Raw genomic sequence first — 56,419 nt, 5'->3', positions numbered from 1 at the left:
GAATAGCTTACCCTAGGTAGGCTTTTTTTACTCGCTCATCATTGAGTAAGTCTGTGGCTTTGCCAACTAGAGTAATACAACCTGCTTCTAACACGTAGCCGCGATCGGCAATTTGCAAGGCTAAGTTAGCATTTTGCTCAACTAGAAGGATGGTAATACCTGTTTCTCGCAGATTTTGAATAATTGCAAAAATATCTCGAACTATAGCAGGCGCAAGCCCCAAACTCGGTTCATCTAATAGTAATAGCTGCGGATTGCTCATCAAGGCGCGAGACATCGCCAACATTTGTTGTTCTCCACCGCTAAGAGTACCAGCCAACTGATGGCGGCGTTCTGCTAATCGGGGAAACGTCTCAAATTGCCGTTCAATATCAGTTTTAATTCTGGCATCAGAACGAATATAAGCACCTAGTTTTAGGTTATCGAGTACCGTTTGTTTGCTTAAAATTCTGCGTCCTTCGGGAGAATGAGCAATTCCTAATTGCACCATTTTGTACGCAGGGTAGCGGCTAATATCTCGTCCGTTGTAGTAAATATGCCCGCTTCGATAATTAATTAGTCGAGAAATAGCTTTTAATGTCGTACTTTTGCCTGCACCATTTGCCCCAATTAAGGTTATTACTTCCCCGCGATTAATCAGCAAGTCAATATTTTGTAAAGCTTGAATACCGCCATAATTGACACACAAGCTTTTAATTTCTAGGATTTGCTGCGATACATTCATCCTTCCGCCCCTAGGTAAGCTTCAATGACAACCGGATCGGTTTTGACTTGGTAGGGATTGCCCAAAGCAATTAATTTACCAAAATTTAATACCGCAATGCGATCGCATAATCCCATAACTAAGGGGACGTGATGCTCGATTAAAACTATCGTTAGCTCGAATTGCTGGCTAATTTGGCGAATAAATAAACTCAAACTTTGTTTTTCATTGGTATTCATTCCAGCAGCAGGTTCGTCTAGCAGTAAGATTTTAGGTTTAAGAGCTAAGGCGCGGGCAATTTCTAATCTACGTTGATCGCCATAGGAAAAGTTGCAGGCTTTCTCGGTTGCGCGATCGCCTAATCCAACTAAATGCAGCAACTCTAAGCCTTGTTGCTTGGTTGTAACTTCTTCTTTTGGGGCGGGTGGTAACCCCAACACGCCTGTAAATACGTTGCTTTTGGTATGAATATGCCTAGCAATAATGATGTTTTCTAAAGCTGAAAGCGTACCAAATAAACGAATATTTTGAAAAGTTCTGGCAATTCCTAGTTTGGCAATTTTATGCGGGCGAAGTTTGGCGATGGATTGCCCTTGGTACAGCAATTGCCCGCTAGAAGGTGCGATTAAGCCGCTAATCAAATTAAATAAAGTAGTTTTTCCTGCACCATTTGGACCAATTAGCCCAAAAACTTCGTTTTGATTAACTGTAAATGACACGTTGTTAACTGCAACTAGCCCCCCAAAACTGCGAGTCAAAGCTGTTACTGCCAAAATCGGACTATCGATAGATTCACTAGCCGTCATTTACCGTCGCCTTTTTAATAATTCTGGTGTTACTAGCCCTTGGGGAAAAAATATCGTCCCCAAGACAATTAGCAATCCAAAGATAATTAAACGCCCGTCGCGCAAAAATTGGGCGATCGCCGTTGGCAAACCATTAGTATCGGCAATTGCTCGTAATACTTCTGGTAATGCTGTAAATACCATACCGCCTAAAACCGTGCCAACAAAGCTTCTAGAACCACCAATTAATACAAAAGTTAAATAAATAATACTGGCATCAAATGTACCTTGACGAGCGTTCCAAGTGTTTAAAAAGTGGGCGCTAATTGCTCCTACCATCCCCGCTAAAATTGCTCCCAATGTAAAAGCCAGCACTTTGTAGTAAGTAGGGTTGATACCCATTGCATCGGCGGCGAGTTCATCGTCTCGAATAGCCGCAAAAGCCCGTCCGACTTTGATTTGCTCTAAGCGGTAGAGCAAAAGCATACTTAGCAATAGTAAAGGTATGGCTATCCATAAATAAGCGATCGCACTTTCAAAAGGTTGAGGGATGCCAAAAATTCCTACCGCACCGCCAGTAATGTCTAAATTGAGGGAAATTACTCTTAAAACTTCCACAAAAGCTATGGTTGCGATCGCTAAATAAATTCCCCGCAGCCGCAATGCTGGTATACCTACCAATATCCCCAAAATTCCGCATACTATCCCAGCAATCAGCATCTCTAATAGCAGTAAGGGAATCGGAAATAATGGCGCATCAGACTTGAATACGCCCGTAGACAAAATTGCGGCAATATAGCCGCCACAGGCATAAAATCCGGGACTTGCCAAGGACAATTGCCCAGCCATCAAAGGTAAATATAAAGATAGCCCCAGTAATGCTCCTAGCACCATAGAGACAATCAAATTTCCGTAGGTGGCAATAAAATCATTCATATTTCATCAATGAGGCAATGTATCTAGTTCAAATCAATCCAAATCCCTTAGCCTTTTGCGGAAAATTTACCTAATTGTATCGCTCGAAACCGCCGATAGTTCAGTAATCTCTTTTCCAGCAAGAGCGAGAATCAATATACTAGGGTTTGTCGCTCGGATTTATGTGCTTTAACTCTTGTGTTTAGATTTCAGCTATGGCATACTCCTAAGCATTAATTACGGTATTCCTACCGGATTAATATTGAATTGTTGATTCGAGCAATGTTGGCAATAGGTGCAACCCCTCAAGATATTGGGAAGCTCATTGCTAGTGTAGGGTGAAAGTAATTTACAGTAGCTTCAGTTGACTAAAAATATGATTCTGAAATGCTGCCAAGCCGCCCTTACTTTTTCTAAGTTCACGTATTAAGCCCATTTTTATCAATTCTTCATAACTATCTATCGAATGCAAAAAAGTAACATTTTTGTTGTGGGATTTGTCTATCAAGACTATAAGCAAATCAATATTATTCAGTAATATTGTTTGGCAAACTTAACTTCCAAACAAAGGTTTAATATTAGGCTGCGTTTTTTCATAAACTAAACCACCTAAAACAAAATTTGCAGTAAAGCACGATCGCCCTAGTTAGATATCTTTCCTCAGATATGTTGCACTGCTAACTTTTTTGCCAGATATTTCCAAGTAAATCTTGGTGCTTGTCGATTGTGGCGTAGTTGAATGTTGAAATTGCTTGATTTGACTGAAAAATAAGGGTTCGCCGTCTACCAATTCTCTCTCAAGGTTCCAATACAACATACTATTAACCTCTTATTATTTAAGCTAAGGTGCGATCGCAACTCAGCATATCAATACATAGTAAAACCAAACTGCTTCTAGAGAGCAAAACAACACCAAGCACAAGTATAGATACCCGACTCACATTACAAACATTACTACCCAACCACAGCCCAAGCAATACAAAGTGCGATCGCACCTCATACTCCACTCAATTGAATGAAATAAGATAACGCCGCGCGCAACGGAAAATTGTCCGATTGCAGCGCCTTGTTATAAGTAGCTTTACTCAGGTAGAGTAACTTCAACTGCTGCTTCCTTTTTATCTGTCCAACAACTACTTATATTTTTTTGCTTGCATCTTCATGCTCTTGTATAGCAGCATTAATCTATCAAGCTTCATTCTGAACTCTCAACTATTTATTACTAATAACGACCTGCGGTTCAGCAGACAGCGATCCGGCTTACGTAACAACCATAGAGTAAACCTCCGTTCCGTCGCAATCACTTGTTAGCTTGCTACCGCAACCAATTCATCAAGGCTCTTAATCACTGGCATCGCAATCTGATGATAAGACAACTCTTCTCGATTCAACCAAATGCCTCTCATTCCGACAGCTTCAGCCGCTAATGTATCATTTTGCAAACTATCTCCAACGTAATTGCATTGTCGCGCTTCGACTCCTGCTCGACGACACGCACTCAAGAAAATATCCGGATTTGGTTTGGATACTTTAACATCTTCGGAAATAATAACGATATCGAATCGTCCTGCAATGCCTGTTTGGCACAGCTTTTTTGTTTGCTGCTCGGTGTTGCCATTAGAAATGATGCCAAGCCTACAATTTGATAGAGCATTTAAGCAAGGCAAAACATCATCGAATAATGTCCAGTTTTCTTCATAATGCTGGAGATAAATTGCAAAACGCCGATCTGCCTCATCATCTGCGAGGTATGGCTCAGATTGGAATAGCTCTCTCATACGTCTACGGCGATGCTCGATGAAGGTGATTTCTCCTCGTGTGAAAGTAGTAAAGTGCTTCTCCATAACAGCTTGCCAACGCTTGCAAAACTCTTCTGGAGAATCAGGGAACAAAGAAAAAAACTTTTGCAAAAATAATGACACTGCGGTATCTTGAGCGTGTTGATGATTAATTAGAGTTTGGTCGATATCAAAAAATATCATCGTTGTTGCACGTCGCTGTTCAACATCAACTCCACCAAATCTTTATTTTACAAATAGCTTTTAACTTGTTTGATGCTAAGTATCAACAGACAGCCCACAAATAGTAGCAGATGCTAGCAACCTTGATAAAGTAAATATCAAAATGACTGTTTCGTCACAAATAAAGTTAAATGTTAAAACATTGCTCTAAGCTTCCTTGGGCTTTGAGTATGTTGAGCGTACCGTACTTTTGATAACCAATCCGAATGGTTTTGTTTTCAACGCTTTGAAACGTAGAACTGGTATTTGTAGTAATAGCGCGATCGCTCTGCACCTTTGGCGCATTTGTAAGCGTACAAGCAGATACTACTAAGCTCAAACATAGACTTGTCGCGAATAGCAAAGCAAAATTTTTATTAAATCGCTTGAAGGAAATATCTAAGTAACGCGCCACCTGGGTTTGTTTCTGATTAAAGGTTCTGGCGCATCGTTGCCTCAAGCTATTTTGGAACCAATAGTATCTAATTGTCAAAATGGGCTTCCTCAATAAAAGCACAATTTAAAAAACTACTAATCTACGGTAAATCGATAGATTTACCGTATTTAATGACTTAAGTAAGGAGTATGGCACAGATTAAATCAACAAAGCAAGGTATTTGACAAAAAAATCTATAGTATTCCTATCGATGTGCTGTAGATTAATAACTAAGGGAGTATTTTACCAAGCAAAATTGGGTTTAAGCGAGCTTTGGAGCGACTTTTACAGTATTTTGGAGAAAAAGAAACAGTATTTTGGATGCCCCGATGAAACATCTACAGCAATTATTTGACTGGAAAAAGTATTGGCAACGCTTTATTTTGGCACTGATGCTAGTAGTATTAGCCACAAGTGCGATCGCATCTCCAGCCAGCGCTACAGGCATTTATCAAATTCCTACAGTCACCCCCGGCGGTAGTCCTTGGGTAATTGACCAATCTGAAGTTCTCAGCCGCATAAACGAAGGCACAATTAGCAGCAACTTAGAAAAACTAGCAAAACAGACCGGAAACGAAGTCCGAATTGTAACTATTCGCCGCCTCGATTATGGTGAAACCCCAGAAAGCTTTGCCAAAGGGCTGTTTGAAAAATGGTTTCCCACCCCCGAAGCCCAAGCCAATCAAACCCTACTTGTCATTGATACCCTCAGTAGCGGTACAGCTATTCGCAGTGGCGACAAATCAAAATCTTTGTTAACTGATGACATTGCTGCCAGTGTGGTTAATGAAACAATCCTTGCACCCCTAAAACAAGACGAAAAATATAATCAAGCATTTTTGGATGCAAGCGATCGCCTAATTGCTGTTTTAGCTGGGGAACCCGATCCTGGTCCCCCGCAAATTGTCGCTAATGTTAGCACCGAACGCACCTTTAAAAGTGCGGAAGAAACCGATACCAGCAATGCCACCATTTGGGTAGTAGGCTTTTTAATTGCCGCAACGATTATTCCCATGGCAACTTACTATCTATACGTCAAGTAACTTAGTCTTGCACGTACTCGCTGCCATTAATTAAAGCAATTTCAGCCCGGACAAACTCTCGACCCAAATAGGCAGCATGGTCTAAAAGAGTAACTAAACTGGGCTGATTTTTCTCAAATATTTCAATACAAAGTTCTTTTGCCGTTCTGCCCTTAAATACCTGGGTTGGCGTTCGTTCTACCTTACCTCGGACAGGAATCGGCTTCCCCGTCGCTGGGTCAATTGCCAAACCGCGATCATCAATTACATTAGTAAAATGTTTGGCACAAATTAGCCCCGCCTCCACATCTATATAAATAATAAAATAACCGCCAGGATCGAGAGCAATAAATCGCCCAGAAAGCTTTTTATCTATTGCTGCCACATCAACCATCCGCACCATAATTAATCCACAATCAAACTATCATCGGGCTTATCTATCTCTAGTCTAATTGTTTCTTTACGCTCTCCGTTCTCCAAACAAAATGGTAAAAACTAAAGATCAATTGGATTTGTGGCGATTTCTGCTAACAAAAAACCTAATTTTATGAGTTCAAACGAACAATATATTATCCCAGCCGAATTTTGGCACGGTGTAGAACAGTTTAATCAAGGACAGTTCTACGCCTGTCACGATATTTTAGAAGCTTTGTGGATGGAAGCTACCGAACCGCAAAAAACTTTCTATCAAGCAATTTTACAAATTGCCGTAGCCCTCTATCATTTGGGGAACGCAAACTTGCGCGGTGCTTGTATTTTGCTTGGGGAAGGAACAAATAAACTCAGGCGCTACGAAGCAAGTTATGCAGGTATTGATGTGGATGAATTGCTAGATGCTAGTGCAGACTTATTGGCGAAACTACAACAACAATCAGAGGCGAAGTCTTTTCCTCTATCTGCTGAGCTATTGCCTAAGATTAATCTAACGCCTTAAAAGCCAGGAAGGCATATCTTGTTCTACGGCATTGCTGGAACTTGCCCGTCAAGTAATGGTCTAGTAGTTAGGATAGAATTGGCATCAAGGGCGATCGCGCTTGCTGTTACGGCTACCACTGACCACCTAGATCGCGCTTGATTATTTTAATTTACTTTTATGCAATCCTATTCAAATCATTCTTGGCTGCGCCACATTAACCAGATTTTGGTCTTACCAACATTGGTAAGTGCGATTACTTTTACCATGCCTTCGCCCCTCAAAAGTCAACCTACAACCGATGGACGCGCTCTGACGGTAAAGGCGCAAATTCAAGAAGCCAATTCTAAAACCGGAGTAGTCACCGCTCGCGGTAACGTAGAAATGTTTTATCCCGCCCGGAAAATCCAAGCAACAGCCGCTCAAGCCCAATACTTTAGCCGCGAACGCAGAATTGTTTTAAGTGGCAATGTCTATGTATTGCAAGAAGGGAACAGCATTCAGGGAGAAAATATTACTTATTTAATTGATGAAGGAAGATTTATCGCTACCCCCAAAACTAACGGACAGGTAGAGTCAATTTATATTATTAGCGATCCAAACCCCACCACCGCACCCCAAGCCGCCCCGGCAACTCCAAGCTTTAACCCCAAAAACACCGTTAACAAGAAATAATGAAAATTCTCCTAGAGAATATTCATAAGTCCTACGGTAAGCGCCCAATTGTCAATCACGTTAGTCTTTCCGTAGCGCAAGGAGAAGTTGTAGGGTTGTTAGGTCCCAATGGCGCGGGCAAAACCACAACTTTTTATATTGCTACAGGCTTAGAAAGACCAAATCAAGGGAAAGTATGGCTTGATGATCGCGATATTACTTCCTTACCCATTCACAAACGAGCGCGGTTAGGAATTGGTTATTTAGCCCAAGAAGCCAGCATTTTTCGGCAATTGAGCGTCGCTGAGAATATTTTGCTCGTGCTAGAGCAAACAAACGTACCGCGTCGGGAGTGGCAAGGACGATTGCATAATTTGCTACGAGAGTTTCGGTTAGAAAGTGTCGCTCAAACTAAAGGTATCCAAGTGTCGGGGGGTGAAAGAAGACGCACGGAACTTGCTAGAGCCTTAGCCGCCGGGAGCGAAGGACCAAAATTTTTGTTATTAGATGAACCTTTTGCTGGGGTAGATCCGATCGCTGTAGCCGAAATTCAGACGATGGTAAAAAAATTACGCGATCGCCAAATCGGAATTTTAATTACCGATCACAATGTCAGGGAAACTCTGGCGATTACTGACAGAGCTTATATTATGCGCGAAGGACAAATTCTTGCTTCTGGTAACGCGGAAGAACTTTATAGCAATCCTCTTGTTCGTCAATACTACTTGGGTAGTAATTTCCAAGCCTAAAAATTCAAAACTTATGAATAGCTATAAGTCTCTCACATCGTTTATTCCCATGCCGTCGGTAATGGATCGCTACATCGCCAGCGAACTATTAGCGCCGTTTTTGTTTGGGGTGGGAGCTTTTTCGTCAGTGGGGGTAGCGGTTGGCATTTTGTTTGACTTGGTACGGAAAATAGTCGAGACGGGGTTGCCAATTGCGATCGCATCTCAGGTATTTTTGCTCAATTTGCCAGCTTTTATTGTCCTAGCTTTTCCCATGTCTACATTGCTTGCTACTTTGATGACTTATAGCCGTCTTTCTAGCGATAGCGAACTTATCGCCTTGCGCAGCAGTGGTGTAAGTATTTACAGATTGGTTCTCCCGGCGGTGGTTTTGAGTTTTGTCGTTACTGGGATAACTTTTTTCTTCAACGAACAAATGGTTCCTGCTGCCAACTACCAAGCTACTCAGACCTTGCAAAGTGCTTTGAAGCAAGATAAACCGATCTTGCAAGATCAAAATATTTTCTACCCAGAATATAAAGAAATTAAACAGCCAAATGGGGAGAAAATAAAGATTTTGTCTCGGTTATTTTACGCTGATAAGTTTGACGGGCAACAAATGCAAGGATTAGTAATTGTCGATCGCTCGGAGGAAGGTGTAAATCAAATTTTGGTGTCCGATTCGGCGGCTTGGAATCGTTTGCAAAATATTTGGGACTTTTTTAATGGCACTATTTATTTAGTTGCCCCCGATAGTTCTTACCGCAATATTGTCCGCTTTGAACACCAACAATTGCAATTACCGCGTACAGCGTTAGACTTAGCGTCAAAAGGGCGAGATTTTGGGGAAATGAATATTGCTCAAGCTAGTGAAAGATTAGAACTTTTGCGTTTGAGTGGAGATGAAAAAAAAATTCGCAAGCTCAAAGTCCGCATTCAAGAAAAAATTTCTTTACCTTTTGTCTGTATTGTGTTTGGCTTAGTGGGGGCGGCTTTAGGAACCAACCCCCAACGAGCGGGAAAAGCCAAAGCGACAAGCTTCGGCATTAGTATAGTGTTAATTTTTAGTTACTACTTACTTAGCTTTATTAGCAGCGCCCTCGGTGTGAGTGGCGTGCTTTCGCCAATTATGTCAGCTTGGTTGCCTACAGCTTTTGGATTAACTGCTGGGGGACTATTGCTAGTACGAGCGGCTAGGTGAGCTACAGGCACGGCTTTATTTGCTAAAAGCGCTAATAATTGCGTCGGCAAATTCCGAACACTTGAGCGGCTCTACTGGTGGCTCCATCAATCGCGCCAAATCGTAAGTAACATGACCGCTAGCTATAGCGTCGCCAATCCCTTTTTTAATCAAGTCGGCGGCTTCTTGCCACCCCATATATTCCAGCATCATTACCGCCGAAAGAATTACAGATCCTGGGTTAACTCGATCTAATCCAGCGTGTTTGGGCGCTGTGCCGTGAGTTGCTTCAAAAATAGCGCAGCTATCGCCAATATTTGCCCCTGGTCCCATTCCCAAGCCCCCGACAACGGCGGCGGCGGCATCCGACAAGTAATCGCCGTTGAGGTTCATTGTTGCCAAAATTGAATACTCGTCTGGTCTAGTCTGCAATTGTTGGAAAATACTGTCAGCGATGCGATCGTTGACCATAATTTTATCTTTCCACTGCCCGTTGCCGTGAGTTGCCCAAATTTGGCTCAGTACAGCTTCTACTTCCTGGCAAATTTGGCTCTGCTTTTCTGGGGTTAAAGAGTTATAACCGGGTTCAATTAGCCTCGCGTTAGCTTCTAAACTAATTTGGGCGTTGCTTTCTTTATTACCTAAAATCCACGATTCCCGCTCGGTGACGCAATCAGCGCGAAACTCGGTTGTTGCTAGTTCATATCCCCAATCGCGGAAAGCTCCTTCGGTGTATTTCATAATATTGCCCTTATGCACCAAAGTTACCATTTGCTTGGATTTTGGCAGCCTTAAGGCGTGTTTTAGCGCCCGCCGGACTAAACGCTGGGAACCATGCTTGCTAATTGGTTTGATGCCAATGCCTGAATCTAAAGGAATTTGCTTTTTACCGTGTTCGGGAGTCGCGGGGATCAGATCTTCATTGAGAATTTTGATTAAGCGAGTACCGATTTCGCTGCCTTGTTTCCACTCAATTCCTAAATAAATATCTTCGGTATTTTCTCGATAAATAATTACATCCAATTTCTCAGGATATTTGTGCGGTGACGGCGTACCGGGATAATACCGACAAGGACGGACGCAAGAGTATAGATCGTTAATTTGTCTTAATGCCACGTTTAGCGACCGAATCCCACCGCCTACAGGCGTAGTTAAAGGTCCTTTGATTGCAATACCGTACTCTTTAATTGCTGCAAGGGTATCTTCAGGCAAATACTGATAAGTGCCGTACTGTTCGCAAGCTTCGTCTCCAGCGTAGACTCTAAACCAGCTAATTTCTCGCTTGCCATTGTAGGCTTTTGCTACTGCCGCATCAATTACCTTTTGACTAGCTGGCCAAATATCGACTCCCGTACCATCGCCGCGAATAAAAGGAATAATTGGGTTATCTGGAACTATTGGTTCGCCGTTATTAAAAGTGACCTGAGAACCTGTAGTCGGAGGAGCAATCTTTTCGTACATTGTTAGCGAAACTCCCAGTAATTAAATTAGATTTTAGCTTTGGACACAATTTCCACCTACTAAGGTAGTTTGTCGCTGACCCAAATGAAAACATACAGCAGTTTAACCAATTAATTATGTTTGTTTTAACCGCTTTCCGCACCGCAGCACTCAATTTTTTGCTCAATTAGGCAAAAGTCAAAACTTGGAGCGCCAGCCTTTATAAATGCGGACGTGCGATCGCACGCTCAGTATAGTTAAATTAAAGATCGCCTATAACCGCACATCTCAGTAAAGGGTATGACTAATTCCCCCACCGCTCCCCACCAGCAGAGTGACATTTTTTCTGCTCTTTGCTTGCAGTTAACTACTGGTTCAGAGAAAATACAGCAGCAAGCAATCTCCCAACTAGCTGATTTTGGCAATGATGGCGAAAAAGCTTTGATGGAGTTTTTGCAGCAACGTCAACCAAACTCTCCAACTTGGATTGATGGTAATGTTTACCAAATTCTTGCTCGCCGTGACTCTCCCCTAGCCCAGGAATTTCTTCAAACTAATTTTCCTCGTGGCATTGTTCCTCTTAAATCCGCAAGGGATATTGACTATACCCAACTACAAAAATTGCTGATTAGCCAAGACTTTCAAGCTGCCGATAGCCTAACTTTGCGTTTGCTATGTCAGTTAGCTGGAACTGCCGCCATTGAGCGAAAATGGTTGTACTTCACAGAAGTTGATAATTTTCCACCTGTCGATCTGCATACTATTAATACTCTCTGGTTAGTTTTTTCTGAAGGTAAGTTTGGTTTTTCCGTTCAGCGCGAAATCTGGCTAGCTGTGGGTAAAAATTGGGAAAAACTATGGGTGCAAATCGGTTGGAAAAGTGGCAACAACTGGACTCGCTACCCCAACGAATTTACTTGGGATCTTACAGCTCCTAAAGGTCACTTGCCTTTATCTAATCAATTGCGCGGTGTGCGGGCGATTTTTTCTTTGCTGTCTCACCCAGCTTGGAATACTACCACCACTAAAGATTAGCTTTAACATCTCCCAAAAAACCATTCTCTACAAAAGAGCAAAAATTTTCATCAACTAACGGCAATTTAGCTTGATTGCCTTCAAAATCGAGCCTAGCAGAGGTCAAATTTTAATGGAGGGAATAACTTTATAACAATTTATACGAACGATGTTCGTCTTGGCTAAATTTAGGGAATCTTAAGAATAATAGATTGGCTGTAAAGATGAGTCTAGATAAGATACACATTGTTCGGCGCGTGTCAAGGTAGGAATAAGTCATGGTAGAACCTGGAGATAGGCTAGTTGGTCGATTAGTCAATTCGGGAAATGTGATGGTGGAGAAAGAACAACAAAGACTAAAAGCATTGTCAGAGTTAGGATTGCTCCAAGCACAAACGATCCCAGTTTTTGAGGAAGCAACTCAAACGGCGGCAGAATTGTTAGATGCGCCAATTTGTATATTGGGGGTGGTGGATCGTCGCCACCACTTATTTAAGTCCGCCGTAGGGTTATCGCGGCTGGGATTGATGAACAAAATTGCTCAAGAGCGCCAGCTACCAAGAGCAGAATCATTTTGCAACTATGTAGTAGAAACTCACCAAGTTTTGGCGCTCGACGATACGCTACTATCTCCAGATTTTGCCCAAAAAATTTGGGTGGAGCAATACGGTATTCGTGCTTACTTAGGAGTACCTTTAATTGATGCTCAGGGAAACTGTTTAGGTGCGATCGCAATTATGGAGCAGTCGCCGCGTTCTTTTACTCATAAAGATATCCAAAGTCTAGAAATTATTGCTCGTTGGAGCATGAGCGAGTTTGAACGTCAATGGCTCAATACCAAATCTAGCCAAGAATCATTCAACAATTGTCCTGCCAATTCCTCTGCTATCGAGCGAGAGTTACTCACAAAATCAATATTAGACGACGTAAAAGTTAAAGCCGATTTAACCAATAATTCGCTACCTACTCCCAAAAAAATCGTGTTTTCGGGGGATTTTGTCACCGAAACCTTAAATGTCAAGCTAGAGCTATTAGAGCAGCTAATCCAAGAACTCCGTACCCCTTTAACATCAATTTTAGGCATGGCGACGGTATTGAGTCGGGAAATTTATGGTCCGCTCCTGAGTAAACAAAAAGAATATCTAGAGATTATTCAAAAAAGCGGTCGATACTTGCTATCGCTAGTCAACGAAATTTCTGAACTAGGAACTATAACTAGCAAAATTGAAGACCTCGATCTAGCTACAGTAGATATTGAAATGCTCTGCCAGCAAGTCATCCATAGTTTAGAAGAAGGAGCCAAACGCAAAGAACAACAAATTCGTTTATCTATCGAACGCGATCGCCCTCGTGCTTGGATCATAGATAAAGAAAAAATTAGGCACCTTTTGTACCACTTGCTCTTTAGCGTAGTTCAGTCTGCTACTACTAGCAGTATTATTCGCGTTCATGTTTTTAGCTCTATAGAGGGTAAAAAAATTGCCATTTCAGTTTCCCATCCTTGGCTTGGAGATGGTTTGACTGACGTTGAGCCAGTATTTGCGCGGTTAACGGGACTTAATAATTCTCAATTTTCTGCCAGCGACGCGCCAACAATTGCCAATCGTGCCAGTAGCGCCAACCTACTAACGCCACGATACGAAGACTTTATGTTGCCAACAGATGACGATTGCTCCTTAGAAGCAGTAGATAGTCTAGATGCGGAGGTAGTACAGAGTGGAAACCGCATTTCCAAGCAATTGTACTCCCTTAGCGATCTGCGTCTGTCTTTAAGTTGTTATTTGGCGCAATTGCATGGCGGGGAACTATCGATTGAATTGACCCCAGATGCTGGCTATCGTTATCTATTAAATCTGCCCAACTTGGAGATGTTAAAAACCAATCCCTAGCTACTAATTGTGATTTTTATGGATAATAAGCTTTAACACTGTCCTTAATAGTTTTGAGGCTAGATTGAGTTTGGAGTAAATTACTTGCACTGCTCCTTTGGTCTAGTTCCAGCTTTTTTTCTTTATGAATTCAATTTGGCAACAATTTACTTTAGGCAATTTGCACCTACAACATTGGCAAAATGCCAGCTACCTGCACCGTCCTGTCGGACTACTAGGCAAATGGCGACACAGCAGTTGGTTGATGCAATGGGCGGAACCGTTGGGGGCATTATTAGTTAGTTTGGTAATCGGACTAGCACCTTTTGTCTCTAACGATTTAGTAAAAGTATTGCTGCTTGCCTGTGCTAGTTTTTGGATGCTGCTAACAGTCGCAGACGATGCCAAAACTAAAGCTACGCCAATTCATTGGTTAGTATTGCTGTATTGGGCAATTGCGACGGTTGCAACGGCTTTGTCTCCAGTCAAAGCCGACGCTTTTGCGGGACTAATGAAGCTAACTTCTTATTTATTGCTATTTGCCTTATCAGCGCGGGTGATGAGAATTTCTAAGCTGCGTTCGATAATAATTGGCGTTTATCTCCATGTCGCTCTAATTGTCAGCGTGTATGGCGTGCAGCAATGGTTTGATAAAGTAGAACCTCTGGCAACTTGGAATGACCCAACTTCAACCCAAGCAACGGCGACGCGGGTTTATAGTTATTTAGGCAATCCCAACTTACTTGCTGGCTACTTGCTACCAGCATTAATTTTAAGTTTGGTAGCTATATTTGTTTGGCAGAGGTGGACGGCAAAAGCTTTAGCTCTCACCATGTTTTTAGTTAATGCTGCTTGCTTGGCTTTTACTGGTAGTCGCGGCGGTTGGATTGCGACGGTAGTAGCAATTGTGGCAGTAGTATTTTTGCTCCACCAGTGGTGGGCGAATTATTTACCGCGTTTTTGGCGGCTTTGGTCGATCCCGATATTTATTGGTACTTTTGCTGTGTTGTTATTAGCGGCAATAGTTTTAAGTGAATCGTTGCGCGATCGCGTTTTAACTATTTTTGCGGGTAGAGGTGACAGCAGCAACAATTTCCGCCAAAATGTTTGGGCAGCAGTAATTGAGATGATTCGCGATCGCCCAATTTTGGGTATAGGTCCGGGGAACAATGCTTTTAATAAAATTTATCCTCTCTACCAACGTCCTCGCTTTACTGCTTTAAGTGCTTATTCTGTACTGCTAGAAATTGCTGTAGAAACGGGTTTTGTTGGTTTGGGGTGTTTCTTATGGTTACTGGTAGTAACCTTGAATCAAGGCTGGGTGCAAATAATGCGGCTGCGGCAAACTAGAAGTCGTGAAGGCTTTTGGCTAATTGGGGCGACTGCAATTATTATTGGGATGCTGGCTCATGGAGCGGTAGACACGGTTTGGTATCGTCCGGAGATTAATACAGTTTGGTGGTTAATGGTAGCGCTAATTGCTAGTTTTTACCCCACTTCTGCCGTGGAATCGAACTTAAAACTTACAGCGAAGGAACAAGTAAGCTAAGGCGCTTATTCGCTCGTTACTCTATCGCGCAATATTTTTGACAAGTGTTTTCTATGCAATATTCTTCTGTGTCGTTGGCAGGTCAAACAGTTTTAGTTACAGGCGCTAGTGGTTTTATTGGCGAACATTTGTGCGCTCGGCTTGTCTCTAAGGGTGCAGAAGTCCACGGAATTTCTCGCAGCGAACAGTTATCTAGTTCGATACGCTGGTGGCAGGGAGATGGGTCAAATCTAGAAGATATGCGGCGCATCTTAACGGCGGTCAAGCCCGATGTAATTTTTCACCTAGCAAGTTATGTGTCTGGCGATCGCAGTCTCAAAGCTGTACTGCCAACCTTGCATAGCAACTTAATTAGTACGGTTAATTTGCTAACTCTAGTTGCCGAGATCGGGTGTCGGCGGGTAGTTTTGGCAGGCTCCTTAGAAGAACCATCGGGGGATATGGCGATCGCGTCTTCGCCTTATGCGGCGGCTAAGTGGTCTGCAAGCGTTTATACGCAAATGTTTCATCAACTTTATCAAGTGCCGGTGGTTGGGACGCGACTGTTTATGGTGTATGGTCCTGCTCAAAAGGATTTAAATAAGCTAATTCCTTACGTGACGCTTTCGCTGTTGCGGGGCGAAGCACCGAAATTAAGTAGTGGTATGCGTCAGGTAGATTGGATTTATGTTAGCGATGTCGTAGACGGTTTGATGGCGGCGGCTCAAACTGTAGGGGTCGAGGGCGAAAACTTTGAGTTGGGTTCCAGTAAGTTAACTCCAATTTCAACGGTGGTCGATTGCCTCAACCAGTTAATCGATCCTAGTATCCAACCTTTATTTGGCGCTTTACCTGATCGCCCTATGGAACAAGTTCGTACCGCCAATATCGCCAGTGCGATCGCACTGTTGGGGTGGCATCCTCAAATTTCCCTAGAAGATGGATTAGCGCAAACCGTTGCCTGGTATGCGGCTCATTGAGTCTGTTCGTGCTATTTAATAGGAAGCGCTGGGTATGCTTTTAGATTAGTTTCTCAGCTAGGCACATAATTAATTAACCCCAATCCTGATAATAGTTGCACTACTAGCAACACAGCGATCGCACCATTTAAGGTTTAAATCCACAACCAAAATACAATTGTAAATATTTTTATTTTAACTTACTCTTTTTCGTACATTTGTTTGTGCTTTGCAAGTAATTGGAGGTACTTTTGATTTGTTTTTGCTTCCATCCACTTTACTTTAAATATTGCCGCCGATTCCGCTTTGGTAGGATCTACTTCATTGGGTAAAATATCTTGCCTTGCTGCCATTACTGCGGCTTTTGTTGTTTCTTTTTGGGGATTTTGCTTGTATTTTCTGCCGCTTTTATGATTTGCATACCTGCGCGATCGCGTATAACCCATTTGAATAAATTTCCGTGCCATATCTGCGCCTACAAAATCATCTTTGGCGAGATAATCTAAAAACATCTCATAGATTTTTTCGCTTGAATTCTTGGCAATTTCAGGATTTTTAAATCGCCAATAAGGCAGAATTTCTGACTTGTAGGGTTCTACCAAAAGTACGCCCTGTTCACCTTTACCAACTCGATAAAGATCGGGGCGATCGCGAAAATTAATATTTTTAAAATCTAGGGAATAATCAAAAGGTAGCATATATAAAAATTAGAGACGTTAGTTGCAACGTCTCTAGAAAATAATTGTTAAAAACCTATAAAACTAATCTTTCCCAGTAACTTTATCGGCTACTTTTTCTACGCCTTCTACAGCTTTTTCAATGATGTTTTCCCCAGGATTTTCTTTTCTATATTCCTTCAAGTTTTCCTCAAAGACTTTATCTGGATTTTTCTCGGCTTCCAATTGTTCTTCATAAGCTCGTTCGCGATCGCTTACTGACTGACTTTGCTTGTCCAAGTTTTCTTGCTCAATCAGTTTTTGGTTAGGAGTTGCGGCAAAACTTGGCTGACTGCTAATAGCAAAGCTAGAGATACTAATAAACCCAACTAGCAAAACTACGACAATTTTCTTGAAAAAAGTTGCTAAAACTTGCTGCATAAAAGATTGCTCCTTGTTTTTCTTGATTTGTTTAGAGGAAATTAGTACCAATAGGCACTCAAATCCCAAGTTAAAAATTCAAAACTGACAAGCATCCTACGCAACAAATGTTACCCGCGCCTACTATCCAAAGATACATTCGGTCGCCAGGCAGTTGTAGCGAGGTACACCTCAGATAAAGGCTACAACTGCCCAAAAATGGGGTTATTTAACCTTAAGCATCATCTAGGGCGGCAATTCCAGGAAGTTCTTTACCTTCAAGCAACTCCAAACTAGCACCACCACCTGTAGAAATATGACTCATTTGGTCAGCAAGCCCTACTTTTTCTACCGCCGCTACCGAATCACCACCACCAATAATAGTCGCAGCGCCCTTTTTGGTCAGTTCAGCTAAGGCATAAGCGATCGCTTCTGTGCCTTTAGCGAATTTGTCAAACTCAAATACGCCCATCGGCCCATTCCAAATTACGCTCTTACAATCAGCCAAAGCTGCTTGAAACGTTTTAATGGAGTCAGGACCAATATCTAAACCCATACCATCATCGGGAATGCTATCAATACTTACAGTTTGAGCATTAGCATCGGCGGCAAACTTATCTGCTACAACTACATCGGTAGGCAATAGTAGAGATACGCCGCGCTCTTTTGCCTTAGCTTCCAAAGACTTAGCAAGTTCTAGCTTGTCTTCTTCTACCAAAGACTTACCAACACTGATTCCCCGCGCCTTGTAAAAGGTAAAAATCATGCCTCCACCAAGCAGCAACTTGTCACACTTATCGATCAAAGTTTCAATTACGCCAATTTTACTAGAAACTTTAGAGCCGCCAATAATTGCGGCTAAAGGGCGCTGAGGATTTTCAATCGCATTTTGCAAGTATTGCAACTCTTTTTCGATCAAATAGCCAGCCACCGAAGGACTCAGGTAGTGAGTTACGCCTTCTGTCGAAGCATGAGCGCGGTGTGCTGTACCAAAAGCGTCATTTACATACACATCAGCATTAGCAGCTAGTTGTTTAGCAAATTCAGGATCGTTTTTTTCTTCTTCGGGATGGAAGCGGACATTTTCTAGCAATAGCACTTGACCATTTTGCATCGATCCAACTTTGCTTGTAACTTCCTCGCCGATACAGTCATCACATTTAATGACTTCTTGACCGAGTAATTCGGACAAACGTTTAGCCACAGGAATCAAGCGCAATTTATCATCTACACCCTTGGGACGACCGAAGTGGCTTGCTAAAATTGTTTTAGCACCTTTCTGCATTAAGTCCTGAATGGTAGGTAGTGCTGCCCGAATCCGAGTATCATCAGTAATGTTGCCTTGGTCATCCAAAGGCACGTTAAAATCTACTCGAACAAGGGCGCGTTTGCCAGACAAATCGGAAGACGACAAATTTGCTAAAGTTTTTTTGGACATGGGTTTAATCTTCTAGAGCGCGTTTGTATTTTGGTATTCAAATGTTTAGCACCGTCCACATTTTACCGGAGTGAGGTATCGTAGGTATCTACTGATGTTTAAGACTGTTTTATTTCCCATTGATCGCAGCCGAGAAACCCAAGAAGCAACCGAAGTTGTTGTTAATGTTGTTCAGCAATATCACAGCCGCTTGGTGCTGCTATCGGTGATCGAATCGCCAAGCGAAGAATCTCTAGGCGAACAAGTAATGACTTCCCCAGAAGCCGTAGCCCAGTTGTTGCAAAATGCCCAAGCTTTATTTAGTCAGCAAGGGATACAGGCGGAAGTTTTGGAAAGAGCAGGCAAACCTGCTTTTACAATTTGTGATGTCGCCGACGAAGTTGAAGCAAACTTGATTGTTATGGGCTGTCGAGGGCTGGGATTGACCGAAGATGGAGCCTCAGAAAGCGTTACCAACCGAGTAATTAACCTTTCTCCTTGTCCCGTTTTAGTAGTTCCGTAATAATGTTCAAAGCGATCACAATTCTATAGCTGGAGTATATGTGTTAACAGTAATAAAGTTGTTGCTTTTCTTAAAGATCTAGATAATAAAAGTATGACAACTCCTTCCATCCAGTGGTATCCCGGTCACATTGCTAAGGCGGAAAAAGCGCTCAAAGAGCAGCTAAAACTTGTAGATGTAGTTTTAGAGGTGCGAGATACGCGCATCCCGTTAGCAACTCATCATCCCCAAGTCCAAGAATGGATAGGTAGCAAGGCGCGGGTTTTAGTATTAAATCGCTTAGATATGATTTTGCCTCCTGCTCAACAAGCTTGGATGAAGTGGTTTAGACAACAGGGAGAAGATCCTTATTTTACAGACGCGCAAGCAGGTAAAGGCATAACCGCCGTAGCTAAAGCTGCTCAAATGGCAGGGGTAGAACTCAATCAAAGGCGACAACAGCGCGGAATGTTGCCTCGTCCCGTCCGAGCGGTAGTAATTGGATTTCCCAACGTCGGCAAATCGGCGTTGATTAATCGCTTACTAAATCGGCGAGTTGTAGAAAGTGCGGCGCGGGCGGGGGTAACTCGCCAATTGCGTTGGGTACGAATTTCTGACCAACTAGAATTATTAGATGCTCCGGGAATTATCCCAATTAAATTAAATAATCAACTAAATGCGTTCAAATTAGCTATTTGCGATGATATTGGCGATGCTTCCTACGACAATCAACGAGTAGCAATAGTTTTGATCGATTTGCTGCAACAATTAGCCCTCAACTCGGCTAATTTGCTACCAAGTAATCCTCTATATGCGCGGTATGACCTTGATTTTGCCGATATGACCGCAGAAGATTATTTAGTGGCGTTAGCGCAAAAGCGTCATCAAGGAGATGTAGAGCGTACCGCAAGACAGATGTTAACAGATTTTCGTAAAGGCGCATTAGGCGCGATCGCTCTGGAAGTACCACCAGAAATATAAAATTTTCCCAAGATAGCTGGGTTTGAGGCAATAGATAGGATTCTTTAAATAATTACAGACAAATATGTCGTAATTTTATTGCTAGTCCTTGATTACTCAAGAAAATATTTTATGTTCAAGTTTCGTCAAGTAGCGATTGCTCTTATTGGACTGTCCACATTGGCTATGGTTATAGGAGTAGACGTACTCGCTCAGTCTAGTAATGTTCCCAAATTGGTTGTAGCAAGTTCAAGTTTCCTCAGTCCGCTAGTAGAGTTATTTGGGGATGTTTCGGTTGGTGAAAAAAGCTTTGTTGCCTCAAACACTATTTTAAGTGCTGAACCCGGCACTAAAATTTGTATTGGCAATGAAACAAACTTGCAAGACAATATTCACTTCATATCATCACGCAATGCTGCCGCTCCTGTTTCTGCTTGCAGTGCAAAGTCAAGTAGTACCCAAAATAAAGTTAGTATTGCTCACCAAGCAGTAATTAAAAATTCCAAGTTAGGCAACTTCAATTTTATTGGTTTTAGAGCGCGGATTACTAATAGCACTCTGGAAGATGGTGTATTTGTTCTGCACGGTGCTACAGTTACGGGGGTAACAATTCCCAAAGATCGCATTGTGCCAATTGGAGCTAAAATTACAACTCAAGCTCAAGCTGATGCCCTAAAACCCAAAGCCGAAGCTAACTCTAAGTTTCAAAATGAAGTATTAGAAGTTAATGAAGAATTCGCCGAGCATTACAACGAGCTATATCAAGAAAAAGGCTACGATGGGGTAACGGGTGTAAGTGCTGCACCAAAAACTTCTTGGAACCCTAAACCCGTAGCACCAACAATAGGCAAAAATGTACAAATGGAAGAATTTGCCCGAATTGTTGGCGATGTGCGATTAGGTGCTAATAGTAAAGTTGGTCAACGGACATCAATTCGCGCCGATGAAGGTGCGCCAATTATTATTGGTAACAATGCCAAAATTGAAGATCGGGTAACTTTTCACGCTCTTAAAGGCACAAATATTAAGATTGGCAATAATCTCGATACTGACGATAATATTGTTTTTCACGGGCCTTTAGAAGTTGGCAATAACCTAACTATCGGTGACGATGCGGTATTGTTCAAATCAAAAGTAGGAAATAATGTAACCATCGGTGCGGGTGCGGTAGTCGCAGACGTAACTTTGCGCGATCGCACAATTGTCCCTGATAATGCGCTAATTACGACCCAAGCTCAAGCTGATAAACTGCAACGAGTACAGCGTTAAGGTAAAGCAATGAGTCGGACTAATGGGTATATTATTGGTCGTCGAGATTTTTTAAAGCTAAGCAGTGGCGCTATGGTGGCTCTTGGCAGTACATTAACGCAAGTTCCCGCCGCCTTTGCCCAAGAAACCAGTATCCAGCCTATTAGTCCGGCTTTGGCGCTCCAAGAGCTTATAGAGGGCAATAGAAGGTTTGTCCAAGACAAAAGGCTTAATCCGCACCAATTGCGATCTCGTTTAGCAGAAATTGCCACGGCGCAACATCCTTTTGCTTCAATTCTTAGCTGCGCTGATTCGCGCCTCCCGGCGGAAATAGTTTTTGATGCTGGTTTGGGAGATTTGTTTGTCGTCAGGATTGCTGGAAATGTCGTTAGTCCTAGAGTTATGGGCAGTTTGGAGTATTCTACAAAAATACTCGGCTCTCAACTCATTGTCATTTTAGGTCATGAAAGGTGCGGAGCAGTCACCACCGCCGTTGAAGGTACGACTGTGGAGGGAGAAATAGGTACTTTTGTAGAAGATATTAAGCCTGCGGTGGCGAGGGTAAAAAATAGTGATGGCGATCGCATTAATAATGCCGTAATTGCCAACGTGCAGTATCAACTTGAAGTATTAAATAAGTCTAAGCTGTTGAGTGCTTTAGTTACCGCAGGCAAACTACAACTTGTTGGTGGGCGCTACGATTTGGATACGGGCGAAGTCACGATTGTATAATTAAACCCATATCTTGCAAGCCTTGACGTAACTGTTGCGCCGCAACGGGGTTTTGCTCGTCGTGCAAAGCAATTGCTTTATTAAAGGCGGCTAAACTATCACCTACTAAACCAGCTTTTAATAAGACTACGCCCAAATTTTGATAAGCCTCGGCGTAACTTGGATTAATGGCGATCGCTTTATTGTAAGCTGCGATCGCCTCTGTTAAGTTTCCCATTGCTTTTAGTGTCAATCCGAGGTTGTAGTAACCCGTAGCAAAATTAGCATCAATTTCTACTGCTTTTTGAAAAGCATTTTTAGCGGCGATTAAGTCTCCGGTGGCTCGTTTCAAAGCGCCCAGATTATTGTAAGCGCCTAGCTTGAGCATTTCGTATACATTACAAGCAATTGCCCTTTGATAATGTGCGATCGCGCTTTGAGGTACTTTGAGGCGGTTATAGGCAATTCCTAAATGATAGTGAAGTTCGTATTCGATATCTGCGCTAACATCTTTTGACTGCAATCCTCGTTCTAATAACTCCATACCTTTGGGAATTAGATCTTGTTCGATATACAAAGCACCCAACTTGCTGCAAACATAAGGATCTTGAGGATGAGCAGCTAAAAAGCCCTCCATAGCAGTTCTTGCTTTGGCAAACTTATTTAATGAACTAATTGCATTTTTTTGATAGCCAATGTGATCGATCGCAACTCCAGGCAAATTGCCGATTTTCCAGTGCGGTTCTCGGTCTAAAATTAGCGTCATGCTGTCATCTACTAGCGCGTGATAAGGACGAGAAAAATAAATGTTGGGGTGAAAGCGAAACAAACGAGAAACCAAAGAGTAAGGAGAACTTGCCGCACCCACTTCCAAACGCAGTAAATTAATTAGTAAATAGGCTTCGTTTTCGATTGCTTGCTTGAGGCTAGGGACAATTTCTGGTACTAATACTTCATCCGCGTCTAATACCAATACCCAATCGCCTTGAACGTACTTTAGCGCCTCGTTGCGCGCTGCGCTAAAGTCATTGCACCACTGATAGTCGTAGACCTTAGCGCCGAAACTTTGAGCAATTTCTTTGGTGCGATCGCTTGAACCTGTGTCTAGCAAAACTATCTCATCTACTACACCCTTGACGCTACTTAAGCATTTGGGTAAAGCTGATTCTTCATTGAGAGCGATCGCGCAGAGACTAAGTTTCATAGTTTAAGATATTTTTTCAATGCTCAAACTACTATAAATAATAATTTTATTTCGAACAGATCGTTTAGCTGCGTAAAGAGATCGATCTGCATTACGAATTAAAGCTTCCTCAGACTCTCCATCTTTTGGGAAAGTTGCAAGTCCGCCGCTAACTGTTACATTAATTGGCTGTTCTTTGTTATCAATAGGTAGAGGATAAGCTGCAATTAATTGACGGATTCGTTCGGCTACTGAGTACGCAATAGAGCTTGAAGTTTCTGGTAAAATTATTACAAACTCCTCTCCCCCGTAACGTGCTACTCGATCTAAGTCTCGAAACTCTTGCTTGAGCAAAGCAGCAATTATCCGTAAAGCTTCATCTCCCGCTTGATGACCGTAGGTGTCATTTAGTTTTTTAAAGTGGTCAATATCTAATAGCAGCAAAGTAAAACAATGACTATAACGCTGAGAACGTTCTAACTCATTTTTTAGCTGTAAATTGAACTCGCGGCGATTGCATACTCCGGTTAGCTCATCTATGATTGCTAGATTTTTGAGTGCCTTTTGACTTTGTTCTAGCTTTTGCGTCATGAGATTAAATGCTACTGCTAATTGTCCTAGTTCATCTTGATTTTCTAGAAAGATGCGATAAGAAAAATCCCCATTGCCTAAGTTCGCTACTCCTTTTTCTAGGACTTTCAACGGGCGTAAGATCGAGTTAATGACACTCGCGCTAGTTAGTACAGCCATACCTCCACCCAACAAAAATGAGATCGCAACTGTCACCCTCACTTGTTGTTTAGCCTTCTTAGCCTGATATAAATTCTCAGCCGTTTGGAGATGGGTAAGTAGCGCATACAACTGATTGAGTCTGCTAACAGCTTGAAAATTGCGCTCGTAAAAGCTTTCTGCTGCTTGAACAGCACGGGGATTGCTAGCAGGATTAGGATAACTAAAGATACTTTGACCGATTGCCAAAGCTTGCTGCCATTCTTTGCGGCTGGCTTGGAGCAGTATTTGTTTTTCTGGTAAATCAGAAGGTATGGTAAGGAGTTCTGCAAAGGTTCGATCTATTTCTTGACTGGTGCGGACAAAGCGGAGGCGATCGCTATAGTCGCCCTTAGCCAAGTAATTTTTAACTGGATTTGAGGTGGCAACAATTAAAGATTCTAGATTTGTGACCGGAAATAGCTCCTCCAAAGCTTGATTTTCTGTTTTTTCAAAAGCACTGATGCCTTGTTCCAAGTAGAAAAGTACACCTCCTGCTAGTACCAATAAAGGCACAAACATAGCTCCCATGGCGATCGCTAAACGGGTTTTTACCGATGACTTGTGTAAGTTAGGTAGCTTCATTTGTAACTAAGGCAAGATAGTCTTATCTAGTCTTCCCTTTATTTGAGTGATGTGAACCAGTGTTTTTACCCAAATGATTATTTAAGTTCGCACACTTGATTGCTATCAATTGGGGTATTTGAGTCAACTATTGCTGTAACTGTATAACAATTTGAGTCTTTAAGATTACCTGTAAGCGTGCTAGGGAAAGTCAGAGCAGAGCCATTGTATATTTCTGTATCAACCCCATTTACACGCTGAACGAGCTTAAAAGTTACTCCTTGAGCAGCACCCGTCCACGTCCAAGATAGATCCATTGTATCGGTACTAGGCGATCGCGTCCCGGATAAAGTTAAAGGCTCAGTAGTAGCATAACCACTCAGCCTTGAAACAGCCTTGCTGGCAATATTGTAAGCCGTTGCATTCGGACCTCTGCCACGTAAATAAAGATCTACTTTTAGTCTCTCCGTACAGGCATAAAATCCTCCACTACCAGAAAGCACGGCGGGCGGCGTGCAATTGGTTGGGTTGATATTAATATCAGAAATAGCATCAACAAAAATATCGCTGGCTACAGGATTGCTACAGGGGTCGATAATTCCATAGTTATTCGGGATACGTCCGTAGCGGTTGATTACTTTTGGATCTAGCCATACTCCCGTATTAGCACGAATATCGTAAATAATGCGATCGTAGTTGCTAGGTGAAGGAGGTGCAAACCCTCCATTATCTGGGCTATTGGCAGGACAAACCCCAGGAGGATCGTTGATGGGGATTTCTAGGTACAAAACGATAGTTCCATAATCGCCTAGATCTGAAAGTTCAAGCCCAGAACTTACAACAACATCATCAAGAGTTACTGTTGTCCCATTAGCTGCGGTAGTAGCGGTAAAATTTATTCTCTGTGCCATGTGAATTTCATTAGTTAAGAAATCAAAGGCACGGTTGAGGTCTACTTGCCTCTCGATACTTGCTTCTGCTCTATTGTCCATAGTTAAAATTGTTACTATACCAAAGCCAGCAATTCCAATCACAATTGTACTAATTACCATCGCTACTAATAGTTCAATTAGGGTAAAACCACGGTTGGGTCTTTGCCAAATGGCTAGTTTTTTCAATAACTTAAATAGTTTATTTTGCATATAACTAAAAATTATTTAATAAATAATAAACTTGGATTCAATATGGATTAATTATTGTTCTAAGCTGCCTTACAAACCCCGTTTTTGAAAAGTTTATAATTTTCCTTGATTTTGCCTGTATAATTGCCTACTCTGGCTAAGCCCAAAGTATTAGATATGGCAATACACTTTTTATTTAAAGAAGAATTAGCTATATAAAAAACAATTTTGCCACTGGGATCGCTTTGATGATTGGATGGTTGGCTTAACCCTACCTCCAAATACTTTGTTTCTATCTTTGAAAAACTACTATTTCCTTGATTATCTGCCTCTACAGTGTCAAACTTGGCTGTTCCCAAAACACCAAATTCGACTTTGATTGGACTGCCAGGTAAGTTAGCATCTTTACTTAGATTAGAAGCAAGTTCTACTCGATCGGGCAAATTGCGATCGTCACTTGAGCAATAATTTAGGACTATGCGATCCTCTAAATTTAAGCCAACAGCACAAACTTGACTTCTACGAATAGCTTCTCTTTGCCCTGTCTGTAAAGCTGCTCGTACTTCGATAACCGCATTATTTACATTGACTTTATCAATCAGGCTAATAAAACTAGGAATAGCAATTGCGCTTAAAATTCCGACAACTAAAATAATTACCAAAACCTCAATTAAAGTAAAACCAAACAGCTTTTTATGGGCATTTAAACGCGGCATTGGCTATTACCTCCGTACTAATAGTTGCGATCGCTGCGCCACCACCAGATGGCGTAACGGTATATTTTAATTTAAGCAATTTAAAAGGATCGAAAGAATTGGCATAGTCTGCCGTGCGTGTCATCGTAAAGCTTCCACCCCCAAAGCTTCTTGGACCAAAGCTTTTCGGCGTACCGCCAATACCTGTAGGATCGTTAAGCAATCCAGCAGCAAGTCCAGAACTTGCTACAGTAGCGTTGCATTTTGTTGAGTAAGGGGTAGCGTCTTGCTCGTATTCTTGGGCAATGGCGATCGCCGATTCTAAGTCTTCTTGAATCCAAACTACAGCGCGATCGTATTGTTCGGCGCGAGCTTTAAAAATAGATGCAACTACCATTAAGTGCATAGCAATTCCAATAAACATTACTACTATTAGCATCGAAACTAACACTTCAATTATCGTAAAACCCTGTTGATAATCCTTTCTCGATTGCAGCATTTATTGTTGTTGTCGCTGCCAGCTTTTTATAGTACCGAACTTTTTAGTTCCAGATGAGCCTCTACTATTTACAACATCTGACAGACTAGATACATCATCTGGCACAGCTATACCAGAATCACTACCTGAAGTATTAGTAATTTCTCTTACCCACACAACTCCATCAATATTTGAATTGCCACTACTTGGGCAACCATCACCGGAACCGCCTAGCCGCAAGTTCCCGCGAGGAGAATAGAAAAAAGCATCTTGAATACAAGGCTTACCATAAATCTGCGTTTGATCAGTAGTAGAGATAATAATCCTCAAGTCGCCTACTTTTGCAGGAATGCCATCAGTCCTGATATTGCGGAGTTGTGAATTTCCCTTAACTTGTACAGGTCCGTTAACGTAGATATAAACTGCCCCAGCCGTCGTATCAACCTCTACAATTTTATTTTCAATATCTATCTTGTCTGCTTGATAGTAAGTAATTCCACTACTTGACCCGGAAAGTTTCAAATCATCTGTAAGCTCGCCTAACTTTTCGCCTTGAGGAGTATAAGCAAAAGTAGGACTTAGTTTACACGCAACTATTTTCCCACTTACATTATCGATACTATCATCATCAGCATAGTCATTTGTACCGGATTTGATGGCGTTTAAATAATCCGGTCTATTAGCATCGCCGGGAGCAGAAAATTCTGTCAAGCTAGTATTATTAGAAAACTTAGGGTCGTAGTAGACATTACCATTGCTGCCAGTCACATCATGCCCTTTTAGTTCCATTTTTTCGATGGCAGCAACACCAGGAAAATCTCCAGCAATTGCATCAAGTGTTACGATTACCTTAATTAGTGAAACCGAGGTTTTTCGTTTGCCCTCTATTAATAAAGTGCCAGTTCCATTGGCATTGTTGTAACGATAGGCTTTGAGTGCGTAAGAGTCGCCATCACCAATTATGCCATCATAATTAATGTCGGGAATTCCTTGATTGGAATCAGTACCGCATGACGAAACACCGCTTGGATTTTCCCACTGATTTACGGGAGTATCTTCTTCGTCACCACTATTTAAAATTCCATCTGTTCCGAGATAAGTTTTATTAGTTTTAGGATTTATAGAATCATAATCTCTTGTTAGTAATACGCTATTGTTGGGTTTAGTAAGTTGAGCTAAGGTTCTAGCGACACCTCCTTCAGCTATAGTTAAGCTTCCCCCAGCAGTTTGCGATCGCGAAAAGGAGTTGAGACGAGTAGTTTGAGATCTAGCAATAGCTGCTACCCCTACTAAAATCATCACAATTCCCATCGCTAAAGCAATAGGTAAAACAAACCCTTGGTTGCTAGAAGAATTTTTAAAAGCTGCTTTTAAATAATTCATTTGTGATGGTCAATAGTTTCTATGCTAAATGTTTGATTGAGAAGGTCGATCGCTCTAAATCAAATTAACATCTAAATTATCTTTTAGGTAAACAAGCTTAGAAGTTTCATATTTTACGTTTTATACCTAGATTTACCTGGGAAAATACGGGTATTTAGCGCTCTGTATCATCTTCCCTACTCCTGACAGCCCCAGAGTAAAAGCGGAGTATTTGAGTAACAGCACAACTGTAGAATAAGTCTTAACTAACGACTAAATAATCAGGAAAGCAAGCATGACGATATCGACTCAAGAAACAAAGGTATCAATTCCAGATTTTTGTCAAGGAATTCAGTATTTTGGCGAACCATTGCCAGGATTTGAGACTTATGGGCAAGAAATTGCGATCGCCCAAAATCAAACAGCTATTAAAGATCCGCGATCGCCTAATGCTGTATTTCAAACCTTACTTGCTGCCGATGCCTTGCGTTACCTAACCTTGCAAGTTACCGCCAGTAAAGCGTCAGGACATCCCGGCGGCTTTGCCAGCCAAGCAGAAGCTTACGCAGCTTTAGTGATGCTGGGGCATAAAAATATTATTACTGAAGTTGGACATCACGCCCCCGGCTTTTATAGTGCAATGTTTTTAGACAAGTCTCTAGAAGACATGGGAATTGTCAACGTCCAACAGTTGCGTGATAGATACCGCGAAAAACACGGGCTTTTAGGTCACTTATCCGGCTTTATACCAGGTATTCTCGCCCCCGCAGGACCTTTAGGGCAAGGGCAACACTTCGCCATGTCTGCGGCAAAACTGCATAAAGATAAGCTATTTCCCTTTACTGTCGGCGATGGTGGATTAGGGGAACCCTACATTGTTAGTTCGATGGCGCACTTCCACACGGCTTATCCTGATGTCACCAACTTTTTACCCGTATTGGTATGGAATGGGTTTAGCCAAGAACATCACAGCATGGTTTCAACTAAATCTAATTCAGAGATGATTGCCTACTGGCAAGGTAACGGCTTTGAGGAAGTGATTTTAGTTAATGCCAAAGATTTTGACGACAAAAATCAGCCAGGAGATTACGTTGATAGCACCGCTTTTTCCTTCGAGCATCGCCTAGAATTTACAAAAGCAGTGCTTGAGGCAGCCGATAGAGCAGCTAAATCAGCTTTAGGGGGCAAGCTAACGGTACTAATTATTAAGCAGTTAAAAGGCGCGGGAGTACACGCAAAAGGGGCAAAATCTCATAACCTCTATGCTATGCACACTTTGGATAATGCAGACATCGTTAATGCCCTAAAAACCCGTGCTTTAACCCCGGCGGCGTGGGAATTGGTACGAACAAACTTTGAAAGGTCTGGAGGTGGCTCGGCAGGGCGGACATCGGTCACAGAATCAGTTTTAGAACTGTCAGTATTGGGCGAGCTAGGTTTAGAGGAATACCCGATTGGGGAACCCAAAGTCGCCACCACCGCTATGGGGAAATTAGTGGGAATGGTGGGGAAAAGCGATCGCAATTTTATTGTTACTAACGCCGATGGCAATGAAGCATCGGGAATTGCCAATATCAACCAAGCTTTAAAAATTATTCACCCGACTACCGACGATTTGTACTATCAAAACCCCAATGGGCAAGTTTATGAGCCATTGAGCGAAGATGCTTGTGCGGGATTAGCCGCCGGGTTATGTTTGATGGGTAGTCGGACTTTGTGGTGTTCTTACGAATCGTTTGCCATCAATGGTTTGCCCATTATGCAGACTGTCACCCAAGCTATGGCAGAATTGCGCCGTCCTACACCATCAGTTATTACTTTATTTACGGCAGGAGCTTTAGAGCAAGGGCGCAACGGTTGGACGCACCAACGTCCAGAAATTGAGGCTTATTTTGCGGCAATGATGCGAAATGGCAATGTTTTCCCCGTATTTCCTCCAGATGCTAATAGCATTCAAACTTGCTATGAATGGGCGCTAACAACTAAAAACAAGGGGATTGTAATTACGGCTAGTAAGTCGCCATTGCCAATTCGGACTACTTTTGAGCAAAGTAGGCAAGCTTTAGCCGATGGTGCGATTGCCCTATCTGAAGTAAAAGGCACTAAAACTGTAGTATTTGCTGTAGTTGGCGATATGGTCTTGATGCCCGTATTTGAAGCGGCAACTTACTTAGAGGCGCAAGAAGTGGGCGTACGCATTGTTTCCGTTGTCAATCCTCGTCGCCTCTATCGCCCTACCGATGTAGCTTGGGATAGTTGCAGCGAACCAGATGGCGAATTTCTAGATGATGCGGGATTTGAGGCGTTATTTGGTGGCGATGCGATCGTTGGCGTAACGGCTGGCGCAAGCGGGATGTTAGAACCAGTTATGTTACGTAGCAACTCAAGGCGCGATACTTTTGCTTGGAAGCGGGGAGAAACTACGGCAAGTCCTGCTGAACTAATGGCGTTCAATGGTTTAACTGCGGAAAACTTAGTTAAACGCGCGATGGAATTGATTAGTTAGGCTTGAATTAATAATCTAGATCATCCGCAGATATACGCAAAGAAAAGCACTATAAGGTTTGTTTGTATAGTATATCTGCGGTTTTTATTATTAGTTATTCTAAATAAATTAGTTAATAGATAAAGATTGATATCTAATAAAAAATACTTATGACTGCTTGTTCTCAAACCCGGCATAGCTTAAGTTGTTCCAAAAATAAACAAATATTTAATAATTAAATAGATATAGTCAATAACTACAAAAAAGAGCAAGAAAGGTATTACAAATGGTATGGCGACGCAGATGATTTAAAAAGTGCCATTGAAAAAGCATTTCGCAGTGAGGATGCAAGAGGAAAATTAGATAATCATCAATGCCGTGTTGGTCGCAAACGACTTAAAAAAGCTACAAATATTGCTTTAAAAAAATTATCCAATGACAAATTTGATAATTTTAATGAAATTTATAGTTTTGTAAAGTCAGTCGCTGAAGATATATATGGTTTTGGTTCTTTAGCTTCCTATGATGTTGCTATTCGGATAGCAAAATATTGTAGATATGAAGTCTCAATGAAGTTCATTTTCATGCTGGTGCTACTAAGGGAGCTATAGCTATAGGCATTGAAGCCAAAAATGGTGAATTTATAGCTGTTGACCAATTTCCTAGTCCGTTTAAGACGCTTAGCGGAGATCATATTGAAAATATATTGTGCATTTATAAGGATAATTTAAAAATATTAAGTAATATGTAAAGTATAGAAATAGGAGTTTTTATGGAAAATTTACCTCTAGAGTCTAAGCAGCCTATTAGTATTCTTACAATCGACAATTTAGAAGCCCGAATTGTCAAAATCGTGCAGAAAGTTCTCAAAAAAAAACAAGTAAGATAGAAGACGAAAATTTACAAAAGCTTGAAATATCACAGAAAAGTCAACCTTCATATCAAGCTTTTTTAAATACCTTTGGAACCTGGGAAGATCCAAACACTGCTGAAGAAATCATCTCAGATATTTACAATAGCCGGACTCATTCTAATAGTGAACATAATCAATGAACTATTTGCTTGATAGGGATACTTGTATTTACTGGTTGAAAGGTCGTCAGTCTGTGCGAGATAGACTCTTAGCAGTAGAATGGGAGCAGATAGCAATTTGTGTTATTACTGCTGGTGATTTGTACTACGGTGCATATAATTCCAGTCGCGTTTTAAAAAATTTAACTCGCGCTTCACTATTTATCGAGCAATTACCTGCCCTAACTTTAACCGATCGCACTCTTAGAAGCTTTGAAGAATTAAAAGCAGAGCTTCGCAAAAGCGGGCAAATAATAGCTGACTTTGACCTGCTAATTGCTAGTGTTGCTCTTACAGAAAATAGAATTTTAGTGACGAGTATTATTCGTCACTAAAAGCGTATTACTGAAATTAAATTAGAAAATTGGGCTTAACTATGACTGCAAAATTAATTATAAAGTGCGGTAATTCCAAAAAACTAGAGAAATATAAACGTTTCAATATTTCTGAAGTTTTGTTTTGGGAAAATAATCGGCTTTCTCTATACTGATTGCATGGGGATAATTATGAATCTATCTCGTACAGCGAACTTTTGCCCAAATTAGATATAGATTTACTAGCGCGTTGCGTATTAATACCTTCACGAATCGAAGCAATGACACAATTTATGGCTGGCATAATACAGTAGTGAGTATTGATCTTAGAAGGCTGTGTGCTTCGTGGCAGTATTTAATTATTTTTTACGCTCGGATTAATTAAAATGTTCCTGTTAGGTCGGCGCTCGGCGCTGGTAGTAATTACTAAAACTTTCTTTCCGCACATAGACAAAGGGAAATAGATGGCAAGTTCTATAGAGTTTAATTTATTTGCACCACGCAATCAGCAAGCTGTTTTGATTGGATCTTTTTCTAACTGGGAAAATATACCAATGGAAAAAGGCGAAGATGGCTATTTTCGTACTAAGGTAGATTTGGCAGATGGAGTCTATCAATACAAGTTTCGTATCCAAACCAAAAGTCCGCAGTTTGAAACCGATAGCTGGATAGATGTTATCGATCCTTATGCTACAAATGTGGATGAAGAAAAAAAATATGCTGTAATGCGAGTCAAAGGTGGCGATCGCATTATTGATACTTACGTTTGGCAACACGACGATGTGCCATTGCCGCAAAACCACGAATTAGTTATCTACGAACTGCATATAGCCGATTTTACAGGCGGGGAAATAGACGACGATCGCAAGGGAAAATATACAGATGCGACTTCCAAATTGGATTATCTGCACGACTTAGGCATAAATGCGATCGAACTAATGCCCGTCAATGAGTATCCCGGCGATTATAGTTGGGGTTACAAAGTGCGCCACTTCTTTGCAACAGAATCTAGCTACGGAACTACAGAAGAATTAAAGCAATTTATTGATGAGTGCCATGCTAGAGGAATTCGCGTTTTTATGGATGGTATTTATAACCATACAGACGAACAATGTCCCTTGATGCTCATAGACCGAAATTACTGGTACTACGAGCATATGCACTACCCAGAAGATCCAGCCAATCATTGGGGACCAGAATTTAATTACAATAACTACGACGAAAAGTTAGACGTTAAACCAGCTTGGAAATATGTTGGGGATGTAGTGCGCTTTTGGGTGCAAGAATATCATATTGATGGCATCCGCTTTGATGCGGTGCGCCAACTAGCTAATAACGAATTTTTAGACTGGATAGCTCATCAATCGAAGAAAAATACTGCAAATAAGCCGTTTTACAATATTGCCGAAAATATACCCGATACCAGTACCATTACTGCACCTGAAGGTCCTTTAGATGCTTGCTGGCATGAGAGTTTTCGCTACTTTATCATGCCCCATATTTGCGGCGAAGCCTTTGACCTAGCTAATCTCAAGCAAGTTTTAGATCCCAAACAACAAGGCTATGCCACAGCAATAAATGTAGTAAATTACTTAGCAACTCACGATCGCCAGCGTACTATGCGCGAATTAGGCGATCGCGGTATTTTTGACGAAGCAGCATTTATTAGAGCCAAGTTAGGCGCGGTGCTGTTGATGACCCCCGTTGGCATACCGATGCTGTGGATGGGGGAGGAGTTTGGCGAACACAAGCGCAAAAGTGAAAGCGTTACGCAACCGAAAAAAATTGCTTGGCCGTTGCTAGAGCGAGAGGAAAATAAAGATTTATTTGCCTACTACCAGCAATTAATCGCCTTACGCAAAGAATGTAGCGCCTTGCAGAGCGACAATATTGAGTTTTTCCACGAAAACCCAGAATCTAGAGTTTTTGCCTATCGGCGCTGGGATGATGGGGGTAGTCAAGCAGTTGTAGTTATCAATTTAGGCGATCGCGTTTTCGATACCTATATAGTTCCTAATTTTCCTGCTAGTGAAGTGTGGCGCGAATGGTTGGGGACATCGGAGGTCAAAATTGGCAGCGAAGGATTGCAGGTAGACTTGCCAGCTTATACGGCAAAGATATTTGTTAGCAACTAATTAGCTTGGTACAGTTAAGCCTACACCGTTATCCTTGGCACTCAACTGGAGTAAAAAAGGCACAGCTTTTTTTACCCAGTTTTGCACAGAGGTATAATCGGCAGCTTCTTCACCAAAGCAGATTTCTAACATATCGGTATGAATGATCCCAGGATTGAGGGGAACTGCTGCCATTTTTGCAGGCAATTCTTGAGCCAAGGAGCGGGTAAGCCCTTCTATTGCCCATTTGGAGGCGCAGTAAGGTGCAACTTGGGGTGAAGTAGAGCGACCCCAGCCAGAACTAAAATTGACAACTACACCATTGTTTTTTGCTACCATTGCTGGCACAAAGTGGCGAATAACATTAGCTACGCCTTTAATATTTACATCAATTAGGCGATCGAACTCCTTTGCGCTTACTTGCCAAAGAGGTGCTAGTTGATTGATTATGCCAGCATTGTTGAGTAATAAGTCTGGTGGTGAGTATTGACTAAGTATTTGGTTTGCCCAAGTTTTTACTTGCTCGTCGTTGCTGACATCTACTTGGGTGAAATTGTGGGGAGAGCCAAATTTTTGTTGTAATTGCACAACGGTTTGCGATCGCGCGCAGCCGATAACTGTGCATTTTTTTTGGATAAACTGCTCGGTCATAGCCAAACCCAAACCCCGACTCACACCTGTAATTACAATCAGTGTCATAGGTAAAATATAAAATCTAACTTTATTTTAAAGGCTGTTACAAACTAGACCTCTAGAGCAAGCAAATTGGTAGACTAAACTGTTCGCAGTGCTGACCAAAAATAGATTAATGCCATAAGTTTAGTAAGATAGACTCAAGCTTTACCTAGTAGCTCAGAAATGCGATCGCATTTCTTAGTTACTATATTGAGCCTATTGCCATTGTCGCCAACACTAAGGGGCGAGTATTTTTTACAACCAATGCCAAAATGTTAATAACTTATACATTGGTATGGCTTATCGCAGGAGCAGTTTTATGTCTATTAGAACTGCTACTTCCCACAGCTTTTGTTGCTTTTATGATGGGAATTAGCGCCTTTATAGTGGCGTTGGTATCATTGCTGATTCCTAATCTAGGCTTACAAATTGTGCTTTGGTTGGGGCTGTCTACAAGTTTTATATTGCTATCGCGGCGGTTTGTCCCTAAAGCTAAGCAAAGCCGCAAGTTTCAAGACGCAGTTATTGCCGAAACTTTAACAGCAATTGCTCCGGGAAAAGAAGGCAGAGTAATATACGAAGGCAATTCGTGGCGGGCGCGGTGCGAAGACAGAGAAGATGCGATCGCACCCTATGAAAAAGTCTATGTAGTTAGACGAGAAGGAACGCTTTTAATTGTCATTCCCGAAAACCTATTAGATTCTTAAAATAGGATCAAAACAATGGAACAGTTTTTTTTACTAATATTTTTAGCCTTGGGTGGCTCGGCAATAGCTGGTACAGTGAAAGTAATCAATCAAAGTAACGAGGCTTTGGTAGAACGCTTGGGTAGTTACAACAAAAAGCTTTCCCCAGGACTAAATTTTGTTGCTCCTTTTATCGATAAGGTTGTTTATCGCGAAACCATCCGCGAAAAAGTTTTAGATATTCCTCCCCAGCAATGTATTACCCGCGATAACGTATCAATTACCGTTGATGCGGTAGTTTATTGGCGAATTGTCGATATGGAGAAAGCCTACTACAAAGTAGAAAATCTCAAGTCAGCAATGGTGAACTTGGTACTAACTCAAATTCGCTCTGAAATGGGACAACTAGAATTAGACCAAACTTTTTCAGCCCGCAGTCAAATCAACGAGCTACTGCTGAGAGAATTAGACATATCGACAGATCCCTGGGGAGTAAAGGTAACAAGAGTAGAATTGCGAGATTTGATTCCATCTAAAGCCGTCCAAGAATCGATGGATTTGCAAATGTCGGCAGAAAGACGCAAACGCGCCTCGATTTTGACATCCGAAGGCGATCGCGAATCTGCCGTTAATAGTGCCAGAGGTAAAGCTGACGCACAACTATTAGACGCGGAAGCTAGGCAAAAATCCACAATTTTGCAAGCTGAAGCTCAACAAAAAACTATTGTTCTTCAAGCTCAAGCCGAACGCCAGCAGCAAGTCCTCAAAGCTCAAGCTACCGCCGAAGCCTTGCAAATTATCTCCCAAACTTTGAAAACCGAGCCTAGCGCTCGCGAAGCCTTGCAATTTTTATTGGCACAGCATTATTTAGAAATGGGCATGAAAATTGGCAGCAGCGACAGTAGCAAAGTTATGTTTATCGATCCGCGCAGTATTCCAGCTACGTTGGAAGGAATGCGAAATATCGTCTCAGAAGTCAAGTTAGAACATGGCTTACAGCAGCCTTAACCCATCAAAATCACTGTATCAATGACATGAATTACACCATTATCTGCCTCAATATCGGCGGCGACTACTGTAGCGTTTTTGACTTCAAATCCATCAGTACAATCTATCCTAATGGGCGAACCTTCAACAGAAGTTACAGTACCTAGCTTTGCTAAGTCTGCTTGCATCAATTTACCGGGGACGACGTGAAAAGTTAGAATCCTTGATAGTTGGGGAATATTCTGAACTAAAGTATGTACAGTTCCCGGCGGGAGTTTGGCAAAAGCAGCGTCATTAGGAGCAAAAACTGTAAAAGGATCGGGGCTTTTGAGAGTTTCAACTAAGTTAGCTAGTTGTACCGCCGTTACTAAAGTTGTAAAAGAGCCAGCACCAACAGCAATATCGACAATATCAGGCATTAATTTCACCAAAGATAGTTAATGAAACGGTTACGAGGTCTCGGAGATCCCCCCTAGCCCACGGCAATAAAGCGGGAAGCGGAAGCTCATCCGCTTTTTGCCTCCCCTTAAAAAGTGGGGAAAATAGAATTAAAGTCCCCCTTTTTAAGGGGGATTTAGGGGGATCTCTATATTCAGATACTAGGAGAAAGCTTTGTTTCTCATCCTTACCGATAATCTTGGCTTTGAATGTCTCGTAACCGAGCTTCAGGACGCTTAAACCTATCGATTTGACTTTCAAAAAAAGCTCGATTTGCCTTTAAATGTTTGGGATTGGGGTCATCCAAAGGATAAAGTAGCGCGGCTCTTAAAGCTTGAATTACCGCCGAAGTTACGCAGTACATCGAGCGCTGGAAACTAACCCCTAGTTGAATTAGGGTATCTTGTTCGCCCCGACAGTAGTTTTTGTAATACTCCACCAAATAAGGAGGCAAAAAGTGGAGCATATCTTGCATTAGCAATGTTGGCGGAATCCCCGCCGTACCTACAGGGAATACATCTGCGTACAAAATGCCGTAGTGAAAATCTTTTTGCTCTGCTGGTACTTGTTTTGCCTGGGCGTTGTAAGACTTTGTGCCGCGAAAGGGAGCAGTACGATAAAAAACTGCTTCTACATAAGGTAGCGCCGCCTCGTACAGCCAGGTAAAGCCGCAAGACTTGGGGATAATTTCGTACAGTTCACCGCGAATATAAACATGATGGTAAATGGGACGACCTGCAACGGCAAATATCCCATTAACTAGAAAATTCATCGCTTCCGGGACGCTAGTAATTTTACCTGCATCGTACAAATCGCTCATTTCAAAGAAAACTGGAGCCATTACTTCCCAAAACAAGCCCAAATTGCTGTAATAAGATAGCTGCCGCACTTGTTCGATAAACATTTCTGGGAACAGCTTATACATTCCTAGCATGACGGGATTGCCTTGGAAATAAGCCTTAATTGCGCGATCGCACGCTGCAATATATTCTGGGGTATCTAAGTAAGGGTCAAACTTTCCACCCATACCGCGATGCCACAACATCGCCTGCATACAAGCTTCAGCAAACTCCATATTGATGCGATCGTGCCATAAATGATGTAACAACTTGGGCATTTTAATGGTTTCACCTTTGTCCATAAATGCCAATAGTTCGGGATGGGCGGTGGCTTCGCCATTTTGCCAAATTCTCAGGTCTGCATCTTCTCCTGCGTAGTGATTGTGCAAGTCTAAATACTCTTGAGGCAAAAAGTATTTGAATGCAGGCAATGGGTTTAAAAATACTCGCTCGGCGATATAAAGTAAGTCGCGCCAGTAAAAATCCATCGGTACAGCATAGGCTTTGTATAAGCCAATAATCTGCATTAAGTTCTCTGGTGTATCTGGTAGCATTGCGCCGCCTGCTTCTAGGCGGTGAATGACATCGGCAAATTCATGGATTGAAGGCGGAAGTTTGGTGAATGTTGCAGTAGTCATAGTTTTAGTTTGCAATAGGGGGAATTTCTGAAAGTATTACGGTAGCTGGAGCTTTGAGCGATTGCAATTGCGTACTTACAGGGGTTGCAACCATCATCGTGGCAGTGGTTTCACTCCAACGGACTAGCCAATTAGGTTGCACTCCCAAAACTAAAACGATCGCAGCCAATACAAAAGCTGGGACGCGCTCAGACCACAATACTTGTGGATAGTAAGATTTGTAGTTGTCCAATTTGCCAAAACAGGTGCGGTTGAGCAAGATTACAAAATATACTGCCGTTAAGCCCGTACCTACTACCGCTAATAGCGTTAATAAGGGAAAAACTGGGTAGCTACCCTGAAATACCATAAATTCAGAGATAAAACCGACCATGCCAGGAATACCCGCACTAGCCATCCCGGCATAAACTAACAAAATGCTAACGACTGGTAAACCGCGCAAAGGATTCATCAAGCCATTGAGAACATCTAAGTCACGAGTTCCGACTTTATTTTCTATAACTCCGACTAAGTGAAACAGCAGCGCCAAAATTAAGCCGTGAGCGACCATTTGGGAGACTACCCCAACTAAACTAAGCGAATTAGCAGCGGCAGATCCTAGTAACACGTAGCCCATATGACCGATAGAACTAAACGCAACCATGCGTTTGATGTCTTTTTGAGCGATCGCGCTAAACGATCCATACAGTACGCCAATTGTCCCCAAAATCGCCAGTCCCGGCGCAACAATTGTCCAAGTTTGGGGAAATAAGCCCAAACCAAAGCGTAACAAGCCATAAGTTCCTAATTTAGCTAAGATGCCGCCTAATAGAATTGCCACAGGTGGCGAAGCTTCAACATAGGCATCGGGCAACCATGTATGCAGAGGAACTAAAGGAATTTTGATGCCAAAACCAATCAACAATACCGTCAGCAGAATTAGCTGACTCTGCAAAGACAAGTTTTGAGTGCTGATGGAGTCGTAATTGAACGAAGTTGAACCACTCAGCCAGGTAGTACCCAAAAACCCTGCCAGAATTAATATGCCGGAAAAAGCAGTATAAATAAGAAACTTTGTTGCTGCATAACCGCGCTTAGGACCGCCCCAAATGTTAATTAATAAATACAAGGGGATGAGTTCTAGTTCGTAGAACAAGAAAAATAGCAGCAAATTTTGAGCAACAAAAGCCCCAGCTATTCCGGCATTGACTAGCAAAATCAAAGCATAATACAGGCGAGGACGTTCTACAGTTTTACTACTACTGTAAATAGCAATCCAACTTAGCAAGGCGTTTAGGGCTATAAGCGGAAAAGACAATCCATCTGCACCTAACTTGTAGTCCAATCCTAAAGTTTCAATCCAAGGCAAAAACTCTTGAAACTGATAGCCGATAGCTGTGGTGCTAAAAGAAGTTGCTAAATAAAGCGTCCATAAAAGTACACCGAAGGAAATAGTAAGAGCAATCGATCGTAACCGAGTTGCCGTGTAACTTCCGGGCAAAAAACCGACGATCGCTGCACCTAATATAGGTATCCAAATCAAGGTACTGAGCATAAAATAATTGCGTTCCTTTCAAGTAATCGTCAAATACTCACTGATTAAAAACTGATACTAAAACGTAGTTGATTGAGGAGGAAAATATAAATTTTTCCCTCGATCTCTAGCTAACTAAACTTACTCTGCTGGTATCTAAGTCGTAATAACCACCGATAATTTTCAGTTTTTTATCTTGAATTAATTGCGAGAGAACTGGAGAAGATTTTAGTTTTTCTATTTGGACTAAAACATTCGCTTTACAAGCATTCTCTAAGCGATCGCCTTTTTGTCCGGCGGACTTTTCTACGGCGGGTTTAATCGCTGCGAGTAATGAACCTATTTGTCCAGGAACTTGAGCGCCCTTAATAGTTGCAGCGACTGCACCACAGCGTTTATGACCCATGACCATAATTACTTTTGACCCTAAGATCAAAGTACCAAACTCCAGGCTGCCAATTTCCTCTGGAGTCGCAACATTACCCGCAACGCGGCAACCAAATAGATCGCCAAATCCTTGATCGAAAATAATTTCTGACGGAACTCTAGAATCAGCGCAACCAAGAATAGCTGCAAAGGGTTTTTGAGTTTTGGCAATTTCAGACAACCGCGCTAAATCTTGACGGGGGTTTGTGCGTTTTCTTTGCACAAACCGTTTATTTCCATCTAGTAATGCTTGGATAGTTGCATCAGGAGTTGTGGGTTCGCCAGAGGCTATGGCGCGATCTCCCGAACCTATGGTTACAGCTATTCCTGTCCCTACAACTCCTGCACCAAATTTTAGTGCGGTTCTTCGGGAAATATTGCCTAACTTCTTCGCGTTCATTCTCTTTTATGTTCCTAACAGATCGTTGAATTATTTAAAGTCCGAAATTAAAAATGTTGTTGTAAGCTGACCAGTGGGGAAAACTTAAGAAAGCGCCCAAAACACCAATCCCAATCAAAATTGTCAGCGCATAGAACTGAGATTGACCAGAAGTGCTGTACTTCAAGCTTTCTCCGCCCAAAAGTGAAGCTAATCCTACCAAGTTCACCATGCCGTCTACAATAAAACGGTCAACCCAAGCGGTGATTTTAGAAACTCGGTCTACAGCAAACACCACCGTCAGGCGATAGATATCGGGTGTATAAAAGTCATAAGCAAATAGATTTTGCAAAGCTTTCGATGGTAGTTGTACGGGTTTGGGTAAAGCATTTCCTAGATAAATCACCCCGCTTAGAGTGCAACCAAAAACGCTCGACCAAAACAGCAGCATTGCCACATCTTTGTTCAAATTCATCCAGTTAGGCAGTAAAGATACACTTTCTAAAACTAAGGGCAAATGCAGCGTAAAGCCTAGTAACACTGTCATAGGCAACACTAATAGCCACAAAGCTTCCGGCGATCGCCCTGTCATCTGTTTTGGTTTCCCGCCAAAAATGAGCGAGAAAATTCTCACTAAACTAAACGCCGTCAAAGCATTGACAAGTAACACTAGCCCGACTAACCAAGGCTGAGTTGCCCACAAAGCATCTGCTAAATTCAACAGCGCCCAAAAGCTACCAAAGGGAGGACAGCCAATCAAAGCCGCCGTACCGCCTAAAAAAGCGATCGCACTAACGGGACGACGCGACCATAACCCACCCATTTGCGTCAAGTCTTGAGTAATATTGTTCCAAATAATGCCGCCGATGCTCATGATTAACAAACCCATCGCTACGGCATGAGTTAGGACTAATAATAGCGCTGCATCATTTTGCCCAGTTCCTACCGCAATAAATATCAGTCCCATGTAAGCACTGACAGAGTAGGATAGAGCGCGTTTGACATCGATTTGGGCGATCGCAATGCAAGAACCACCCACGGCGGTTACTGCCCCAATTAACACTAACGCAGACATGGTTATTGGAGACAAGCTTAGTATCGGTTCTAATTTAATTAGTACCCATGCTCCCGTTGCTACTACTACTGATACCAAGTTGCGTTCTAAAAAATCATCCTTAATTCAGGAAAAGTGGCTATACCCCAGGAACCCTGCTGCTATGTCGGAGCGCAACTTAGTATGAATTGCGTAATATCGTGCTAGGAAGCGGACCTTCCATTGCTTCGTCTAGCCACAGATGTAAGGGAAATTGAGCGCATTTACCCATTGGTCCGGCAATTAATGCCAGACTAATTAAAGTAATTACTTTGGGGTCTGGATGAGCCGTTGCGGCCCAATCGGCTAACTCCCAATAGTTCCAAGTTCCGGTTAAAGATAATAGAGCGATTACTCCCATCAGTAGTATCAAGTCGCCTACCCGTTTTGTTAAAAAAGCATCTCTAGCTCCTGTAACAACCATTGGCTGGCTAAACCACAGCCCAACTAAAAGGTAAGTTCCTAAAGTTAGTATCTCTAAAATTACGTAACTAAAAAACAAAGAGTTACATAAGGCTAAAGCACACATACCGCATTCAAATAGTGCCAAAAGCGCATAGAATCGCGCCCAACCCCAGTCCATTTCCATATATCCCACCGCATAAATCTGAGCCAGTAGATTCATGCCAGTTACAAGTACCGTTGCGCCGACAGTAATTGCCGAGATTTCGATAGGCAATGAAATATCTAAATTCGCAACTTGCAGCCAAGGAATAACTATTTGTTGTGCGCTTTGATTCCAAGTTGCTTGGAGAGCAATTACGCCATGGACAAAAGCAATAAATGTCACGACTAAATTGATGTAACCCGCAGGTCTAGGTCCCGTGCGCCGGATGATTCCTGGCGACCAAGGTATGGTCAAAACTGCCCCAATTAAGGCATACAAAGGTACAAACCAGATGGTTTGGAGAAAAAATTGCGCCATCGGTATTAACTCTATACTGATTTAAGACAAGTTAAATTTTCAGAACAAATTTGCGCTCGTCCTGTGTAACTTTAAATCCTTAAAGCCAAACAGATTAATGTTTCTTTAAGATTTAATATAATTAAAAGCTTACCTTTAATGATCTTATAAGTAAATTATTAATTTAGCTAAATCAGATATAAATTTAATCAATTTTTCTTATCTAAATTAAGCATTTATTGAGCTTATCAATAAATATCATTGATAATGTTTATAGTAATATTTCGACACGAGGAATACCTTAATACTTTAGTCAAACCCTTGTAAAGCAAGGAAGATGCCTTTTATTTCTAAAAACACAGAAGCTAGAGCTTAGTAATAATCGATACTTTCGCGCTCGGAAACCATCAATTATTACAAACTATTAAGAAAATTAGTTGATAACATAGCAGGTTAGTTCACAAATATTGGTTTTCATCTATAGTAATGATTCAAATATTCTATATACCTTTAGAATCGGCTTGAATCAATTGGCATTGGTGGCATAAACCAAAAAATTCTAAAGTATGATAAAAAATCTTAAATTTATGAAAGTTATGTAACTGAGTTTCTAATTCATGGACAGGGCATTCATCGATTAAAATAGATTGTCCGCACTGCAAGCAAGTCAGATGGTGTTTATCTTGCTGTACCAAGCTATAAAGCGATTCTCCAGAAGCGAGAGTCCGCACCTGCACGACACCTTCAAGCTTTAAAGTTTCTAAGGCGCGGTAAATAGTCGCTAAACCTATATTTTGGCTAGTTCGCAATTCTATATAGATATCCTGAGCAGAAATAGCTCGGTTCAAAGTTTTGAGGAGCTTAAGAATTCGCTCCTGGCTGCGGGTACGTTCAGTTTTCATAAATTGGTTACGGAAATTTTTACCATGCTGATTTTAGGGTTGCTGACTTCTCCTAGTTTTTCTCTTGCCTACTACCAGAACTACATTTTGGGGGTAGGATAGCGTTTGTTGCCTTCCTCACTGCTAGTTATGAATCGAAAGTATCAAGCTAATATCTATGTTACTCTGCGCCCCTCAGTTCTCGATCCGGCAGGAACCGCCGTCCAGTCAGGATTAAGGCATATGGGTTACGAACAAGTCGAACAAGTTAGAATTGGCAAGTATATCGAACTTAAGTTCTCATCAACCGATGAGCAGTCTGCACGGCAGCAACTAAATAAGATGTGCGAACAGCTATTGGCAAACTTGGTAATTGAAAATTATCGATTCGATTTAGTAGAAGTAGCTGTAGAAATCGGAGCATAAATTATGAAGTTTGGGGTTGTAGTTTTTCCTGGCTCAAATTGCGATCGCGATGTGGCGTATGTAACGCGCGACTTACTCAATATACCAACACGCATGGTATGGCATGAGGAGACAGATATAAGCGATATAGATGTCGTAATTGTCCCTGGAGGCTTTAGTTATGGAGATTATTTGCGTTGCGGGGCGATCGCTCGTTTTTCGCCTGTTATGCAGCAAGTAGTCTCCCACGCCCAACAGGGGAAGTTTGTTTTAGGGATCTGCAATGGTTTTCAAGTATTAACAGAGGCGGGATTATTGCCGGGGGCGTTGATGCGAAATCGGGATATGCACTTTATATGCGATCGCGCGGCGATTAAAGTAGAGCGCACCAACTTACCTTGGACGCAAGCTTACGAGCAAAACCAAGTTATTACCTTACCTATTGCTCACGGAGAAGGGCAGTTTTATGCCGATAGTGAGGTTTTAGCGCAATTAGAAGACAACAGACAAGTTTTATTTCGTTACGAGGGCGACAACCCCAACGGATCGGTGAATAATATTGCTGGAATCTGCAACGAAGCTGGTAATGTATTAGGAATGATGCCCCACCCCGAAAGAGCCTCCGATCCTACGCTTGGCGGTACGGATGGTTTGAAGTTGTTTGAGGGCTTGTTAACAAAAGTGGCAGCATTAGCTTAAAGCGGCGAAAAAATCGAGCTAATATCTAGTACAAATCCTGGCAATACGTCTTCTCCTGACAAAGCTAGGGGATTTTCGACTAATCCTACATTGCGATCGGGGCGATATATTTCTACTCGTCGTGTTTTTACGTCAATTAACCAACCTAGACGCGCACCATTATCGATGTATTCCTGCATTTTTAGCTGAGTTTGTTTTAGAGAATCTGTAGGAGAGAGTAACTCAACAACAAAATCAGGACACAGGGGCAGAAATTTTTGCTTCTGTTGGGGTGAAAGAGCTTCCCAGCGCTCTAATTTCAGCCAAGAAGCGTCGGGAGCGCGGACTGCACCATTAGGCAGCGTAAAGCCTCCATTAGAATCGAAACCTTTACCTAAATTAGTCTGTTTATTCCAAATTCCTAGTTGCACCGCAATTTCAAAGTTATTATTGCTAGTTTCTCCTCCAGTGGGGGGCATAATAATTATTTCTCCCGATGCGGTGCGCTCAAATCGATAATCCTGATTGATTTGACATAGCTGGAAAAACTGCTCGTCAGTCAAATCAATACTTAATTGCAACGTCGGAGGTAAGGTAATTGTCGCCGCATCCATAGCTTTAATCTCCGCAAAGACATACTTTCTAATCTAGCTACTGTCAATATTTTTCACAGCAGCACGATTTATATAGCTTAATTAGGCGACAGAATTTGAGCCACGTCTAGTACAAATTCTGGTAATACGTCTTCTCCTGAAATAGTTGCGGGATTTTCGAGTAATTCTACATTTTGATTAGGGCGGTATATTTCTACTCGTCTTGTTTTTGCATCAATCAGCCAACCTAGACGCGCACCATTATCGATATATTCCTGCATTTTTGCTTGAAGTTGTTTGAGCGAATCAGTGGGAGAAAGTAACTCAACAACAAAATCGGGACATAGGGGCAAAAATTTTTCTCTCTGTTGGGGTGAAAGAGCTTCCCAGCGCTCTAATTTCAGCCAAGACGCATTGGGGGCGCGGACTGCACTATTAGGCAGCGTAAAGCCTCCATTAGAATCAAAGGTTTTACCTAATTTATTTTGACGGCTCCAAGCTTGGAGTTGATAGATTAGTTCGCTGTTGCGGTTGCTAGTTTCTCCCCCAGTGGATGGCATAATAATTATTTCTCCCGATGCGGTGCGCTCAAATCGATAATCCTGGTTACACTGACATAACTGGAAAAACTGCTCGTCAGTCAAATCGATACTTAATTGCAACGTCGGAGGTAAGGTAATTGTCGCCGCATCCATAGCTTTATCTCAGCAAAGGCATACTTTAATCTAACTACTTTTAATAATGTTCTACGTTAGGTAACATGAAGCACTGCCTCATTAGTAGATTATTAATGACAGTATTGTAGGTGGAAGCGATCGCGATTCGAGAAACACAACATGAATGCTGAAGAACTAAAACAGCGCTACACCGACGGAGAGAGAGATTTTACTGGAGCTAATTTAGCTGGGGTTAAATTGATTGGAGTTAACTTAGTGGGAATCAACCTCTGGGGAGCCGATTTAAGCGGTGCTAACCTCGCTAGAGCAAAGCTTTGGGGAGCAAACTTGAGTGGCGCGAATCTCGCCAAAGCCAACTTAACAAGAGCAAATCTTAGTGGAGTAAAACTAACAGAAGCCAATCTCCGGCAAGCTAAATTAGTAAATACAAAGCTTTTTGGTGCAAACTTGAGTGGAGCTTATTATGATGATACCACCCGCTTTTCTAGAGGATTTGACCCTATTAAAAACAATATGCGTAAAATGCTTTAAGACAGAAGTATAACTGTAGGTGATCGCCAATTTTGGTTATAAATACTAAAAAACGCTGCTATTTTGACACTTTAGTTTCTACTAATCTTCTGCCAATTCTCAATTGCTTAGGAATACTGTCTAACGTAGCGAAGTAGATCAAACTTAGCACCACATTAACATTACCTACATAGGCACTGAGTAAGGTAATATCACTAGCGATATTTGAAATAATCGCTAAAATAAATCCTAATCCGCTATTTAAGATAATTCCGTCGATCAAGGCGGCTACAAACTTTCTTTTGAAACTTAGTTGATTTACGCTCATATAAAAAGGTAGGCTCCTTGAATTACAGTCAGTTAGATTTTTTCAACCTTAGTAACAGCAGAATTATGAAAGTAATTTAACTTTGCTGTTACGCTGTAAACAAGAGAAAGTTTACTCAACCATATATAAAGATTCAATTGTCAATGCTATTTCTACGAAAAAATCTATATTTGAGTTAAGGCTTTTGAGTGCAGATGTTCTATATCTACCTCCAAAGTGGTTGTAAGTAGCTGCGAGAATGTTTCAAAATCGTAGTAAGTAGTACAACCAAATTTACTAAATGCAGAGCAACATCGTTACTCCCATTACTGACACCATCAATTACGATGAAGCCGAGCAGCACTTTATCAACCTGCTCGACTTAGAAGACTTAGACAGCAAGCTAGAAGCACAACCAGAACTTGCAAATATAGTAAATAGAGCGATCGCCCAAGCAATTGCAAATGCCTATAGCGGCGCTGCCGGAGACGAACACGCCCACCTATTTCTTCAGCGTATACTCTACCGCATCAATCGCTTACAACTGTTCTGGTATGACGATTTGCGGCACTACACCAACGAGCGATCTCATTACCTCAACAAAGTCCGCGACAAAATCGAAACACCTTGGCAAGAGTGGGAATTGTCGCACCTAGATGTAGAAGCTATCAAACAACTCAATGTCAAGCAAGCATTAATAGAAAGAAGCGATCGCGATCTCAATCCGCCAATATCAGAAGATAGCCGTTACTTGCGCGAAGAAATGTCTGAGGCTGGCTACCGCCACGTACTAGCGATTGGCTCTTTTGATGGCTTAGTTGAAGGAAGCCGTCTTTCTCGCATCTTGGGCGGCGCTGCTAATGAAGTTCATGCCACTTTAATGCGCGTACTAATTGAAGAATATGGCAACGGTCGCTTGTCACGCAAGCACTCTACCTATTTTGCTCAGATGCTAGAAGAATTTGGCATGAATACCCAGCCCGAATCTTACTTCGATTTAGTCCCTTGGGAAGTCTTAGCGTGCGCTAACCACAACTTTTTGATGACTGAGCGCAAAATATATTTTCTGCGTTACAACGGTGGTTTAACTTACTTTGAAGTAGCAGGTCCTGCCACTTACCGCAACTATTTAGCCGCCGCTCAACGTTTAGAATTGTCTAAAGAGGCAATGGGTTACTGGGAATTGCATATTAGAGAAGACGAGCGTCACGGACAATGGATGCTTACTGATGTATCTCTACCCTTAGCCGAGCGTTACCCAGATAGAGCTTGGGAATTAGTATTAGGTTACGACCAAGAAAAATTAATGGGTGATCGCGCTGGAGTTGCGGTCGTACGGCTTGCTAAAGTTGCTAAATAAAGCCCAACTCCCTCTAATGGCGATTAGAGGGCGGGCAATTTCTACTTACTAAAACCTTTACCGCGACTTGCGGAAGGTACAGCGATACAGTTTTGCAACTGCGCTAACAAAGCCTCATGGTCTAGGTTTTGCCCAATTAAAACTAACTGATTTTTAAGTTCGCCTTTCCATTCTTCGTCATCAATGCTAAAGCGCTTCCCACAGAGGTGAAATATATGCCGTTTGGGGCTTTCCTCAAACCACATAATTCCTTTAGCTCTAAAGACGTTCTCTGGCAATTGGTTATCGAGAAAATATTGAAACTTCCGAATTGAAAGCGGTTTATCGCTCAAGAAAGATACTGAAGTAAAGCCATCATTTTCTAAGTGATGGGAATGATCGTGGCTAGGATCGTCGCAATCATGGTCGTGGTGATGATGATCGTGATGGTGTTCAGCTTTTGATTCTTCCTCAAAATACTTATCTGATTCAAATAAACCCACGCTGAGAATTAACGGGATTGCTACTTGACTGCGTGTAGTGCGGAGAATTCTTGCACCTGCTTTAATGTCCCGAATCTTTACTTCTAACAAATCTAAATCGGCTTCATCGACTAAATCGGTTTTATTGAGCAAAATAATATCGCCGTACTGAATTTGACTTAAAGCCGCCTCGGAGTTGAATAAATCTAAACTATAGTTTGCTGCATCTACTACGGTAACAATTGAATCTAAGCGGGTCAAATCGCGTAATTCTGTACCCAAAAAAGTCAGCGCTACAGGTAAAGGATCGGCAAGCCCGGTAGTTTCTACTACTAAATAATCTATCTGCTCTTGGCGCTCTAAAACTTTGTAGACGGCTTCAACTAAATCGTTATTGATGGTACAACAAATACAACCATTGTTTAGCTCTACCATATCCTCGCCTGTCGTGACAATTAGCTCGTTGTCGATGCCAATTTCACCAAATTCATTCACCAAAACTGCTGTTTTTACACCCTCTTGGTTGGTAAGAATGTGATTGAGTAAAGTTGTTTTGCCACTACCGAGAAAACCAGTAATGATCGTCACTGGCAAACCGCGTTTTTGGGTATCCATTACTTGAGATTGGTCGGAACTAACTGCTGATTGCATAGCTGCGTCGGCTGTCTAAAGGTCAAAAAGAATAAGGCTGTAACGTGGAGAGTGTTTCGAGTAGCATAAATAGTGTTAGCTTTTTTCTAACAACCCTCCTCCCCTATTATTAGCTTACTGGCTGATTTGTTCATTGCTCGACCGACCATGACCTTAAAAATATATAACACCCTGACTCGCCGCCAAGAAGAATTTAAACCGCTTTCCTCAGACAACTTAGTCAAGATGTACTATTGCGGCGTAACAGTATACGATTACTGCCATTTGGGTCATGCACGAGCTTGTATTGTTTGGGATGTAGTGCGCCGCTATCTGCAATTTTTGGGTTATCGGGTGCGGTATGTCCAAAATTTTACAGATATTGATGACAAAATTCTTAATCGCGCTAGACAAGAAAATTCCTCGATGGAGGAAGTCGCAGAGCGCTATATACAAGCATATTTTGAAGATATGGCGCGGTTGAATGTCAAGGAAGCCGATGAGTATCCCCGTGCTACCCACACCATAAACGGTATAAAACGACTAATTCACGAACTAGAACAAAAAGATTATGCTTACGCTTCCGCAGGGGATGTTTATTACAAAGTCCGCTCTTTTGCGGAGTATGGGAAGCTTTCGGGACGGAGGTTAGAAGATTCGCAAGCTGGGGCTAGTGGAAGGGTAGAAGACGTAGAAGCAAGTAAAAAACAAGATCCCTTTGATTTTGCCCTGTGGAAGGCTGCAAACCCTGGAGAGCCTGCTTGGGAGTCGCCCTGGGGCGCAGGAAGACCAGGTTGGCATATAGAATGTTCGGCAATGGTACGCGATCGCCTGGGTGACACGATAGACATTCATGCGGGGGGCGCAGACTTAATTTTTCCCCACCATGAAAATGAAATTGCTCAATCAGAAGCCGTGACGGGTATGCCTTTGGCGAATTACTGGCTGCATAACGGCATGGTGACGGTAGATGATGAAAAAATGTCTAAATCCTTGGGCAATTTTATTACTATCCGCGAGTTGCTAGATCGTCCTACAGATCCGATGGCGGTGCGTTTATTTGTATTAATGGCACATTATCGCAAACCAATCGATTTTAGCGATCGCGCTCTTGAATCTGCTCAAAATGGCTGGGAAACTCTCAAGGGGGGGCTGCTATTTGGCGCAAGCTACGGCGCACAATTAGGCTGGTCAAGTAATGGCGCGACTTTTTCTGAGGCTGTAGAACGCTTCCAGGCGGCGGTAAATGAAGATTTTAACTTTTCTAGTGGCTTATCGGTACTGTTTGAAATTGCTAAAGATTTGCAGCGCGAAGGCAATATTTTAGTTCATCAAGGAAATACCGTTACACCGCCCACGCAGCTACAAGTAATGTGGCAAACATTAGTTAAGTTGGCGGATGTGTTGGGATTAGAAGCACATCTAGAATCTGAGAGCGTAGAAGGCTTGAGTGATGGGGAAATTGAGCAATTATTAGCACAAAGAGACTTCGCGCGTAAAGCTAAAGATTTTGCCAAGTCTGACCAAATTCGCAACCAACTACTAGCACAGGGAATTACTGTTATTGATAGCGCTGATGGCTCAAAATGGCATCGATAAACAATACTACTCCGGCAATCAAAAGTCAAAATTTTCTTTCCCTTGTGTCTCCTGCTTATCCATCACATTTCCCGGTGGCTGCAATTGTTTGCGTCCATTTTGAATTACTCGCAGCATATCGTGTAGCTGCTGCTCGATATCTTTAAGCGCATTATCGGCGTAGATATCCGCACCAATTTGAATTTCTTGGGCTTCAGCAACCGCCTTATGGCGCATTTGCTCCAATTCTTGCGCCAGTTGCAAACGGGCTTGCTCAATTTCAATTTGATTTTGCTCTAAAGCAAGTTCGCACTCTTGCTGTACTTGATTTTGCAGTAATGCAGCTTCTTGCTGGGCTTGGCGCAAAATCTCAGTTTCGTTTAGTATTCGCGTAGCTCTAATTTTTGCTGTCTCGACAATTTGTTCCGCTTCTAATTGCGCTTGTAAAATAATTTCTTTTTTCTGCTGAACAATTGCTTCAGCTTCCTTAAAAGCTATAGGTAAATTTACTCGTACTACATCTAATTGATCTAGCAAACGTTCTTCATCTACCAGCGTGCGCCGCGTGAGGGGAATATTTGGACTAGCAAGCACCATCTCCTCGACGCGGTTTAATTCTTGCTGAATATCCACGCTTTGGTTTCCAGTAGCGAGGGGTTCTACTGGAGGAAGATTTTGATTATTTTGGTCGGATTCTATTTTGGATGATTCTTTGCGTGACATCGGTAGATTTCTGTTGCGACGTGCTGGGGAACAAGATGATCGACACAGCCACCAAATCTGGCAATTTCTTTGACTTGACTGCTACTTAGAAAACTGTACTCATTTGAGGTTGCCAGAAACACAGTTTCTATTTCATGAGCAAGGGTGTTGTTAGTATGAGCCATTTGTAGTTCCACTTCAAAGTCCGAAAGCGCTCGTAGACCCCGCAGTAAAACTTGTGCTTGTCGCATTTGGGCATAATTTACAGTCAAACCTTCAAAGCTGTCTACTTCTACATTAGGCAAATGTGGGGTAGATTGGCGAATTTGCTCTAAACGTTCTTGGACTGTAAACAAGGGGGTTTTGTTCGGATTTCTGAGTACGGCGACAATTACCTGCTCAAATAATCGACAGCCACGCTCAATAATATCGAGGTGTCCTAGGGTAATGGGGTCAAAGCTTCCTGGATAAATTGCTTTCACAGCTTTATTAAAGGTGTCATTTGCTTCTGCAATATATCAGTTATGTCTGTAGCTGTTTGTGTGTATTTTTAAGCATTGTCCCAACTAAAAGTTATCACTAGATAATTAAAACTCTATCTAAAGGCATAGAGACTTACTATTATGCACCGATATATAAACAAATTTAGCAGATTGGTTATTGCTACCACTTTCCTTTTGTCTGCTTCTTCCTTTCTTTTAATAAAAAATAATAACTCTAGCGTCCAAGCGCAGCCTATTGTTAATTCTGCTGCTAAGTGGCAAGAATTTACTGTAAAAGCAGGGCAATTTTCAGTTTTATTGCCTACTAAGCCTAGAGAAAATATAGAATCTGTAGGTATGGGCGCGGGTGCAGGCACGTTACATAACTTTTTTGTAGATACAAAAGACGGCACTTACGGAGTTAGTTATGCAGATTTTCCTAATATTGCTAATAGTTTAAATGCCCAGCAAATAGATGAGCTACTCAAATCTGTACGCGATGGCGTAGTGGGCAAAGGTAAGCTACTAAAAGAGCGCCAGATCAATTTAAGTGGCTATGCTGGCAAAGAATTTGAGTTGGTAAATTTAGACAAACTACACTACAAACTGAGAGTCTACTGGGTAAAGCAACGTTTGTATCAGCAAATAGTTGTTTCTGCAAATCCAAAATTAATTCTAAGTACAGACACTCATAGATTTTTAAATTCTTTTAAAATCCTAGCAACCCAAGCACCACAAGCTACAACAAAGCCCCCCGCTAATGCAAATAGCGAACTTGTAACTTTGGCGCAAACTGCTAAAGAGCAACTAGAAAAAGGAGAATTTACTTCTGCGATCGCTAACTTAGAAAAATTATTGGCGATCGCAAAGAGCAATAACGATAAGCCAAGTATTGCCGTTTTGTTAAATAATCTTGGCGAAGCTTATCGCGGTCAAAGCAATTATGCCCAAGCTTTAGACTTTTATCAGCAAGCATTAACTATTACTAGAGAAGTTAAAAATAGGGCTGAGGAAGGAGTTGTACTAAATAATATTGGCATTATCTACCAAAATCGCGGCGAGTACGACCGAGCTTTAGCTTCTTTGCAGGAAGCTTTGGCTATTCATAAAACAATATTGGTTTAATTTTCTACAGTCGCAGTCAATACCCCCAGGCGCTAGACTCGTTTCAACAAGCGGTAAAATTTTCCAGAGAATTTGACAATCGTTATTTAGAAGCAATTAGCCTCAATAATATTGGATTAACTTATACAGCACAAGGTGAGTACGCCCAAGCATTAGCGACTTATCAACCAGCCCTAGAAATTGCCAAAGCACCAGCTAGGCAAAATCGGGGAGGACTTGTGGTTGGCAATCCAATTATGCCCAAAGTGTCGCCCGAACTTGGATTACCACCCGTACAGCTATCTAATTTACCTGCCGCCGAACTAGAAGCAAATGCGATCGCGCCCCTACTAAAAACTCAAGCAATTACGGGAGGAAATGCCACTAAAGCAGTGATCGTTGCCAAACTGCCTAGTTCTCGGATTGTCCATTTAGCCACTCATGGCTTATTAGATGATCTGCGGGGATTGAGAAGTGCGATCACCCTTGCACCTTCAGGCAAGGATAACGGTTTATTTACTGCCGAAGAAATCCTCGACTTGAAACTCAATGCCGATTTGGTTGTGATGAGTGCTTGTAATACCGGGAGAGGGCAAATTACCGGAGATGCAATTATTGGCTTATCGCGCTCTTGGATTAGCGCCGGGGTATCGAGTGTAATTGTGTCTTTGTGGCTAGTGCCAGATGAGTCTACAGCTAGCTTAATGACAACTTTCTATCAAAATATGCAAAATATAACCCAGATAAAGCTCAAGCGCTGCGTCAGGCGATGTTAAAGACAATGCAGCAAAACCCAAATCCTAGAGATTGGGCAGCATTTACCCTAATTGGGGAAGCTGAGTCTTAAGCAACCCCTCCCCAATGTGGGATGAAAAAGCTATTCTAGCCCGCCTAGGATTAAAACCCGCTTGCTAATAGCTAAAGTCGGCTTAAGCCGACTGAAGAATAAACTATATGACGTTAAGTCAGGTGACATCCTCCCGTCACTGATTCGGAGTACCGAATACAGTGCGGGCTTCCAAAGAGTCGCCTCTCGGATTTTGCTGCTTCACGGGAACCCCCAGGCGGTCAACCTCCACAGCCAGCATCACCGTCTGTCCGACGGCTGTATACATACCCACAATACAAATTCTGTTGTCTGCTACTTCCAGCGTTCGCACTGTTCACCTGGAGAGTCCAGTACGTTTGTGTCGAGATGTTCGGGAGCTACCGAATCTTGGCTATCTAGGCGTTTACCGCAGTGCCGTGTTAATTATAGCACATCAATGTGGCGACTCCGCGCTAACGCGCCGCTTCGCTAACATAGGGATTGCTACAGGATACGTGTAAAAACCTGCAAGATAGACCTTAAAGCATTGCCCAGACTAGCGTTCATTGTTGAGATCGATTGAGAGATGAATTGCTCCTGCCAACGGAGCAGGAACGCTTTGCAGATCGATGACAAAATCGCCATACCGCTTCAAATGGCTGGTCAGATAAGGACTCAACGTAGCTAACATCGCCCGGTTGATTTTGACCCCCTCAGCCGTAAGCTGCTGAATGACCACAGAGAGATCCACCGCATTATGAAGAATTACCGCATTAGCAACTAGATCGAGATACTTAACCCGCTTCTCTTGCTGTTCGGGATCGTTTTCAGTAATAATTCCCTCTTTCCCAAAAAAGATCCAGTCTAGGAAATGATTGTAGCCTTCGACAATATTAGTACAGGCAGTAATCTCCCGTCGCAACCCACGATCGGAAATATATTCCAGCAGAAATACAGTCCGCACGACTCGACCTAATTCCCTAAAAGCTTGATAGAGACGATTCTTTCGGCTGTAACTTCCCAATTTCCGCAACAGCATTGAAGGTAAAAACTTCCCTGCCTGAATCGATAACACCACTCGCATTAAATCCTGCCAATGAGTGTGAATTAACTGCCAATCGACGACATCTTTAAACAACGGGTCGATATACTCGTAGACGACATCCTGACTGGGACGGAAGAACTTATAATCCTGCCAGTTACGAATCCGAGGCATCAGTTTAATCCCCAGTAGATATGACAACCCAAACACGGTAATTGACTGTCCTTGAGTATCCGCGTGCAAAGTATCGGGTTGAATATCCGAAGTATTTTTGAGCAAGCCATCGAGAATATAAACTGCCTCCCAAACTCCACAATTAATGAAATGGGTAAACAAAGCAATGTAGGTATCAGAAACGTGGTGGTAAGCAATACCTCCATAGCCCCCATAGCGGATGTGATACTCTGACATCAAATTATTCTCATAAACCTCAAATTTACTGCCATCAGCAGCAGCCTTTTTCCCCGTCCCCCAACACTTGGGCAACTCCAGCAGATTATAGGCATTTATCAGATCTCGCATCGCCGTCTCCAGTTGTTGAATAGAGATATGTTGGCGATTGACGTAAGCCAACATCCGCGAACTGACTTTTCCCCGCGTATGTCGTGCGGTTTGATTCGGCCCTAGATTACAGCCATAGCCAAACACCGCCAAAATATACCGCTCGGCTGAATCCTCAATCTTTGGCTCAGAACCAGAAACTGGCCCCAAATGACGTACCCAGTTGAGCCAATGCTCGACATGACAGAGGATATCCAACACACTCCGCTCTGGCAAGCGTTGTAGGATCTGTGCTGCCAATTCCACTGCTCCAGATGGCGGTAGTGCAGCAGCAATTCGTTTGAGCACTGGTTCGCCGTCAGCACTAATGGTTATCTGCGTCCCATCCTTACAGATTTGGTCTACAGTAGTGGCTGTCTCTATCAGCTTTGTCTGAAGCTGCTCGACAAATTGAGACGCTGTAGGAGCCATTCCTGTTTGTTGACAATAATCGGCCAATAGCGGCTGACATTCACCCCAGGACAGTAACTGTTCGCGGAAATCTGCATAGTTCTCCGACCCCACTACACAAGCGTCGCCGCTTTTGAACTCTGCCGCCAAATAAGTGAAGATACACACCTCGAATTGCTGTCGTACCAAGCGCAAACTACCATCATCATTGTCATCCACTACCAATCGCCGCCAGCGTTCGCTCATAAAACTCAGGTCTAAGTTATCGACTGGCAACCATTTGGAGCGGCGATCTTCATGAGCTAAAACGACAGTTAAAGCTGCTGTTAATGAGAGATCTTGACTAGTGGACTGGATTTCCAATCCCCGCACTAGTGGAAATAACACCGAACGGTAACGACTGTAGAACCGCCAGACTAAGGGTAAATAATTGTCGCTGTTATAAGCGGTAATCTCCT

56 protein-coding genes and 5 pseudogenes are annotated in these 56,419 nt (G+C 42.2%); 29 read left to right on the top strand and 32 right to left on the bottom strand.

Annotated features, from left to right (window positions below):
• Positions 1-7: 7 nt before the first annotated feature.
• The 3 genes from AC2VE5_RS09230 to AC2VE5_RS09220 are packed head-to-tail and all read right to left on the bottom strand — an operon-like array spanning position 8 to position 2,424.
• Positions 8-724 (bottom strand): ABC transporter ATP-binding protein, encoded by a 717-nt coding sequence (locus AC2VE5_RS09230; RefSeq protein ID WP_486887466.1) that lies wholly within the window; start codon positions 722-724, stop codon positions 8-10.
• Entirely contained in the window at positions 721-1,509 is a 789-nt protein-coding gene (locus AC2VE5_RS09225; RefSeq protein ID WP_486887465.1) for an ABC transporter ATP-binding protein, read from the bottom strand. Before AC2VE5_RS09225 ends, AC2VE5_RS09230 begins: the two co-directional genes overlap by 4 nt.
• Positions 1,510-2,424: a branched-chain amino acid ABC transporter permease gene (locus AC2VE5_RS09220; protein ID WP_486887464.1), complete on the bottom strand. Its 915-nt coding sequence runs from the start codon at positions 2,422-2,424 to the stop codon at positions 1,510-1,512.
• Positions 2,425-2,658: 234 nt separating this feature from the next.
• Here AC2VE5_RS09220 and AC2VE5_RS09215 point away from each other — a divergent pair.
• Positions 2,659-2,745: pseudogene (locus tag AC2VE5_RS09215) on the top strand (transcriptional regulator); the annotation flags it as partial.
• Positions 2,746-3,049: 304 nt separating this feature from the next.
• Here the strand turns inward: AC2VE5_RS09215 and AC2VE5_RS09210 are convergent.
• From AC2VE5_RS09210 to AC2VE5_RS09195, 4 genes are all read right to left on the bottom strand, one after another.
• Positions 3,050-3,220: a hypothetical protein gene (locus AC2VE5_RS09210; protein ID WP_486887463.1), complete on the bottom strand. Its 171-nt coding sequence runs from the start codon at positions 3,218-3,220 to the stop codon at positions 3,050-3,052.
• A gap of 19 nt (positions 3,221-3,239) precedes the next feature.
• Positions 3,240-3,398 carry a hypothetical protein gene (locus tag AC2VE5_RS09205; protein ID WP_486887462.1) on the bottom strand — a complete coding sequence of 53 codons (159 nt, stop codon included), beginning with the start codon at positions 3,396-3,398 and terminating at the stop codon, positions 3,240-3,242.
• 312 nt (positions 3,399-3,710) lie between these two features.
• Positions 3,711-4,385, bottom strand: a complete 675-nt coding sequence (locus tag AC2VE5_RS09200; RefSeq protein ID WP_486887461.1) for an HAD family hydrolase — start codon at positions 4,383-4,385, stop codon at positions 3,711-3,713.
• Between the two features lie 166 nt (positions 4,386-4,551).
• Positions 4,552-4,818, bottom strand: a complete 267-nt coding sequence (locus tag AC2VE5_RS09195; protein ID WP_486887460.1) for a hypothetical protein — start codon at positions 4,816-4,818, stop codon at positions 4,552-4,554.
• A 350-nt stretch (positions 4,819-5,168) separates the two neighbouring features.
• Here AC2VE5_RS09195 and psb32 point away from each other — a divergent pair, with 350 nt between their 5' ends.
• Positions 5,169-5,882, top strand: coding sequence for a photosystem II repair protein Psb32 (gene psb32, locus AC2VE5_RS09190; protein WP_486887459.1), 714 nt, complete (start codon positions 5,169-5,171; stop codon positions 5,880-5,882).
• A gap of 1 nt (position 5,883) precedes the next feature.
• Here psb32 and AC2VE5_RS09185 read toward each other — a convergent pair whose 3' ends face one another.
• Positions 5,884-6,264 carry a DUF4346 domain-containing protein gene (locus AC2VE5_RS09185; RefSeq protein ID WP_486887458.1) on the bottom strand — a complete coding sequence of 127 codons (381 nt, stop codon included), beginning with the start codon at positions 6,262-6,264 and terminating at the stop codon, positions 5,884-5,886.
• Positions 6,265-6,408: 144 nt separating this feature from the next.
• On the opposite strand from AC2VE5_RS09185, the gene AC2VE5_RS09180 reads away from it, so the two are divergent.
• The 4 genes from AC2VE5_RS09180 to AC2VE5_RS09165 all read left to right on the top strand — a co-directional run bounded on the left by AC2VE5_RS09180 (position 6,409) and on the right by AC2VE5_RS09165 (position 9,357).
• Positions 6,409-6,795: a DUF309 domain-containing protein gene (locus AC2VE5_RS09180; protein ID WP_486887457.1), complete on the top strand. Its 387-nt coding sequence runs from the start codon at positions 6,409-6,411 to the stop codon at positions 6,793-6,795.
• Between the two features lie 159 nt (positions 6,796-6,954).
• On the top strand, positions 6,955-7,449 hold the full coding sequence (locus AC2VE5_RS09175) for an LptA/OstA family protein (protein ID WP_486887456.1): 495 nt from the start codon (positions 6,955-6,957) through the stop codon (positions 7,447-7,449).
• A complete protein-coding gene (gene lptB, locus AC2VE5_RS09170; RefSeq protein ID WP_486887455.1) occupies positions 7,449-8,177 on the top strand; it encodes an LPS export ABC transporter ATP-binding protein in 729 nt (242 codons plus the stop codon). The genes AC2VE5_RS09175 and lptB overlap by 1 nt, the downstream gene beginning before the upstream one ends.
• A gap of 13 nt (positions 8,178-8,190) precedes the next feature.
• Complete coding sequence (locus AC2VE5_RS09165; protein ID WP_486887454.1) at positions 8,191-9,357, top strand: LptF/LptG family permease; 1,167 nt, start codon at positions 8,191-8,193, stop codon at positions 9,355-9,357.
• Between the two features lie 15 nt (positions 9,358-9,372).
• Here AC2VE5_RS09165 and AC2VE5_RS09160 read toward each other — a convergent pair whose 3' ends face one another.
• Positions 9,373-10,797: an NADP-dependent isocitrate dehydrogenase gene (locus AC2VE5_RS09160; RefSeq protein WP_486887453.1), complete on the bottom strand. Its 1,425-nt coding sequence runs from the start codon at positions 10,795-10,797 to the stop codon at positions 9,373-9,375.
• A 279-nt stretch (positions 10,798-11,076) separates the two neighbouring features.
• Between AC2VE5_RS09160 and AC2VE5_RS09155 the strand changes: the two genes are divergently transcribed.
• The 4 genes from AC2VE5_RS09155 (at position 11,077) to AC2VE5_RS09140 (ending at position 16,166) form a co-directional block, all read left to right on the top strand.
• Positions 11,077-11,811 carry a GUN4 N-terminal ARM-like repeat domain-containing protein gene (locus AC2VE5_RS09155; protein ID WP_486887452.1) on the top strand — a complete coding sequence of 245 codons (735 nt, stop codon included), beginning with the start codon at positions 11,077-11,079 and terminating at the stop codon, positions 11,809-11,811.
• A gap of 257 nt (positions 11,812-12,068) precedes the next feature.
• Positions 12,069-13,679 (top strand): GAF domain-containing sensor histidine kinase, encoded by a 1,611-nt coding sequence (locus AC2VE5_RS09150; protein ID WP_486887451.1) that lies wholly within the window; start codon positions 12,069-12,071, stop codon positions 13,677-13,679.
• A gap of 124 nt (positions 13,680-13,803) precedes the next feature.
• Positions 13,804-15,207 (top strand): IctB family putative bicarbonate transporter, encoded by a 1,404-nt coding sequence (locus tag AC2VE5_RS09145; protein ID WP_486887450.1) that lies wholly within the window; start codon positions 13,804-13,806, stop codon positions 15,205-15,207.
• A 53-nt stretch (positions 15,208-15,260) separates the two neighbouring features.
• Entirely contained in the window at positions 15,261-16,166 is a 906-nt protein-coding gene (locus AC2VE5_RS09140) for an NAD-dependent epimerase/dehydratase family protein (protein ID WP_486887449.1), read from the top strand.
• Between the two features lie 179 nt (positions 16,167-16,345).
• On the opposite strand, the gene AC2VE5_RS09135 is transcribed toward AC2VE5_RS09140, so the two are convergent.
• The 3 genes from AC2VE5_RS09135 to AC2VE5_RS09125 form a co-directional block, all read right to left on the bottom strand.
• Positions 16,346-16,843: a DUF4385 domain-containing protein gene (locus tag AC2VE5_RS09135; protein WP_486887448.1), complete on the bottom strand. Its 498-nt coding sequence runs from the start codon at positions 16,841-16,843 to the stop codon at positions 16,346-16,348.
• 63 nt (positions 16,844-16,906) lie between these two features.
• On the bottom strand, positions 16,907-17,242 hold the full coding sequence (locus AC2VE5_RS09130; protein ID WP_486887447.1) for a hypothetical protein: 336 nt from the start codon (positions 17,240-17,242) through the stop codon (positions 16,907-16,909).
• A 214-nt stretch (positions 17,243-17,456) separates the two neighbouring features.
• Positions 17,457-18,659: a phosphoglycerate kinase gene (locus AC2VE5_RS09125; RefSeq protein ID WP_486887446.1), complete on the bottom strand. Its 1,203-nt coding sequence runs from the start codon at positions 18,657-18,659 to the stop codon at positions 17,457-17,459.
• Positions 18,660-18,753: 94 nt separating this feature from the next.
• On the opposite strand from AC2VE5_RS09125, the gene AC2VE5_RS09120 reads away from it, so the two are divergent.
• From AC2VE5_RS09120 to AC2VE5_RS09105, 4 genes are all read left to right on the top strand, one after another.
• On the top strand, positions 18,754-19,161 hold the full coding sequence (locus AC2VE5_RS09120) for a universal stress protein (protein ID WP_486887445.1): 408 nt from the start codon (positions 18,754-18,756) through the stop codon (positions 19,159-19,161).
• Positions 19,162-19,254: 93 nt separating this feature from the next.
• Positions 19,255-20,121 (top strand): ribosome biogenesis GTPase YlqF, encoded by an 867-nt coding sequence (gene ylqF / locus AC2VE5_RS09115; RefSeq protein ID WP_486887444.1) that lies wholly within the window; start codon positions 19,255-19,257, stop codon positions 20,119-20,121.
• Positions 20,122-20,232: 111 nt separating this feature from the next.
• A complete protein-coding gene (locus AC2VE5_RS09110) occupies positions 20,233-21,369 on the top strand; it encodes an LbetaH domain-containing protein (RefSeq protein WP_486887443.1) in 1,137 nt (378 codons plus the stop codon).
• A 9-nt stretch (positions 21,370-21,378) separates the two neighbouring features.
• Entirely contained in the window at positions 21,379-22,080 is a 702-nt protein-coding gene (locus AC2VE5_RS09105; RefSeq protein ID WP_486887442.1) for a carbonic anhydrase, read from the top strand.
• Here the strand turns inward: AC2VE5_RS09105 and AC2VE5_RS09100 are convergent.
• From AC2VE5_RS09100 to AC2VE5_RS09075, 6 genes are all read right to left on the bottom strand, one after another.
• The gene (locus tag AC2VE5_RS09100) at positions 22,067-23,263 is read right to left on the bottom strand and encodes a glycosyltransferase family 2 protein (protein ID WP_486887441.1); all 1,197 of its coding nucleotides are present in this window, start codon (positions 23,261-23,263) and stop codon (positions 22,067-22,069) included. The genes AC2VE5_RS09105 and AC2VE5_RS09100 overlap by 14 nt on opposite strands.
• Positions 23,264-23,266: 3 nt before the next feature.
• Positions 23,267-24,595, bottom strand: coding sequence for a diguanylate cyclase (locus tag AC2VE5_RS09095; RefSeq protein ID WP_486887440.1), 1,329 nt, complete (start codon positions 24,593-24,595; stop codon positions 23,267-23,269).
• A gap of 77 nt (positions 24,596-24,672) precedes the next feature.
• Positions 24,673-25,716 carry a PulJ/GspJ family protein gene (locus tag AC2VE5_RS09090; RefSeq protein ID WP_486887439.1) on the bottom strand — a complete coding sequence of 348 codons (1,044 nt, stop codon included), beginning with the start codon at positions 25,714-25,716 and terminating at the stop codon, positions 24,673-24,675.
• A 59-nt stretch (positions 25,717-25,775) separates the two neighbouring features.
• Positions 25,776-26,411: a pilus assembly FimT family protein gene (locus AC2VE5_RS09085; RefSeq protein ID WP_486887438.1), complete on the bottom strand. Its 636-nt coding sequence runs from the start codon at positions 26,409-26,411 to the stop codon at positions 25,776-25,778.
• Positions 26,389-26,889 carry a PulJ/GspJ family protein gene (locus AC2VE5_RS09080; RefSeq protein WP_486887437.1) on the bottom strand — a complete coding sequence of 167 codons (501 nt, stop codon included), beginning with the start codon at positions 26,887-26,889 and terminating at the stop codon, positions 26,389-26,391. Before AC2VE5_RS09080 ends, AC2VE5_RS09085 begins: the two co-directional genes overlap by 23 nt.
• Positions 26,890-28,251 (bottom strand): DUF7305 domain-containing protein, encoded by a 1,362-nt coding sequence (locus AC2VE5_RS09075; protein WP_486887436.1) that lies wholly within the window; start codon positions 28,249-28,251, stop codon positions 26,890-26,892.
• Between the two features lie 274 nt (positions 28,252-28,525).
• Between AC2VE5_RS09075 and AC2VE5_RS09070 the strand changes: the two genes are divergently transcribed.
• The 4 genes and pseudogenes from AC2VE5_RS09070 to AC2VE5_RS09055 all read left to right on the top strand — a co-directional run bounded on the left by AC2VE5_RS09070 (position 28,526) and on the right by AC2VE5_RS09055 (position 34,235).
• On the top strand, positions 28,526-30,736 hold the full coding sequence (locus AC2VE5_RS09070; protein ID WP_486887435.1) for a phosphoketolase family protein: 2,211 nt from the start codon (positions 28,526-28,528) through the stop codon (positions 30,734-30,736).
• 1,028 nt (positions 30,737-31,764) lie between these two features.
• Positions 31,765-32,121, top strand: coding sequence for a PIN domain-containing protein (locus AC2VE5_RS09065; protein ID WP_486887434.1), 357 nt, complete (start codon positions 31,765-31,767; stop codon positions 32,119-32,121).
• A 74-nt stretch (positions 32,122-32,195) separates the two neighbouring features.
• Positions 32,196-32,414: pseudogene (locus AC2VE5_RS09060) on the top strand (Uma2 family endonuclease); the annotation flags it as partial.
• Positions 32,415-32,564: 150 nt separating this feature from the next.
• Positions 32,565-34,235: an alpha-amylase family glycosyl hydrolase gene (locus tag AC2VE5_RS09055; protein ID WP_486887433.1), complete on the top strand. Its 1,671-nt coding sequence runs from the start codon at positions 32,565-32,567 to the stop codon at positions 34,233-34,235.
• Here AC2VE5_RS09055 and AC2VE5_RS09050 read toward each other — a convergent pair whose 3' ends face one another.
• Positions 34,236-34,913 (bottom strand): SDR family oxidoreductase, encoded by a 678-nt coding sequence (locus AC2VE5_RS09050; RefSeq protein WP_486887432.1) that lies wholly within the window; start codon positions 34,911-34,913, stop codon positions 34,236-34,238. It lies immediately after the preceding gene.
• Positions 34,914-35,161: 248 nt separating this feature from the next.
• On the opposite strand from AC2VE5_RS09050, the gene AC2VE5_RS09045 reads away from it, so the two are divergent.
• Together AC2VE5_RS09045 and AC2VE5_RS09040 are read left to right on the top strand one after the other, a co-directional pair.
• A complete protein-coding gene (locus AC2VE5_RS09045; RefSeq protein WP_486887431.1) occupies positions 35,162-35,596 on the top strand; it encodes an NfeD family protein in 435 nt (144 codons plus the stop codon).
• 15 nt (positions 35,597-35,611) lie between these two features.
• Entirely contained in the window at positions 35,612-36,583 is a 972-nt protein-coding gene (locus tag AC2VE5_RS09040) for an SPFH domain-containing protein (RefSeq protein WP_486887430.1), read from the top strand.
• Here the strand turns inward: AC2VE5_RS09040 and AC2VE5_RS09035 are convergent.
• From AC2VE5_RS09035 to AC2VE5_RS09010, 6 genes and pseudogenes are all read right to left on the bottom strand, one after another.
• Positions 36,580-36,981 carry a fasciclin domain-containing protein gene (locus AC2VE5_RS09035; protein ID WP_486887429.1) on the bottom strand — a complete coding sequence of 134 codons (402 nt, stop codon included), beginning with the start codon at positions 36,979-36,981 and terminating at the stop codon, positions 36,580-36,582. The genes AC2VE5_RS09040 and AC2VE5_RS09035 overlap by 4 nt on opposite strands.
• Positions 36,982-37,187: 206 nt before the next feature.
• Positions 37,188-38,477 (bottom strand): CO2 hydration protein, encoded by a 1,290-nt coding sequence (locus tag AC2VE5_RS09030; protein WP_486887428.1) that lies wholly within the window; start codon positions 38,475-38,477, stop codon positions 37,188-37,190.
• Between the two features lie 4 nt (positions 38,478-38,481).
• Positions 38,482-40,011, bottom strand: a complete 1,530-nt coding sequence (locus AC2VE5_RS09025) for an NADH-quinone oxidoreductase subunit M (RefSeq protein ID WP_486887427.1) — start codon at positions 40,009-40,011, stop codon at positions 38,482-38,484.
• Positions 40,012-40,117: 106 nt separating this feature from the next.
• The gene (locus AC2VE5_RS09020; protein WP_486887426.1) at positions 40,118-40,816 is read right to left on the bottom strand and encodes a carbonic anhydrase; all 699 of its coding nucleotides are present in this window, start codon (positions 40,814-40,816) and stop codon (positions 40,118-40,120) included.
• Between the two features lie 34 nt (positions 40,817-40,850).
• Positions 40,851-42,813 (bottom strand): annotated as a pseudogene (locus tag AC2VE5_RS09015) (NAD(P)H-quinone oxidoreductase subunit F).
• Positions 42,814-43,292: 479 nt separating this feature from the next.
• Positions 43,293-43,694 (bottom strand): Fur family transcriptional regulator, encoded by a 402-nt coding sequence (locus tag AC2VE5_RS09010; RefSeq protein ID WP_486887425.1) that lies wholly within the window; start codon positions 43,692-43,694, stop codon positions 43,293-43,295.
• Positions 43,695-43,823: 129 nt separating this feature from the next.
• Between AC2VE5_RS09010 and purS the strand changes: the two genes are divergently transcribed.
• Both purS and purQ read left to right on the top strand, forming a co-directional pair.
• Positions 43,824-44,099: a phosphoribosylformylglycinamidine synthase subunit PurS gene (purS, locus tag AC2VE5_RS09005; RefSeq protein ID WP_486887424.1), complete on the top strand. Its 276-nt coding sequence runs from the start codon at positions 43,824-43,826 to the stop codon at positions 44,097-44,099.
• Positions 44,100-44,102: 3 nt separating this feature from the next.
• Positions 44,103-44,777: a phosphoribosylformylglycinamidine synthase subunit PurQ gene (purQ, locus tag AC2VE5_RS09000; RefSeq protein ID WP_486887423.1), complete on the top strand. Its 675-nt coding sequence runs from the start codon at positions 44,103-44,105 to the stop codon at positions 44,775-44,777.
• Here purQ and AC2VE5_RS08995 read toward each other — a convergent pair.
• Positions 44,774-45,370 (bottom strand): Uma2 family endonuclease, encoded by a 597-nt coding sequence (locus tag AC2VE5_RS08995; RefSeq protein WP_486887422.1) that lies wholly within the window; start codon positions 45,368-45,370, stop codon positions 44,774-44,776. The two genes, purQ and AC2VE5_RS08995, sit on opposite strands and share 4 nt — an antisense overlap.
• A gap of 77 nt (positions 45,371-45,447) precedes the next feature.
• Positions 45,448-46,044, bottom strand: a complete 597-nt coding sequence (locus AC2VE5_RS08990) for a Uma2 family endonuclease (RefSeq protein WP_486887421.1) — start codon at positions 46,042-46,044, stop codon at positions 45,448-45,450.
• A 141-nt stretch (positions 46,045-46,185) separates the two neighbouring features.
• On the opposite strand from AC2VE5_RS08990, the gene AC2VE5_RS08985 reads away from it, so the two are divergent.
• On the top strand, positions 46,186-46,557 hold the full coding sequence (locus tag AC2VE5_RS08985) for a pentapeptide repeat-containing protein (protein WP_486887420.1): 372 nt from the start codon (positions 46,186-46,188) through the stop codon (positions 46,555-46,557).
• A gap of 58 nt (positions 46,558-46,615) precedes the next feature.
• Here AC2VE5_RS08985 and AC2VE5_RS08980 read toward each other — a convergent pair whose 3' ends face one another.
• Positions 46,616-46,864 (bottom strand): RDD family protein, encoded by a 249-nt coding sequence (locus AC2VE5_RS08980; protein ID WP_486887419.1) that lies wholly within the window; start codon positions 46,862-46,864, stop codon positions 46,616-46,618.
• Between the two features lie 280 nt (positions 46,865-47,144).
• Here AC2VE5_RS08980 and AC2VE5_RS08975 point away from each other — a divergent pair, with 280 nt between their 5' ends.
• Positions 47,145-48,203 carry an iron-containing redox enzyme family protein gene (locus tag AC2VE5_RS08975; protein WP_486887418.1) on the top strand — a complete coding sequence of 353 codons (1,059 nt, stop codon included), beginning with the start codon at positions 47,145-47,147 and terminating at the stop codon, positions 48,201-48,203.
• Positions 48,204-48,244: 41 nt separating this feature from the next.
• Here the strand turns inward: AC2VE5_RS08975 and AC2VE5_RS08970 are convergent, their stop codons facing one another.
• Entirely contained in the window at positions 48,245-49,315 is a 1,071-nt protein-coding gene (locus AC2VE5_RS08970) for a CobW family GTP-binding protein (protein WP_486887417.1), read from the bottom strand.
• Between the two features lie 147 nt (positions 49,316-49,462).
• On the opposite strand from AC2VE5_RS08970, the gene cysS reads away from it, so the two are divergent.
• Positions 49,463-50,893, top strand: a complete 1,431-nt coding sequence (cysS, locus tag AC2VE5_RS08965) for a cysteine--tRNA ligase (RefSeq protein ID WP_486887416.1) — start codon at positions 49,463-49,465, stop codon at positions 50,891-50,893.
• Between the two features lie 18 nt (positions 50,894-50,911).
• On the opposite strand, the gene AC2VE5_RS08960 is transcribed toward cysS, so the two are convergent.
• Positions 50,912-51,595, bottom strand: coding sequence for an ATP synthase subunit B family protein (locus AC2VE5_RS08960; protein ID WP_486887415.1), 684 nt, complete (start codon positions 51,593-51,595; stop codon positions 50,912-50,914).
• Positions 51,568-52,056: a pantetheine-phosphate adenylyltransferase gene (gene coaD / locus AC2VE5_RS08955; RefSeq protein ID WP_486887414.1), complete on the bottom strand. Its 489-nt coding sequence runs from the start codon at positions 52,054-52,056 to the stop codon at positions 51,568-51,570. The genes AC2VE5_RS08960 and coaD overlap by 28 nt, the downstream gene beginning before the upstream one ends.
• Positions 52,057-52,251: 195 nt before the next feature.
• Between coaD and AC2VE5_RS08950 the strand changes: the two genes are divergently transcribed.
• From AC2VE5_RS08950 to AC2VE5_RS08935, 4 genes and pseudogenes are all read left to right on the top strand, one after another.
• A complete protein-coding gene (locus tag AC2VE5_RS08950) occupies positions 52,252-53,181 on the top strand; it encodes a tetratricopeptide repeat protein (RefSeq protein WP_486887413.1) in 930 nt (309 codons plus the stop codon).
• Positions 53,172-53,312 (top strand): annotated as a pseudogene (locus tag AC2VE5_RS08945) (tetratricopeptide repeat protein); the annotation flags it as partial. The gene AC2VE5_RS08950 and the pseudogene AC2VE5_RS08945, both read left to right, overlap by 10 nt.
• Positions 53,292-54,007, top strand: a pseudogene (locus AC2VE5_RS08940) (CHAT domain-containing protein). The pseudogenes AC2VE5_RS08945 and AC2VE5_RS08940, both read left to right, overlap by 21 nt.
• Positions 54,008-54,168: 161 nt before the next feature.
• The gene (locus AC2VE5_RS08935) at positions 54,169-54,489 is read left to right on the top strand and encodes a hypothetical protein (RefSeq protein ID WP_486887412.1); all 321 of its coding nucleotides are present in this window, start codon (positions 54,169-54,171) and stop codon (positions 54,487-54,489) included.
• A 35-nt stretch (positions 54,490-54,524) separates the two neighbouring features.
• Here the strand turns inward: AC2VE5_RS08935 and AC2VE5_RS08930 are convergent.
• Positions 54,525-56,419: Tn3 family transposase (locus AC2VE5_RS08930; RefSeq protein WP_486887411.1), on the bottom strand; the 1,895-nt coding region annotated here is incomplete at its 5' end.

Source organism: Aliterella sp. E5.1, assembly GCF_057473825.1.
Note: the sequence above shows the minus strand (reverse complement) of the source record. Positions and strands in the feature narration are given on the sequence as shown.

Excerpts from the sequence above, each read along its gene's own strand:
- AC2VE5_RS09230 (WP_486887466.1), bottom strand. The coding sequence starts at position 724 with ATGAATGTATCGCAGCAAATCCTAGAAATTAAAAGCTTGTGTGTCAAT.
- AC2VE5_RS09225 (WP_486887465.1), bottom strand. The coding sequence starts at position 1,509 with ATGACGGCTAGTGAATCTATCGATAGTCCGATTTTGGCAGTAACAGCT.
- AC2VE5_RS09220 (WP_486887464.1), bottom strand. The coding sequence starts at position 2,424 with ATGAATGATTTTATTGCCACCTACGGAAATTTGATTGTCTCTATGGTG.
- AC2VE5_RS09210 (WP_486887463.1), bottom strand. The coding sequence starts at position 3,220 with ATGTTGTATTGGAACCTTGAGAGAGAATTGGTAGACGGCGAACCCTTA.
- AC2VE5_RS09200 (WP_486887461.1), bottom strand. The coding sequence starts at position 4,385 with ATGATATTTTTTGATATCGACCAAACTCTAATTAATCATCAACACGCT.
- psb32 (WP_486887459.1), top strand. The coding sequence starts at position 5,169 with ATGAAACATCTACAGCAATTATTTGACTGGAAAAAGTATTGGCAACGC.
- AC2VE5_RS09185 (WP_486887458.1), bottom strand. The coding sequence starts at position 6,264 with ATGGTGCGGATGGTTGATGTGGCAGCAATAGATAAAAAGCTTTCTGGG.
- AC2VE5_RS09180 (WP_486887457.1), top strand. The coding sequence starts at position 6,409 with ATGAGTTCAAACGAACAATATATTATCCCAGCCGAATTTTGGCACGGT.
- AC2VE5_RS09175 (WP_486887456.1), top strand. The coding sequence starts at position 6,955 with ATGCAATCCTATTCAAATCATTCTTGGCTGCGCCACATTAACCAGATT.
- lptB (WP_486887455.1), top strand. The coding sequence starts at position 7,449 with ATGAAAATTCTCCTAGAGAATATTCATAAGTCCTACGGTAAGCGCCCA.
- AC2VE5_RS09165 (WP_486887454.1), top strand. The coding sequence starts at position 8,191 with ATGAATAGCTATAAGTCTCTCACATCGTTTATTCCCATGCCGTCGGTA.
- AC2VE5_RS09160 (WP_486887453.1), bottom strand. The coding sequence starts at position 10,797 with ATGTACGAAAAGATTGCTCCTCCGACTACAGGTTCTCAGGTCACTTTT.
- AC2VE5_RS09155 (WP_486887452.1), top strand. The coding sequence starts at position 11,077 with ATGACTAATTCCCCCACCGCTCCCCACCAGCAGAGTGACATTTTTTCT.
- AC2VE5_RS09150 (WP_486887451.1), top strand. The coding sequence starts at position 12,069 with ATGGTAGAACCTGGAGATAGGCTAGTTGGTCGATTAGTCAATTCGGGA.
- AC2VE5_RS09145 (WP_486887450.1), top strand. The coding sequence starts at position 13,804 with ATGAATTCAATTTGGCAACAATTTACTTTAGGCAATTTGCACCTACAA.
- AC2VE5_RS09140 (WP_486887449.1), top strand. The coding sequence starts at position 15,261 with ATGCAATATTCTTCTGTGTCGTTGGCAGGTCAAACAGTTTTAGTTACA.
- AC2VE5_RS09135 (WP_486887448.1), bottom strand. The coding sequence starts at position 16,843 with ATGCTACCTTTTGATTATTCCCTAGATTTTAAAAATATTAATTTTCGC.
- AC2VE5_RS09130 (WP_486887447.1), bottom strand. The coding sequence starts at position 17,242 with ATGCAGCAAGTTTTAGCAACTTTTTTCAAGAAAATTGTCGTAGTTTTG.
- AC2VE5_RS09125 (WP_486887446.1), bottom strand. The coding sequence starts at position 18,659 with ATGTCCAAAAAAACTTTAGCAAATTTGTCGTCTTCCGATTTGTCTGGC.
- AC2VE5_RS09120 (WP_486887445.1), top strand. The coding sequence starts at position 18,754 with ATGTTTAAGACTGTTTTATTTCCCATTGATCGCAGCCGAGAAACCCAA.
- ylqF (WP_486887444.1), top strand. The coding sequence starts at position 19,255 with ATGACAACTCCTTCCATCCAGTGGTATCCCGGTCACATTGCTAAGGCG.
- AC2VE5_RS09110 (WP_486887443.1), top strand. The coding sequence starts at position 20,233 with ATGTTCAAGTTTCGTCAAGTAGCGATTGCTCTTATTGGACTGTCCACA.
- AC2VE5_RS09105 (WP_486887442.1), top strand. The coding sequence starts at position 21,379 with ATGAGTCGGACTAATGGGTATATTATTGGTCGTCGAGATTTTTTAAAG.
- AC2VE5_RS09100 (WP_486887441.1), bottom strand. The coding sequence starts at position 23,263 with ATGAAACTTAGTCTCTGCGCGATCGCTCTCAATGAAGAATCAGCTTTA.
- AC2VE5_RS09095 (WP_486887440.1), bottom strand. The coding sequence starts at position 24,595 with ATGAAGCTACCTAACTTACACAAGTCATCGGTAAAAACCCGTTTAGCG.
- AC2VE5_RS09090 (WP_486887439.1), bottom strand. The coding sequence starts at position 25,716 with ATGCAAAATAAACTATTTAAGTTATTGAAAAAACTAGCCATTTGGCAA.
- AC2VE5_RS09085 (WP_486887438.1), bottom strand. The coding sequence starts at position 26,411 with ATGCCGCGTTTAAATGCCCATAAAAAGCTGTTTGGTTTTACTTTAATT.
- AC2VE5_RS09080 (WP_486887437.1), bottom strand. The coding sequence starts at position 26,889 with ATGCTGCAATCGAGAAAGGATTATCAACAGGGTTTTACGATAATTGAA.
- AC2VE5_RS09075 (WP_486887436.1), bottom strand. The coding sequence starts at position 28,251 with ATGAATTATTTAAAAGCAGCTTTTAAAAATTCTTCTAGCAACCAAGGG.
- AC2VE5_RS09070 (WP_486887435.1), top strand. The coding sequence starts at position 28,526 with ATGACGATATCGACTCAAGAAACAAAGGTATCAATTCCAGATTTTTGT.
- AC2VE5_RS09065 (WP_486887434.1), top strand. The coding sequence starts at position 31,765 with ATGAACTATTTGCTTGATAGGGATACTTGTATTTACTGGTTGAAAGGT.
- AC2VE5_RS09055 (WP_486887433.1), top strand. The coding sequence starts at position 32,565 with ATGGCAAGTTCTATAGAGTTTAATTTATTTGCACCACGCAATCAGCAA.
- AC2VE5_RS09050 (WP_486887432.1), bottom strand. The coding sequence starts at position 34,913 with ATGACACTGATTGTAATTACAGGTGTGAGTCGGGGTTTGGGTTTGGCT.
- AC2VE5_RS09045 (WP_486887431.1), top strand. The coding sequence starts at position 35,162 with ATGTTAATAACTTATACATTGGTATGGCTTATCGCAGGAGCAGTTTTA.
- AC2VE5_RS09040 (WP_486887430.1), top strand. The coding sequence starts at position 35,612 with ATGGAACAGTTTTTTTTACTAATATTTTTAGCCTTGGGTGGCTCGGCA.
- AC2VE5_RS09035 (WP_486887429.1), bottom strand. The coding sequence starts at position 36,981 with ATGCCTGATATTGTCGATATTGCTGTTGGTGCTGGCTCTTTTACAACT.
- AC2VE5_RS09030 (WP_486887428.1), bottom strand. The coding sequence starts at position 38,477 with ATGACTACTGCAACATTCACCAAACTTCCGCCTTCAATCCATGAATTT.
- AC2VE5_RS09025 (WP_486887427.1), bottom strand. The coding sequence starts at position 40,011 with ATGCTCAGTACCTTGATTTGGATACCTATATTAGGTGCAGCGATCGTC.
- AC2VE5_RS09020 (WP_486887426.1), bottom strand. The coding sequence starts at position 40,816 with ATGAACGCGAAGAAGTTAGGCAATATTTCCCGAAGAACCGCACTAAAA.
- AC2VE5_RS09010 (WP_486887425.1), bottom strand. The coding sequence starts at position 43,694 with ATGAAAACTGAACGTACCCGCAGCCAGGAGCGAATTCTTAAGCTCCTC.
- purS (WP_486887424.1), top strand. The coding sequence starts at position 43,824 with ATGAATCGAAAGTATCAAGCTAATATCTATGTTACTCTGCGCCCCTCA.
- purQ (WP_486887423.1), top strand. The coding sequence starts at position 44,103 with ATGAAGTTTGGGGTTGTAGTTTTTCCTGGCTCAAATTGCGATCGCGAT.
- AC2VE5_RS08995 (WP_486887422.1), bottom strand. The coding sequence starts at position 45,370 with ATGGATGCGGCGACAATTACCTTACCTCCGACGTTGCAATTAAGTATT.
- AC2VE5_RS08990 (WP_486887421.1), bottom strand. The coding sequence starts at position 46,044 with ATGGATGCGGCGACAATTACCTTACCTCCGACGTTGCAATTAAGTATC.
- AC2VE5_RS08985 (WP_486887420.1), top strand. The coding sequence starts at position 46,186 with ATGAATGCTGAAGAACTAAAACAGCGCTACACCGACGGAGAGAGAGAT.
- AC2VE5_RS08980 (WP_486887419.1), bottom strand. The coding sequence starts at position 46,864 with ATGAGCGTAAATCAACTAAGTTTCAAAAGAAAGTTTGTAGCCGCCTTG.
- AC2VE5_RS08975 (WP_486887418.1), top strand. The coding sequence starts at position 47,145 with ATGCAGAGCAACATCGTTACTCCCATTACTGACACCATCAATTACGAT.
- AC2VE5_RS08970 (WP_486887417.1), bottom strand. The coding sequence starts at position 49,315 with ATGCAATCAGCAGTTAGTTCCGACCAATCTCAAGTAATGGATACCCAA.
- cysS (WP_486887416.1), top strand. The coding sequence starts at position 49,463 with ATGACCTTAAAAATATATAACACCCTGACTCGCCGCCAAGAAGAATTT.
- AC2VE5_RS08960 (WP_486887415.1), bottom strand. The coding sequence starts at position 51,595 with ATGTCACGCAAAGAATCATCCAAAATAGAATCCGACCAAAATAATCAA.